The following is a 57671-nucleotide window of genomic DNA, read 5'->3' on the forward strand; positions in this document are numbered from 1 at the left end:
CTCCCTACCATAATTATTTATTATTCATTATTTACTACTCATCACAATTATCAAGGCTATGTGGGACTACACGGATAAAGTATTAGAATTCTTTTACAATCCAAAAAACCAGGGTGTTTTAGAAGATAAAGGCGAAACTGGAGTTAAAGTTGCTGTTGGAGAAGTCGGTAGTATCGCTTGCGGTGACGCACTGCGACTACACATCAAGGTACAAGAAGACACAAATAAAATCCTTGATGCTCGTTTTCAAACTTTTGGTTGCACAAGTGCGATCGCATCTTCGGAAGCTCTGGTAGAATTAGTTAAGGGAAAAACAATAGAAGAAGCCCTGAAAATTTCTAACAAAGAGATTGCCGAGTACCTTGGGGGATTACCTCAAGAAAAAATGCACTGCTCTGTAATGGGTCAAGAAGCCTTAGAAGCAGCAATATCTAATTATCGAGGTATTCCCCTTGCGGCTCACGATGACGATGACGAAGGAGCGATAATTTGTACTTGCTTCGGCATTACTGAACCTAAAATCCGCCGCATTATTAAGGATAACAAGCTGACTACCGCAGAAGAAGTGACAAATTTTATTAAAGCTGGTGGCGGATGCGGTACTTGTTTAGCAACAATTGATGATATCATCATTGAAAACCAAAGAAATTCTACTTTTACCCCTAAAGCAACATCCAATAACGGGAAAAACGGATTTGTTAGCGATAAACCGCTGACACCAGTGCAAAAAATAGCACTTATACAAAAAATATTAGACGAAGAAATCAGACCCATTTTAATCGCCGATGGGGGAGATGTTGAACTTTACGATGTAGATGGCGATCGCATTCGAGTAATCCTTCAAGGTGCTTGCGGTTCTTGCTCTAGCAGTTTGGCAACTCTCAATAATGCCATTGAAGCTAAATTAAAAGAACGCATTTCTCACAACATTTCAGTTGAAGCAGTTAATAATTAGTGGTTAGTGGATAGTGGATAGTGGTTAGTGGTTAGTGGATAGTGGTTAGTAGCAAAATATCAACCAACAACTATCAACCAACAACTATCAACCATCAACCATCAACCATCAACCAACAAACAACAAACAAAAATCATGAACCCAACTCTAGCAGCATTTGCTGTAGAGCGTGCGCCACCTGCGACGTTCTATAAGCGAGTCACCCTCCTCACAGGAGTGACAACAACTAACAACAACCACTGCACCCACTCGATAAACCACTCAATAGCAGGAGAAAATAATGACTGACGAAAATATCAGACAGATAGCATTCTACGGTAAAGGCGGTATCGGTAAGTCCACCACATCTCAGAATACTCTTGCAGCTATGGCTGAGATGGGAAAAAGAATTATGATCGTAGGTTGCGACCCTAAAGCTGACTCCTGATATATTATTAATATGTACACATAAAAAAATATGTCATGAAAGTAGGTTATGTGCGGGTATCCACTTTTGAGCAAGCTGATTCAGATGCACTTGAACAGCAAACCGCTAGGGTTAAGAAAGCAGGAGCGACTCACACCTTTGCAGATATCGAATCCGGTAGGTCGGATAGGCGTGAACAATTTAACAAAATGTTAGAATTGTGCGCTGCCGGGGAAGTTACTGAAATAATTATTACACGCATAGATCGCTTATCTCGGTCAGTGATACGTATCCACAAAACAATAGCTTCACTCGAACAACTCGGAGTAAAACTAACAATTCTCGACGCTCCTATAGATGACGTAAGTAGTCCGTTTGGTTGGTTCAGCGCTTCACAGATGAGCAGTTTAGCAGAATTCGAGTCTCGTTTATTATCGTCGCGAATCCGCCACGGGTTCGATTATTTTCGAGAACAAAAGAAAGCCTCTTCCCGCCCACCATTTGGATACGCAAGAGTTAAGGAAAAATACGCACCTGACCAATCTATTAATGAGAAGTCGGGGACTAGTAATTGGTGTGTGGCGCTAGCAATAATCGATTACTTCTTATCCCTAAATGCAACGACAAGGGGAACTATAAATTTTTCGTTAACTCAATATGACGTAAAGTGGACACAAGCAGGTTTGCGTTATTGGCTGTTAAATCCGGTACTTCGAGGTGATACAGTTTACAATGTTCGTAATAATCAAAACAATCCCGAAAATTGGATAGTCCATAACAACACCCATATTCCCTTAATATCTCAAGAAACTTTTGAATTAATCAAACAACGATTTGAAGAAAACAGAAATAAATATGCTTTTGGTAATAATAAAATACCCACAAAACAGCTACCACTACAAGGTCAAATGATTTGTGGGTGTTGCGGTTATAAACTCTTTATTAAAAAGAATGATAAATATCTAACTTATCGGGTTCGTTGCAAAAAGCGCGATACATTGGGGGCTAATTTTTGTAAAAATAAGATAGCTATTCGGTTACAACAAGTAATCGAAGCAGTTGATAAATCCTTGATATCGAGAGCGGAAGAAATTGCAAATTATACTAAAATTGCACTTCCTAAAACAAAAATAATATCCCCCGAAATCCTATCTCTTTCTAATCAGCTAAATTCGTTAAAATCTTTACCTAAAAGCGACATTATTGAAGCAGCTATTAAGCAAACTTATCAAGAAATAGCACGAATTGAGCAACAACAAGAAATCACTCACAACATTGATAAAAATCGCATTGAATTAGTCAAAAGAAGTTTATGTAACGCTGATTATTGGGATGATTTACCAGATAACGAAAAGATTGCCATCTATAGAAAACTAGTAGATAGCGTTAAAATTCTTAACGGCGACATTTTAGAAATCAACCTTAACTTTTGATTTCTCGATTTCTAGCTTAAAATCGTTTTCAGATAACGTCATCAGATATTTTCTTTGTTTTTGAGGAAGATGTTTAATCTTGTCGAAGCGTTCGCAAGTTCTCAATAATATTTCGGGTACGGTTTCCTGTAACATAATCAAAATGTAGCGCGTTTTTTTATCATATATACACTATAAGAAAAGGCGCTATCAAATTGTTTTAAATAATAAGTTTAGTCGGTATAAATTGTTAGTCGTTACACCTGAACTAGTAAATTTATAACCCGCGCACCATCCGGGTTTTCTTCGTGTAGCCAAGGCAGCGCGCAGAAGGGGGGTCTCCCCCATGAGCGACTGTGCGACTTATAGTCGCCAGATTATTGACCGAAATGCTCAAATAAAATTTTAATGCCTAAAAATATCAATACTAAACCGCCAATTATTTCAACTTTATTTTTAAATAAATCGCCAAAACTATGACCAATGTAAACAGCAACAAAACAAATACCGAATGTAATTAAACCTACTTTACCCGCCGCTGATAAAATCGAAATTTTTAATACTGATAAACTAATACCTACAGCCAATGCATCAATACTAGTAGCGATAGCTAATCCTAAAAGATTGTAAAAATCAAGGGGGTTAAATGGTTTATCATCATTTTCTACTTGCATTGATTCATAAATTAATTTCCCTCCTAAGAAAGACAATAAACCAAAAGCAATCCAATGGTCTACTTGGGATAATATCTCTCTAAAACTTAGTCCAATAAACCAGCCAATCAAAAGCATCAATGCTTGGAAAATACCAAAAAACAAAGCTATTTTTAAGGCTTTATTAATTTTGATATGTTTAATAATCATTCCACTACTTAGAGAAACAGCACAAGCATCAGCAGCCAAACCTAATCCCATAAAAACTGTTTCCATAATATTGGTAAAAATCACAAATAAACGACTGTATATTTGAGTATAACCTGTTTTAAATCTTGTTATTCTCATATTTTTATCATTTTTAAATCATAGACTTTTCATTTTTATTTATCTCTTTTCACTGAATATTCTTTTAATATAAAAAGACTACTTTAGTGCAAAAGTAAATATAAATTTTACTGATTCTTCAAGGAGAATTTTGTTAATTTTGGATTTATCATCTGTCTTGTTTCATATTTAATTTGATTGAGTACTTTTAAGACTAAAAACCGGGTTTATTGTAAACTCTAAGTCTCAAAGCCTTGATTTTCCCTTGAAGAACCAGTATATCTGAGTTCCCTATGAGCAGAAAGAAAGTGACCAACAAACTAACCTAAAAATAATCAGTTCAATACTTTGATCATGACAATTTCCAAAAAAGTAGCAGATATCCTCTGGACAGCAGCACAGAGATATTTAGCTTCTCTACCAGAAGCGGAACGAAATCAAATTTTAAGTCGTGGAGCGAAGAATTGCGATCGCGAAGCAATGGAATCTCTCTCCGACACTGAACAGACGACTTCCTCGACTAACTCGTGAAAAATTGCAGTTAGTTCTTCCCTAGTAACTATCTCCCAAAAGCCTTTACTCATCGCAATACCTCGTAAAACCTCGGTTCTACTAGCATCTGCGACTACATTTAGCTCTGAAGTTTTGATTAAGCTTTCTAATTTTTGTTGTTTAATGTTGATGGTACTGTCAAAATCAGGGTCATTTAATTGTTTAAGTTTAAAAATTTGCTGTTGTAACTCTAGTATCTCAGATGGTACTTCTTCTGTAGTTTCCACTGGCATATTATCGACTATATTTTCAGCTTTTTCCTTTAAAGCTTGGATTGCAGCATCAATTGCAGTTTCTAACCGAAAATAAGTTCGCACATCGCATTTTTTTGGTTGACGGGGTTTTGGATAAGCACCCGGACATTTTAAGTGTTCGTAGACTTTACCATTGACTTTTGTAGAGCGCTTTTCCATGGTCGAACCACACTCAGCACATTTACATAATCCGACCAATGGATTAGTAATATATTTACGTCTACCACAGGGATGGGTAGACAAAATCTGAATTATCTGTTGATGTTGTGCGAGTGAGATAATTCCTTGATGGTTTGACTGTAGTATGACTCTTTTCTCCGATTCAAATGGATAATAACAAACCATACCGCATAATTGAGGATTAGACAGCCAGCGACGGAATGAAGACACATCTCTGGGAAAATCTTCATATTTATACTTACCAACTCTTTCTAATCCATATTTATCAGTTAATTTCCGAATAGTCTTTGATAATTCTCCCGATTCGATGAACCTTTCTACACATTCACGAGCAACCTCGGCATGAGTATAAACAGTGTTTCGATATTGGGTTGTATTCAGAATCACACTATCGCCATTTTTCACAAAACCGAATACTGCTTGATAAATCTTTCTTTTCTCTTGAAAATACCGATGTCCTTGGATAGCATTGTATCTATTTTTATCTCTCACCTGTGCAGACATCGCAGCTAATATTCTGCTAGTAAATAATCCCTCCGGAGTCTCTAAATCCAAACTTCCACCATCGAGGAATATCAACTCAACTCCAAATTTCTGTAATTCCTGACGTGCAACTTCCCAACCAAGTGCAGAGCGAGTAAATCGGTCAAAACATGGCACAATGATTTGATCAACACAACCACTTCTCACTAGTTCTAATAGCTGGTTATATCCTTTACGCTTATCGCTAGCACCTGATTCTATATCCCAATGAATTTGCTGCTCACTCAACCCGTATTGTTTTAACCGCTCGATATATCGTTCGAGTCCATGACCTTCTGTATGCTGTCTTTGGGTAGAAACTCGACAATAACCCAATGCTCTTGATAAATCGCCCATAATAACTGCTTTCAAAACGATTTATCACATAATATCAGATTTTGTGGTAATTAGCGAAACCGCCACATACAACGTCACCTAATACGTCGTAAGATACGAAATCCAGGTCTTGATAAGCACCATTTTCTTCCAAGAAGTTGATGGAAGTGATAATACCGCGACCTGCACAACCTACACCAGGCTCAGGACCACCGGATTCAACGCAGCGTACACCGCGATAACCTTCGAGCATTACTTCTTCGAGTTCTAAATCTTCTACTGCACCGCGCTCGGCTGCTAAGCTAAGTACGGTTGTTTGTGCTTTGGAGTGGAGCATCAAACGAGTGGTGAGAACTTATTATAGTAGACACTTACAGATAGAGCAAACGGTCATTACCTGCGATCGCGATTTGATTCCTAACTCTAATACTCGACCAAGCAAGCAAGCAAGCCAAAAATGCCGGGTGGGGTTAGTAAGTAGTGAGTAGTAAATTGCATAAAACCCAGGCTCTCGTTCCCTTGGTGGACTACTAGGTGAGGGTAGGGAGTAGGAAGAAGGGAATAGTAAATTTAATTACCCGGCTTGCATTGACTTGCCAGAGTACTAGTTTGAATCCTATAGACGGTAATTCGCTGGAATTTTCCTGCGTTTGTTGCATCAAAAAGAACGTATGGTTTAATAAATAATTTAAATTAAACTCATGGTTCATCAATGTGATCCGCGACTTCACGATAGATGTTCATCACATGAGTATCTGCCAAACTATAATAAACATTGCGTCCTTCACGACGATATTTGACTAGACGCATAGTACGCAAAATTCTCAGTTGGTGAGAGACTGCGGATTCACTCATTTTTACAGATGCGGCTAAATCGCAAACGCATAACTCCTGTTTTGCCAAAGCTGAAAGGAGACGCAAGCGGTGTGGATCAGCGAGAGTTCCGAAAAAATCAGCCATCCGCTGCGCTTTAGATGTTGGTATAATTTCTGGCTGTACTTGACGGACATTATCTAGATGAACTTCACGAGAATCACAGTTAGGTAAATCAAGATTTGGTAAAGATTGCTGTTGCGATTGAGTTGGTTTCGTCATTTAGAGTTACATTTATCACAAATTAAGTTGATTTTTCACTGTATTACAAGCGATATTGATAATATAGCGAAGTTTGAACAAATGTTCATTTATCACATCGGATTGCATCACGTTAATTGAGAAAACTAACTATTGCTATTCTAAATTTTATTTGAAATAAATTAGGACTTACGCAAGTGGCATATTTCGCTCGTAGGGTGCTGTGACACTTTGCTTGATTTTTAACGAAATAATCAGGTTTTCGTGTCACGCACCAACCAGGATATTGTGACAATTGCGTAAGTCCTGTAAATAATCTTTGAAAGATGAAAAAATCGCTGTATTACCTATGACAGCCTGAATATATACAAATATGAAATCAGCATGAAATAAGAGTATTTCTTTTGATAGAAATTTTATTTAGCTCTAATGATAGACGCAAACGAAAGGAATAATTATCTATCAATATATAAGCGTGTATTTTATAACAGGAAATAAATTGATTTATGCTTTTAGTTCACAAAAAATACTAGTAGATGAAGGCAGTCCCGATGAAAAACAATTTACATCACCAATTGTCTAAGTCTTAATATTTCTTCCTACTGCCTACTGCCCGACTTAGAAGGCAGAAGGAATAAAGCTTATTTTATAGGCTTTTGTTTATTTTGAATGCTTGTCTTATTTACGCTCCCACTGTACTAGTCTAGTTGTCTTGAAGCTCCAAACCATAGTTCCCAGGAATCAATACTGGAAATTACGAAAGGTGATTTAGCTGTTTAGAGTAAAAAGAAAAAATATCAAAATTTCAAATGGACTCCAAATCTCATCACAAGCCCTATATTAGCCTACTGATTGCATTATCAATCTCTTACGTTGTCATGTTCTTCTTGATGTTTTCACGAGTTAATGAGTTTGCCAATTTATTCCTCAGCCTCAATCAAGTGTACATGGCAGGATTAATGATAGCAGCGATGTTGCTCATTATGCTGACGGCAATGGGTTCAATGTACAAAAACAAGAAATTAAACATTGCACTTCTGATTGGGGGAACCGCAATCATCTTCATGTTTTGGACTCTTTTGCGATCGCAAGCAGGAGTAGGAAATCAACAATTTTTGCGCTCTATGATTCCCCATCACGCTGCTGCTATTCTTGTATGTGAGCAGGCATCCGTGACAGATTCACGAATTCAAGAGCTATGTACGGAGATTGTCAAGACCCAAAAGGAAGAGATTAGAATCATGAAAGCATTAATGGAGTAGTGATAATAGCAAGCAATTGAGTATCTTAATTCTTTAAAAAGGAGAAATCAAATGGCACTAGTTTTAGAACAAATCAACGCACCAGGACTTGCTCAGTTATCTTACCTGATTGGTGATGATAAAGCAGGAGTGGTGGCTGTGATTGACCCGCAGCGGGATGCTGATGTATATCTACAAATGGCAAGAAGTCGTGGTTTGAGAATTACTCATATTATTGAAACTCATATCCATGCCGATTTTGTTTCTGGTTCTCACGAACTCAAAGCCAGAACGGGTGCTAGAATTTACGGTGGTAAAAGTGATGATTACCAGTTCGATTTACACCAGTTGGCTGAAGGTGATGAATTGCACCTTGGTAAAATTACTCTCCGTGTGTTGCAAACACCTGGTCATACTCCAGAACACATTTGTTTGCAGATATTTGATAGTCAGCAAGGTGAACAACCATTTGGTTTATTTACTGGCGATACATTGTTTAATTTAGATGTAGGAAGACCAGATTTAGTCGGTAAAGATACTGAGGAAAAACAAGCCGCACAGTTATATCATTCGCTGTTTGATCGGCTTTTACCTTTAGGAGATAGAATCGAAATTTATCCCTGTCACGGTGCGGGTTCGGCTTGCGGACGTTCCATCGGAGACAGAAAACAAAGCACTATCGGTAACGAACGAATTTTCAGCGAAGCTTTTAAACAAAGAACAGAATCAGAGTTTGTGGAGTGGATTTTAAGTGGAATGCCAGAACCACCTACTTACTATTCTTATCTGAAAAAGGTAAATGCTAAAGGTGCAAAAGTTCTAGGATGTGTACCGACTTTACCACCGCTATCAGTTGAGCAATTCCAACAGCAAATGCAAAATGAGAACACAGTAGTTATAGACGCTCGCTCAATTCTAGCTTTTGGTGGCGGACATATCTCTGGTGCAATCAATATTGCTTTAACCTCATCATTTCCAGCTTGGATTGGCTGGATGATTGATCCAAATAAAACTATTTTGCTGGTAGTAGAAAGCGAGCGAGATATATCTTTGGTAGTAGAACATCTCTTCCGTATTGGTTATGACAATTTAGCTGGATATTTACATGATGGAATGACAAGTTGGCAAAATGCTGGATTACCTTTACAACATCTAGGGGAGTGGACTGTAAACGAGTTAAATCAACACAAAGAAGATGCAAATTTAACAGTATTAGATGTTCGTAGCGACGGCGAATATGAAAACGGTTATGTGTCAGGAGCTAAGCATATTTATCTACCACATTTAGAAAATCACTTAGATGAGTTGGATAAAAATCAAACAATTGCTACTTACTGTGGTAGTGGTTATCGGGCTTCAATCGCTGCGAGTATTTTACAAAAACACGGTTTTGAGAACGTTATTAATATACCCGGTTCGTGGATTGCTTGGAAAAATCAAAATTTACCAGTAGAAAAACCAGCGTAATTTTCAAGGATTCAATTAATTTTAGTAATTTCAATAAAGTATTCTTGTTAAGGGGAACCTGGATGAATGCATAAGAGAATTTTAATAATAATTCCTACCTAAAGTGTGCGGTACAGCCAGAAAAAGTCATGACTAAAGAAGCAAAGGATTGTCAGGATTACTGTCCGCAAAATAAATGCCCATGAATTATATTTCTAAATCAAATAAATCAAATCAAACCTTTCAATTAAAAGATGGTCGCCAAATGGGATATGCCGAATTCGGCGATCCGAATGGAAAACCCGTATTCTTTTTCCACGGTACACCAGGAGCGAGGTTGTTTCGTCATCCTGACGAATCTATTGCGACAGCTTTAACAGCTCGAATTATTACCATTGAACGTCCGGGATATGGTTTGTCGGACTTTCAGCCAGATAATACGTTAGTCAATTGGACCCAAGACGTAGTTCAACTTGCTGATTTTTTGAACATTGAGCAATTTGTTGTTGCAGGTGTGTCTGGAGGTGGACCTTACGCTCTTGCTTGTATATCCGAAATCCCCGAACGGATTATACGAGTTGGTGTTATTAGCAGTCTGTCTCCCCTTAATGTCTCTCACTTTACTGAAGGAACGAACGCGATTAACCGAGTTTTAATAGGGATAGCGCACTATACCCCTTTTCTTCTAAAACCTTTGTTGAGTCCAATTGCACTAATAGGACGCAAAAATCCGCAAAAGTTATTTGATTATGGGCTGAGAAATTATTTTCCCGTACACGACCAAAAGGTTTTATTTCGGCCTGCGGTGCGAGATATGTTTTTAGAACACTTGCCTCAAGCTTTTCATCAGGGAGCTCGTGGATTTGCCTTAGATATGAACATTTTTGCCGAATCTTGGGGCTTTCAACTCAAGAATATCTCACCAAAAGTCTACCTTTGGCATGGCGAGAAAGATGAAAATGTTGCTTTGAGTGCTGGGCGATATCTTGCAAATACTATTCCCAACTGTGAAGCTCATTTTTATCCCGATGAAGGACATCTGCTGATATTTAACCATTGGCAAGAAATTCTTACCACTTTAGTTAGTTAACTTGTTTGTTTTCTGCTCTATTACCGATTAATTAATGTCGAACGGATGCTAGCTGATTCAGATGCATTTTTAATCTTATGTAATCAAATTAAACCAACATATTTAGGAATAAACAAACCATGACTAATTGTACTGAAACTCTTGAAGGATACGTTGTTGATATTATCTGCATCCGGAAATACCCTAACAATGAAATGATCGAACGCGCCCGCGTTCACACCCGTGATTGCGGTTTAGCCGGACATTGCGCTGAAAGTGGCTACGGTTTGATAGATGAACAAGGAAGAGTCGCATTGTTAGATCCGAAAGCCACACTACAGGTGGTTAAGGAAATACGCAATAGTCAGCGAAATCGGGGGATTAAATTACAGGTGAAGCGCGAAATGCAGACTGGTGGAGAAATGGAGACGATTGAAGTTAAAGAGATTCAGCAATATTAAACTAATTTAATCTTTAACCATTTCTCAATCAAATAATTCATATTCTGTTAATGCAACATTCCGATAACCGAAAATTTTCCTTCAAATAACATTGATTTTTCCAAAAATATCAAATTAATTTCTACTTTACGTGACTGTAGTTGTAATAAGTACCATTTTAATCTTACAAAAATATATTTTTATAACTTTATCTCTTGACTCTCTAGTCTACTAGAGGGTTTAACATATAAAGAAGTAAATTACTTGTACTTGATTACAAATAAGACTATGACTATCCAAGTGAAAGTTCCGAATATCGCTTGTTCTGCCTGTGTAAATACTGTAACTAAAGCGATTCCGCTTTATTAATAATTAATAGATATCTCCGGAAAACATTTATATGATTTCAAATTTAAATAAATAGCTAATCCCCTACCCCCCCCTTTCCAAAAGCGGGAAGGAGGGAAATAAAGCCTCTCTCCCTGTGAAAGAGAGGTTTGTGTACAGTTGTTTTTTCATTTCCCGTAGATGTCTAATGGATACTATTACCCTTAAACTAAGAGGCATGAGTTGTGCTTCTTGTGCTAACAGTATTGAAAAAGCTATTAATTCGGTTCCTGGAGTTAGCGAATGCAATGTCAACTTTGGTGCTGAACAAGCTACTGTTAAATATAATCCTCAAAAAACTGATATTAAACAGATTCAAGATGCGGTTGATGCAGCAGGATATAGCGCAAATCCCCTACAAGAACAAGAAATGATTACTGGGGAAGATGACGAAGAGAAAGCTGCGAGAATTGCCGAATCCCGCGAATTGATGCATAAGTTAATTGTAGGTGGTGTAATTAGTATTATCCTCATAGTAGGTTCATTACCAATGATGACCGGATTACACTTACCGTTTATTCCTACATGGTTGCATAACCCGTGGTTGCAGTTAGTGCTAACTGTACCCGTACAATTTTGGTGCGGTTACGGGTTCTATATCGGGACTTGGAAAGCTCTCAAACGTCGTAATGCCACAATGGATACTTTGATTGCTTTGGGTACTTCAGCAGCGTTTTTCTATTCGCTATTTGCAACAGTATTTCCCGATTTCTTTATCAATCAAGGGTTGATGCCGGAGGTGTATTATGAAACTGCTGCGGTTGTAATTACTTTGATTCTTTTAGGAAAGTTTTTCGAGAATCGCGCTAAAGGACAAACTAGTGAAGCAATTCGTAAGTTAATCGGTTTACAAGCTAGAGATGCACGGGTAATTCGTAATGGTGAAGAAATAGACGTTCCCATTCAAGAAGTTCAGCTTGGTGATATTATTCTTGTGCGTCCTGGTGAGAAAATACCTGTAGATGGAGAAGTTATTCAAGGTAGATCAACTGTAGATGAAGCAATGGTGACGGGGGAAAGCGTACCTGCGAAAAAGCAGCCCGGTGATGAAGTTATCGGTGCGACGATTAATAAAACTGGTAGTTTTAAGTTTAGGGCAACAAGGGTAGGAAAAGATACTGTACTATCGCAAATTGTCCAGTTAGTCAAACAAGCACAGGGAAGTAAAGCCCCTATTCAGAGATTAGCAGACCAGGTGACCGGATGGTTTGTTCCGGTGGTAATCGCGATCGCAATTTGTACTTTTGTTATTTGGTATACGTTGGGTAATATCAGTCTAGCTTTAGTTACGACAGTGAGTGTTTTAATTATCGCTTGTCCCTGTGCTTTAGGTTTGGCTACTCCCACATCGGTGATGGTTGGTACGGGTAAAGGTGCTGAAAATGGTATTTTGATTAAAGGTGCCGAAAGTCTGGAACTCGCTCATAAAATTCAGACGATTATTTTGGATAAAACCGGGACTTTGACGGAAGGGAAACCGACTGTGACTAATTTTATTACCGTGGGCGGAACTGCTAATCAAAATGAATTGAAACTGATTAAATTAGCCGCTTCTTTAGAGCGTAATTCCGAACATCCTTTGGCGGAAGCCGTAGTTAGATATGCTGAGTATCAGAATGTAGAGATTACAGATGTTGATAATTTTGAAGCGGTTGCTGGAAGTGGCGTTCAAGGATATGTATCAGATAAATTGGTGCAAATTGGCACTCAGCGATGGCTGGAAGAACTTGGAATTGATACTAATTTATTCGGGGAGCAGAAACAGACTTGGGAATCCCTTGGACAAACTGTAATTTGGATTGCTGTCGATGGACAAGTTGAAGCTTTGATGGGAATTGCCGATACTCTCAAAGCTACTTCTATTGAAGCGGTACGAGTGATGCAGAAGTTGGGTTTGTCTGTGGTAATGTTAACCGGAGATAACCGTCCAACAGCAGAAGCAATTGCCTCGGAAGTTGGTATTTCCTTGGTTTTTGCGGAAGTTAGACCAGACCAAAAAGCGGCAGTTGTCAAGTCTTTGCAGCAACAAGGTAAAATTGTCGCAATGGTGGGAGATGGGATTAATGATGCTCCAGCCTTAGCACAAGCTGATGTGGGAATGGCTATTGGGACAGGAACTGATGTCGCGATCGCAGCAAGTGACATCACTTTAATTTCGGGTGATTTGCGTTCTATTGTCACGGCGATTAAACTTTCTCGCGCTACTATCAATAATATTCGTCAGAATCTGTTCTTTGCTTTTTTTTACAATGTTTTAGGTATTCCCATTGCTGCGGGAATTTTGTTTCCGATATTTGGTTGGTTATTAAATCCGATTATCGCGGGGGGTGCAATGGCTTTTAGTTCGGTTTCGGTGGTGACGAATGCTTTACGGTTGCGTAATTTTAAGTTGAAGGGGTGAGCAAGAAAGAGATTTTTTTAACGCAAAGGTGCGCGGAGTTGAGCGCAAAGGTACGCTGAGGGGAACAGAGAAAATGTCTATGAATAAAGATCATTCCGAAGAATATAAATTATGGCTCAATGAACAGATTGCCCTTGGTCTTAAGGAGCTTGATAGTGGAAAGGGTTTACCTGCCATTAATGCACGGGAGCGCATCTGCGTCAAGGCACAACAACTTAGGCAAAAAAACCACGTAATCCAGGAAAAACCTGATTAATTTAATTTTTTAGTGGTAGTTAGCGGAAAGTGGCGGTTTCGCTATGCCTATTCGTGAAGGTAAAGCACAAGAAATCTACATTGTGACCTCCGGTGAGATGATGGCAATGTATGCTGCTAACAACATTGCTCGTGGTGTTCTTAAGTATGCTCATTCTGGTGGTGTACGTTTGGGTGGCTTGATTTGTAACAGCCGTAAAGTTGACCGAGAAATCGACTTGATCGAAACCTTGGCTGCACGTTTGAACACTCAAATGATTCACTTCGTACCTCGCGACAACATTGTACAACATGCCGAATTACGCCGCATGACTGTTAACGAGTATGCACCTGATAGCGCACAAGCTAAAGAGTACGCTGCTTTAGCAGAGAAAATCGTTAACAACAAAAACCTCACCATTCCTACACCGAAAGAGCAAACAACGTAAGTTTTTGGTGTAGAATATCTGAACCTCTAGTAATCATAGGTGTTTGAGAGTGAAAGTAGGGTACGTTAGAGTTTCAACAGGGGAACAAGACGAGGCTTTAGTTCAACAAACAGAGCGAATCAAAAAAGCTGGTGTTGCGATGATTTTTTCAGATGTGAAGTCTGGGAGGTCAGATAACAGAGCAGAATTTAACAAACTTTTAGAACAATGTCGTAACGGTGATATTTCCGAAATAGTTATTACCAGAATTGATCGACTAGCAAGGTCAATAGTTACAATTAATAAAGCAATTGCATTATTTAATCAGATGGGAATCAAATTAATCATTCTGGATTCACCTGTTGATGATTTACAGAATCCGTTTGCAAAATTTTCATTAAACCAGATGGGAGCATTAGCTGAATTTGAACTAGACTTGCTTCAAAATCGAGTCAAGCACGGATACAATCATTTCCGAGAACAAGGGAAAGCTTGTCCTCAACCACCATTCGGCTATGCAAGAATTGATGAAAAATATGTACCTGACTTATCATTGCACGATTCAGGTAAAACTCATTGGGCAATTGCCAAAGAAATTATCGAGTATTTGTTAACAAATCAAAGTAGTATCAGGAAGACGATTCAATTTTTTTTTAAAGAATATAATCTCAAATTTTCTACTACTGGATTAACAACCTGGTTACATAACCCAGTGTTAAGAGGAAATACCAGATATAACGTCAAGAAATATCGCAACAATCCGGAAAATTGGGATATCAGATATAACACTCACGAACCGCTAATAACCAATGAAATTTACAGAGAAATAGAAATATTATTAACTGAAAATAGTCGTCGCTGGGGAAAGAATAATCGGGACAACAGTAACATTGGTAAGGGTTTACTATCCGGTCAAATATTTTGTGGTGATTGTGGTGGGAAATGCTATGCAAACAACAAGCCATATATTCCCGTTAGATGTAAAAATCGTGGAATGTATGGTGATAAATATTGTCAAAATAAAACAAGTATTCATCTTGTGAAAGTGGTGGATGCAGTAGATAAAGCCCTGAGTAAAAAAGCTATTGATTTGAAAGATTTTATAGTTAATAATCAACCAAGAACACAATTAGAAACACCGGAAATTATTGAATTAAAATCATCATTAAAAAATTTAGAAAAATTGCCTGTAAATGCAGCGATTGACGAGGCAATTATCAAAATTAAATTACAGATACAGCAGCATCAGATTAACAATATTAATGAAACTGCTTTTCAAATTGAACAGGTCAAAGAATTTGTACAGTTTTTTTCTGATATTAGATTTTACAAAAATATGAAAGAATCAGTAAAAAACAAACTATACAAAAATTTTATCAAATCAGTTACAATATTAGGCGGCGAGGTTGTTACTGTTGATTTTGTTCAATTGCTTTGCTGAATCAGGATTGTTCATTAACTGCTTTAATGCATTATCATCAAGGTATTTGAAGCGTTTGAACAGCATTAATTGTTCTAGTAATTCTTCGGCTAGGGTTTTCATTTACTTATTCGTCAATATTTACAACAAAAAATTAGCTAATCAACTGATTAACACTAAGATAATGCTGAATTAATTGTTGTGCTGTAATAGATAAACAATAAGTTTAGGAAAACTACATTGATGAATAAAAATATTAAGTCCGGATGATTACTGCGTTAGCGTTAAAAGATTACCGAAAAAAAAACCGTCCTAGACGCAGCGTTCGCGCAGCGTGTCGCGACAGCGACACAAAGTGCGGTCTTGGGGTACCCCCAAGTGGAGCAACTTTTCAAGACAGAGAACGCAAAGGAAAGAGATAAAGAGAAATAGATAATTTTCGAGCGGGATAGGAGTAGTTATTATTCCCTGTTAACTCGATACCACTGAGTTTGTCCATTAGCTTGGTCGATTAAATTCACACCTACAGCTTGTAATTGATTACGGATAGAGTCGGATAAAGCGAAGTTACGATTTTTACGTGCATCTTGTCGCTGCTGAATTAGAACTTCAATTTCTGCATCACTTAGAGATTCGGATTTAGCTTTGTTTTCTGCAACAGGTAAAACCGATAGTCCAAATACCTGAGCTAATTTGACTAAAGTCAGCCACATTTGATTTATCTTTTCTGGAGAATTGTCAGTTTTACCTTGATGAGTCAGTAAATTACCTTCTCGACGCAACTCTTTTGCTAATTCAAATAAAACAGCTAACCCTCCAGATGTATTAAAATCATCATCCATTGCTGTTTGAAAGCTCTCTATCTCAGGATTGCAGATTTGAGATTTTGGATTTATTTCTTCCCATGCCAATTTTTCGCCATACTGGTAGCCGAATAACAACCCGGCTTTGAGAGTTTCCCAAGCATTTTGGGTAGATAGAATAGCATCTTCTGTAAAATCCAAAGGCTTGCGATAATGGGCTTGCAGTACAAATAATCTCACAACCATGGGGTCAATGGGTCGCTCCAGTAATTCTCGAATCGTCGTAAAATTACTTAAAGACTTAGACATTTTTTCACCATTCACCGTTACCATACCGTTGTGCATCCAGTAATTAGCGAGTGGTTTAGCTGTAATTACTTCTGATTGAGCAATTTCATTTTCGTGGTGAGGAAATACCAAATCACCACCACCACCATGAATATCAATAGTTTCTCCCAAAACAGCGCCAATCATTGCCGAACATTCAACGTGCCACCCCGGTCTTCCCATTCCCCAAGGTGATTCCCAACCGGGTTCTCCCGGTTTGGCTGCTTTCCACAACGCAAAATCAGACGGTTTATGTTTCTTCTTCCCTGATGGGTCTTCTAAGTCTACTCTACCACTTGCCCCAGCTTGCATATCTTCCAAATCTCTACCGGAAAGTTTGCCATATTCTGGGAAGTTTTCTGTTTGATAATAGACATCTCCATTTGCTGCATAAGCATAGTTTTTTCGTTCTAATTCTGCAATCAACTGATGAATTGCGGGGATATTTTCAGTCACACGAGGATACTCAGATGCATCGATGACATTTAAGCGACGAATATCTTCAAAGTAGGCTTGAATGTACTTTTCGGAAACCTTTTCCATTGAAGTATTTTGAGCATTAGCGCGATTGAGAATTTTGTCGTCAATGTCGGTAAAGTTTTGCACGTATCGAACGGAGTAACCCAACCATTGTAAATAACGTCGCACCATATCCCAAACAATATAAGACCTTGCATGACCCAGGTGACAATAATCATAAACCGTTACACCACAGCAGTACATTTTTACCTTTCCTGTTTCTAACGGCTGAAAAGTTTCTTTACGACGGCTCATGGTGTTATATATTGTCAGAGTCATAGCTAAATAATTAAGTTAACAAATAACAAACAAATTCAAAATTTCCAAGATTTCAATATTGCGATCGCAATCCTAAAATACATGACAAAATTTAAGAAGCAAAAGAAATTATAGTAGATGTCTCTAGTACTGAAGGAACGGGAAAAACTTGATTAAACTCAATAATTCCTCTAATAGCATTAAATATTGGCTGCCATTTTACACCGCGAATATGCTTGTAGCACTTGTTTATTTGGTAATCAGTAGCTTGGTCGCAGTAATTAACTACTATTTTATCGGCAAAGAATATTTGATTAGTTACTAAGTAGCGTTGTGCATCGGTAGGTGGATATTTCGTTGCATTAATCACTGTAATAACTTCTTTCAAAATAATCTTTTCTGGGGAGAAGTGTTGACGAATTGTTCTAATAACTGGGATTGGGTCAGTTTCGTGACTAGCTTCAATAAACAATTGCTGAGTGTCTACTTTTTCAGTTTCTTTATCAACAAGTAAATCGTTAATTAATTGTTTTAAATCTTTGAGTCCACTACAGCAAATACAACCACTACTAAGGTTTTGGGAACCGCTCTGTATATGTTCTACAGTATTTTTAGTTTGACTGCTCAGATGTTTTATCAGACTTGTTTTTCCACTACCTGCAAACCCTAGAACTAGAGTAACAGGCAATGATTTCATTTGATTTACCATTGCCTTTGTCAAAGTTACAAATTAATGAAAATTAGCATTATGTCGAATCAAATTCATAAATTCCTCACGAGTACGTGCATCTTCTGAAAATACACCACGCATTGCACTAGTAACAGTCCAAGAACCAGGTTTTTGTACACCACGCATTACCATACACATATGACTTGCTTCTATAACTACTGCGACACCTTGGGGTTTAAGTAAACCTTGGAGTGCATCAGCAATTTGTAAAGTCAATCTTTCTTGTACTTGTAAACGTCTTGCATACATTTCACAAATACGAGCAATTTTTGATAACCCGATGACTTTACCATTAGGAATATAAGCAACATGAGCGCGACCAAGTATTGGTAAAATATGATGTTCACAAGAACTGAAAATATCAATATCCCTTACCAATACCATTTCGTTTGCATCTTCTGTAAATACTGCACCATTTAACAGGTCATCCAAAGATTCATCATATCCTTTCGTCAAAAATTGTAAGGCTTTTACAACTCTTTTTGGAGTATCTTTGAGTCCTTCTCTATCTGGGTCTTCTCCTAATCCAAGTAGTAAAGTTCTCACAGCTTGCATCATTTCTGCTTCTGTAACATTCGGTTGTTGTTTAGTAGATAAAGATGAAACAACTTGCTCAGCAGAATTTAATTCGGAACGGAAAGATAAAGTCATTATTCTAATTAGTTGTTAGTTGTTAGTTGTTAGTTGATGGTTATTAGTTGATGGTTGTTAGTTATTAGTTGATGGTTGATGGTTGACAATAATTAACCACTATCTACTATCTACTAACCACTATTCCCTTTTCCCTTCAAATTATAATAAACAATTATTCAGTTGAGAATGTATTTCATTCTCATCTAAATCACGACCTATGAAAACTAGCTGATTTTTACGGTTTTTGGTAGACCATTCATCACCATCTAGCTGATACCGAGGACCGCTAAGTTGGAAAATATGTCTTAGTTCACTATCACTAAACCAAAGAATACCCTTGGCTCTAAAAACATTTTCTGGCATTTTTTCATTTAGAAATGTCTCAAATTTATGGACATCAAAAGGTTTATCACTTTGGAAAGATATGGAAACAAATCCATCATTTTCTAAATGGTTGGAGTGATGGTGATGATGTTCGTGGTGGTGATGGTCATGATGGTCATGATGATGATGGTGATGATGTTCGTGACTCTCTTCTTCAATCAAGGAAGAATATTGATTTTTAGAGGTTAAGTCAACATCTAAAATCAAAGGTAAAGCAACTTTACCATAAGAAGTACGGATAATTTTTGCACCGACTTTATTATCGTGAATAAAATCTTCTAGTTCTGATAATTTTTCTTCCCCAACTAAATCAGTTTTATTAAGGAGAATAATATCACCATAAGTTATCTGTTTTAAAGCAGCTTCACTCTGGAAATGTTCGCTATCAAAAGCTTCTGCATCAACAAGAGTCAGAATGGAATCAATATTAGTAAAATCTCTCAGTTCTGTACCTAAAAAAGTTAAAACTATTGGTAATGGGTCAGCTACACCTGTAGTTTCTATGACCATATAATCAACACGGTCATCTCTTTCTAAAATTCGATAAACCGCATCAACTAATCCATCATTAACAGTACAACAAATGCAGCCATTACTCAATTCCATCATGTCATCATCTGTGGATACGAGTAACTGACTATCAATATTAATGTCACCAAATTCATTTACTAATACGGCTACTTTCAAATCTTCTTTATTTTGCAGAATTTGGTTGAGCAATGTCGTTTTTCCACTACCTAAAAACCCTGTAATGATAGTAACAGGCATTCCTCGTTTAGGAATATCAAGATTGATATTAGATTTGGGTGCAGTTAGTTGAGTCATCATTTCTCCTTTGATTTAATGTTAGGGTGTGAATTTTATTAGCGCAGTCGAGATGATTTTATTTTATGAGTAACTTTTAATCTCCTATTGGTGCTGGAATTCTGGCTAAAATTCCTTTTTGCAAAATCTCTGGTCGTTCGTTTCTGGGAACTATACCATTAGGGCTAGTATGATATTGTTCGCACAATTTTAATATATCTCCTGCGCTTTCTAATGGTGGTAAATCCCCAAACATTAAACTAGTTTTGTTTGGAGCAGTTAAAGCAATTGCACAAGGTCTTTTGCAAGCACTTAAACATTCTACCTCTGTAATTAAAAATTCCGATTTTAATATCCATTTTTGATGCAATTTTAGTATTTCATTCAATAAATATTTACCACCTATTTCGCCCATATAATCAAGTTGTGTGAGTGAAAAATAACAAGATTTACAAACAAACAATGTGTGAGAAGCCATATTTAGATAAATTCCTATAATTAAGACTATTTATCTTGATTGAGTCTACTTATATCTGTATACTCAATTTCGGCAATAGATTTATGAATTTTATATTGTTGTACGGGATTAGTCATTATATTAATTACCGTTTCAATTGGCGGACATCCAGGTTCGGTACATTGTAACTGACTTAAAGAAATAGAAATTTCATCATCAATTTGCAAGGCTTGATAAATCCATTGTTTGATTTGTTTAATATTTTGATAACTCGCTTTTTGAGATTGCTTACCAAAAGAAAAACTCATATAGTTTGTGACGTAGTTAATGCCTAAAATTCACAGCTAAATAGTTGAGTTCAAAGCAATAGCTGATTGTAAACAAGTAATTGTTTCAATGATTGATAGCGTTCCTAAATCTCCAGCTTGTCGAGTACGCACGCTTAAAGTTTGGTTTTCTATCTCTCGTTTACCAACTATAGCTACTACGGGAATCTTTTCTAATTCAGCATTCCGAATTTGTTTACCTAATCTTTCTCCACTACTATCAACTTCTACTCTTAACCCTTCTTTGTGCAATTCTTTAGCTACTAGTTCAGCATATTCTCTCACTTCATCACTAACTGGTAATAATCTACATTGAATCGGTGCTAACCACAAAGGAAAATCACCTGCATAGTTCTCAATTAAAATTCCAAAAAATCGTTCTATTGAACCAAAAATCGCTCGATGAATCATAATTGGTCGCTGTTTAGTATCGTCAGCAGCAACATATTGCATATCGAATCTTTCAGGTAAATTAAAATCTACTTGAATCGTCGAACATTGCCACAAACGACCAATTGCATCTTGAATTTTAATATCTATTTTTGGTCCATAAAAAGCACCTCCTCCTTCATCAATCATATAATTCCAACCTTTAGTATCTAAAGCTTGTTTTAAAGCCGCAGTTGCTAACTCCCATACTTTATCTTCGCCTACTGATTTACTCGGACGTGTGGAAAGGTTTACTTCATAATTATTAAAGCCAAAATCGGATAAAATTTCCTCGGTAAGATGCAATACTCCTAAAATTTCATCAGCTATTTGATTGGGTAAACAAAAGATATGAGCATCATCTTGAGTAAAGCCACGCACACGCATTAAACCATGTAACGCACCTGAACGTTCATAACGATAAACTGTTCCTAATTCTGCCCATCTTAATGGTAATTCTCGATAGGAATGTAGTTTATTTTTGTAGGTAAGAACGTGAAAAGGACAATTCATCGGCTTAATTTGATAAACTTGTTTTTCCACTTCCATCGAGTCAAACATATTTTCACTATAAAAGTCGTAATGACCCGATGTTTTCCACAAATCTAAATTAGCAATATGAGGTGTATATAATAATTCATAACCTGATTCCAAGTGAGATTTACGCCAATAGTCTTCAATTATATAGCGTATTTTTGCTCCTTTGGGATGCCAAAATACCAATCCTCCACCAGCATCCTCTTGAATACTAAATAAATCTAATTGTTGACCTAATTTTCTATGGTCTCGTCTTAATGCTTCTTCTCTTTGTTTTAAATAAGTCTCTAATTCTTCTGGAGTTTCCCACGCTGTACCGTAAATACGTTGCAACATCGGTTTGGTTTCATCACCTTGCCAATATGCACCCGCAACACTTAATAATCTAAACGCTTTTTGATTAATTTCTCCAGTAAAATTTATATGAGGTCCCCTACATAAATCCCACCAACAATTACAACTATTTGTTTTGCTATTATCTTTTATATTATCTACGGTTAATAATGATGGCTCTATTTCTCCACCATCAGGAATTCCAATAAAATAACGAGTAATTTTCTCTCCATCGGGAATTCTTTCTAAAATTTCTAACTTATATGGTTCATTTAAACCTGCAATCTCTTTTTTAATCTCTTCTCTTTCCACCTCCTCGCGAATAATAGGTAAATTTGCCTCAATTATTCTCTGCATTTCGGTTTCAATTTTACCCAAATCATCGGTCGTAATACTCACCCGACAATCAAAATCGTAGTAAAAACCTGTCTCGGTAACTGGTCCAATGGCAACTTTTGTCCCCGGAAACAGCTTTTGTACAGCCATTGCCATAATATGAGCGCAACTATGACGCATCCGCTTCAAATGCTGAATATCTTTTTCTTGCAAGTCTTCCTGAGATTCGGGTAATGAACTGACCATACTACAATAGAATGAGAATCGTTATCATAATAACGCAAAAAATAAACTAAGTGAAAAGTTTTTGAATGATAGCTTGGACTACGCGATCGCAATAATTTGCTCCCAGGGATACAATACATATGCTCTACCATGAATGAAAAACGGTAATGGATGAAAACAGATACAATTTTTTACACTCTGTTGCAAAATCTGCCCAGCGTACTATTTGAAATACTCGAACAACCCCCGGACCAATCTTTACATTATGAATTTTCCTCTGTGGAGATCAAAGAACTAGCACGACGTATCGACGGTTTGTTTTTACCTAAACCTGAATATCCGCAAGACCCAATTTATTTTGTTGAGGTACAATATCAGCGCGATGATGATTTATACTGGCGATTAATTACCGAAAGCTTTGTTTATTTAAATCAGTATAGACCTGATAGAACATGGCAAGCAGTTGTTTTATGGGCAAAACGTAGCCTTGACCCAGGTATTCCGATTGCGTATCGAACATCACTATCTGATGGGCAAATTCAAGTAATATACTTAGATGAATTAGTTGAGACTTCTTCTTCAATCGGGTTGAGGATTATCGGTTTTGTAATTGCTCCGGAAGAGCAAGCAGTAGAAGTTGGAAGAAATTTAATTACTCAAGTACAACTTGCTGATGTCACCAATCGTCAGCAGCTTTTAGAATTAGTAGAAAGGATGTTGATTTATAAATTTTCAAATCAAAGTAGACAGGAGTTAGAAGCAATGTTTGGATTAACCGAGTGGCGACAAACTAGATTTCCTAACGGAAGTTAGAGAAGAAGTTGAGCAAGAAGTTGAACAAAAAACAAAAATAGCAACAAAACTCGAAACAATCCCCCGTTTGTTAAACATGGGATTGAGTATCGAACAAATTGCTCAAGCTCTTGAATTAGAAGTTGAAGTTGTGAGAAAAGCTGTACAAAAGTAATTACAAAAATGGGTTAATTGTGTCTTGGAATCCCCAAGACACCCGTAATTATAATCAATGCAACATCAAAGCAACTTCTTTGGCAAAATAAGTCAAAATCAAATCGGCACCAGCTCGTTTCATACTGGTTAAAGTTTCTAAAATTACCTTCTTCTCATCAATCCATCCTTGCTGTGCAGCGGCTTTAATCATCGCATATTCCCCACTCACGTTATATGCTGCTACAGGTAAATTTGTTGTGGATTTGATCTGATAAATAATATCCATGTATGCTAAAGCAGGTTTTACCATTACTATATCCGCACCTTCGGCAATATCTAACGCTACTTCTTTTAAAGCCTCTCTTGCATTAGCTGCATCCATTTGATAAGTTTTTTTATCACCAAATTTCGGTGCTGAATCCAAGGCATCGCGGAATGGTCCATAATAACTAGAAGCATATTTGGCTGAGTATGCCAAAATCGCCACATGAAAGTATCCTGCGGCATCTAAAGCTTGACGAATCGCACCCACTCTACCATCCATCATATCGGAAGGTGCGACTATATCTGTACCCGCTTCCGCTTGGGAAATTGCCATTTTCACCAATACTTCTACTGTCGGGTCATTTAAAATTACTCCTTTGTCATTAACAATACCATCATGACCGTGGATACTGAAGGGGTCAAGGGCTACATCGGTAATCACAAGTATCTCTGGTACTGCTTGTTTAATCGCTTTGACGGTTGTTTGTACTAAACCATCCGGATTGTAACTTTCTTTACCAATATCGTCCTTTTTGGCTTCTGGAATCAAAGGAAAAAGCGCGATCGCATTTATTCCCAACTCCTTAACTTGCTTGATTTCTGCAAGCAACAAGTCCAAAGTATAACGATAACATCCCGGCATCGAGGAAATTTCGACTTTTTGATTTTCCCCTTCCATGACGAACATTGGATATATCAAATCATCTACGGTTAGTTGGGTTTCCTGAACCATACTACGCAATGCTGGATTAGTACGTAGACGACGGGGACGTTGTATTAAACTGCTGTTGGAGATGGGATTTTCTGAGGACATAAGGAATGAAAATGAAAATAATTATTGCATTAGAATAATGATAATCGTTTTCATAGAGTATTTTTTAAATAATTATTCCAATTGAGTAGCATCATCTTCCAAAAAAGAAATTTGACGAGGGAAATGGAAAATAATTAAAGAAATTTGTTTGGGGTTACGAGCAATTGACTCTGTTGTGATTCCTAATATGGGTAAACCGGGAATAGTGGAGTCACCGTTATGAGTTAATATTAATAAATCATCCGGTTGGAGAATTTTTAAGATACCTTGAACAAAGTTTCCCTGAATTTGGTCTTTGGGTATATCCACGATTTCCGGAATTTGTAAATCAGTGACAAAATTCCGGGAGGGGAATACTTGTAATAGACGCAGGGATGCCTTTAGTTCATTTGCTAAAATCTTGGACAATGCTAAGGTACGCAAAAATGTGAGTGAAGTTAAATCGGTCTCTAAAATCGGTAAAAATACTCGTTTTGTTGTTTGAATTGGATGGGTAAAGCGAGTAATCAGTAATGGAATTGTACTGCGACGAACGACATTATCAATAGCACTACCAAAAAAATTGTCTCGATATGTAGCAAATCCTTTCCAACCACAAATAATTAAATTAGCATTGTGTTCAAAAGCGGTGCGTAGAATTCCCTTGTCAATAGAATCATCCAAGCGACCAATGGGTTCTACTTGAGCCACAGCTGCATGAGCAATAGTTTCTGCCGTATCCAATAGTTGTTGCTGTTGGGTTTTTGCGGATGGTAAAATTTCTCCTTGATGATCGACAATGATATGAAGTGGTAATAAAGTACCACCAGTTTTTTTGACAAGAATTAAGGCTAATTGGAGTAGATTAGCTTCCGTATGAGGATTTGCAACAGGTACGACAATTCGATAGCGGGGTAGTTGATTAGGTTTAATCCCGGTTGATTCCTTTTGAATATCTTGATTGGGGCTTTTTGTTCCTTGAGACTTAGATTTATTCCCCCAACGGTTCGTTACCCAAGGAGAGGCAATACAGGTGACTAAAATCATCGCAATGGTTCCATTCACCGTTAATTGGTCTACCAACTCAATTTGATAAGCAACAGTAATGGCTGCTAAAGTAGAAGCAGCTTGAGCCACAGATAGCCCAAACATTACCATACTTTCAGCAAAATTAAATCCAAATAGTTTTCCTGAACCCCAAGCTGGGATGAATTTAGCAATAATTGCCACAAATATCATCACTCCAGACACTAGCAAAGATTGAGGTTCTTGTAGCAAAATCCAGGGATTAACTAACATCCCCACAGAAATCAGAAAAAATGGTACAAATAAGGTATTGCCAATAAACTGAATCCGGTTCATTAACGGGCTAAGTTGGGGAATCAGTTGGGTAATCCCAATTCCGGCGAGAAATGCACCGATAATCGGCTCAATTTCGATTAGCTGAGCGATATAAGAGGCAACAAATAATGTCGCAACTACAAATATAAATTCTGCCCCCTCATCATGTCCAAATCGACGGAAAAACCACCCACCGATTTTGGGAACTCCCCACAAAATGGCAAGGGTGTAAATAACTAAAGACGGTATCAAAAACAGCCAAAAATTCAGTGTCAGATTACCTTGGTGAGCTTTGACTACCACCGCTAATACTAACAAAGCTAGTACATTAGTGATTAGGGTTCCCCCCAGAGTTGTAGTCACTACAGAGGTACGCATTATCCCTAATTTGCTTACAACAGGTAGAGCTAGGAGGGTATGGGAAGCGAAACAAGATGCAACCAAAATAGCAGCTAATAAATTGTAACCTAACAACATCATCGCCACTGTACCAACCACCATTGGTACAGCAAAAGTAGCAAACCCAAAAATCAAAGCTTTATCGGCATTATATTTAAGGTCATCTAAACTGGTTTCCAATCCAGCCATAAACATCAGGAATAGTAATCCGACTGTTCCTAATAAGATAATTGTGTTATCTCTAGCTAAAAGACCTAAACCATTTGGTCCGATGATGACTCCAGCAATAATTAAGCCAACAATCCCTGGTAAACGTAATCGTTCAAACAGTAGGGGAGCGACCAACATAATCGCCATGATAATCAAAAAAACGGTCACAGGGTCTTTAATCGGTGCAGATAAACCGGAAAAGTTAAGTGATGGGATTAGAGATTGCCAAATAGTGGACGAGATGCTCGCAAAATTTTCCATTTTTTAATTTAGGAAATGAGATTATTCTATTCGGGGTATTATAATCTCTATTTGTTAATTTTTCGTTCCACCAGAAGTTGCAATTAAATAGAGATTTTTTTCAAATTGGGAATATTATGATCAATTGTCCGTTAATAAGCATATGGGATAAGAAGCCGGGTTTTTATGTTCAATCTCTGGTAGATCAGATAATTATGGTAAAAACCCGAATTATAATTGTCAGATTATATTTATCGAGTTCATATTAAAAATTAATTGTAATCATCAGAATTTAGATTTTATTCATATACAAATAAAAATATTCAATAAAATTGCGAACGACGATGTAAAATCACCCACACAACAACGGGAGTACCAATCAAAGCAGTCACAGAATTCAAAGGTAAAACAGTTTGGCTTCCCGGTAATTGAGATACTAAATCTGCAAATAATGCCAATATTGCCCCCATCACAGCTACAACAGGAATTAATATTTTATGATTTACAGTTTTAAATAAATTGCGACACAGATGGGGAACCACAACACCCAAAAATCCAATCGGGCCACAAAATGCAGTAATTGCACCTGCTAATATTGAAGCACTTAAAATAATCCAGAATCTCGTTTCTTGCACCGCTAAACCCAAAGTTTGAGCTTGAGATTCACCTAAAAGCATTACATTTAAAGGTTTTGATAATAGCAAAGCCATGATTAATCCTAGCAATATAATCGGCGCTAAAATTATTAATTGTCGCCAGGTGACACCTCCAAAACTGCCAAAAGTCCATTGTAAATATGATTGGATTTGATTATTTTCGCTAAAATGCAGCAAAATACTCACAATCGCATTAGTAGCATAACCAAAAAGTAATCCCAAAATTAATAGTGTCATGGAATCGGGTATTCGATGAGATATTAATAACACCATTCCTAACACCAATGCTGCACCTAGACAAGCTGCAATAATTAAACTTAAATCCCCAATTATTCCTAAATTTATTAACAATGTACCCATACCAGTAGTATTCGCTGCGAGTACTACAAAAGCAACTCCTAAAGAAGCACCAGAACTAATTCCTAATACAAATGGTCCAGCAAGTGGGTTTTTAAAAAGCGTTTGCATTTGTAATCCACTTACACTTAAAGCAGCACCAGCCAAAGTTGCAGTTAAAGCTTTTGGTAAGCGAAATTTGAAAATAATAGTACTCCAAGTAGCTTTTTCTGATTCTCCTCCTAACAAAATAGTGATAACTTCCCCAAGAGGAATATTTACTGAACCCAAAGCTAAATCTAATAAAAATACAAAAATTAAACTACTAACTAAAATCGTCAAAATAATTATTTTGTTATTATTCTTCTTATTTGTATTTTTGTAATTATTGATAAACATCTATTTTAATCTCAGCAATCATTTGCATAAACCTCAGTTTTCCTTTGGGCTAAGTAATTGTATTTGAACTATATTTGAACTATATTTGAACTTAACTCAGCTTCTGATAAAAAAACAACTGATGATTTGGTAATAATTCTGGATGAAAAATTTTAATTAAATCAGCCAAAACCATATCAGGATTACTAATTCCACTTTCCCAATAATCATTACCTCCATTTTCATTTAAACGAGCATTATTATTATAAACATGACCTTTTTTCACGGCTTGAAAATTACTATAACGACTATCTTCTCTAATTACATCTTTTAAGCTCTGCCAAGATTGACTCATATTTAACCAATAATCTGCTGTCACAGCACGCTCAAAAACATCTTCAAAAGATAAAGGTATACTACTACCATCAACACTATCAACACAAAGTAGTTCTGCACCCGCATCTGTCAAATATTGCGCTACATAACTTTTACATCCTGGAGCATACCAAGTTCCTTTAAAATTAAATCCGGTAAATACTTTTGGACGTTTTTTAACAGTTTTAGTTTTCTCGGCAATTTTTTGATAATTTTGACTTATTTTACTAAATACTTTTTCCGCTTTTGCTTCTTGATTAAAAAATAAAGCCGTAAATTTTAACCATTCGCTTCTACCCAAAGATGTATTTTCCATGTATTCAGCATTTATCGCTACTTTTAATCCTGCTTCTAATAATTTTGGATGATTATCTGTTTGTTGATTCCCTGTTCCATAAGTTGTAATTAAATCAGGATTGAGTTCTAATAATCTTTCTACATTTACATCATTGTTACCTAATTCGACAATTTTACCTGCTTTGATTTTCTCAACGACTTCTATTGTATTGACTATTTTGGGATTACTCACACCGACGAGTTTATCTACTACTCCTAAGAAAGCTAAATGAGGTAAATGAGTAGTAGAAAGAGAAGCAACTGTATTTATAGGTACTGTAATTAACTGAGTTTCTTTAAATCCTGATGGTGCTGGTGTACCGCATTTAACTAAAATATATTGAAAACTTGTTTTTGCATCTGGATACGGATTTTTTACCGTGACAATTTTATAATTATTTTGATATTCAATAGAAAAACCTGTCGCATAATTGATAGTAGCTTTATCGGGGAAATAGTCTGTATTTGGATTAAAATTTTGAATGCATTGTTTCTTAGTAACTGATGAGATTATTGGATAATTATGGGTGTTATTACAAGCAATTATTACAAATGCTATACACACAAATTGACAAAACAATAAGAAGAATTTTTTTTTCAATTGAAAAAATTGCATAGTTTAAGTATTGATATATTTTCAAACGCAAAGGTGTGCGGAGGTTATCGCAAAAGTACGCAAAGAAAACTTTAAATTTATTGTGGTGGATAAAGATATTCGGTAACTTTATTTCCTTGAACTAAATGTTTGTCAACAATTGATTGAGCTACTTCTGGTTGAACACGAGTGTACCAAGTTCTATCTTGAGAATTAAATACTACAGGACCTAATTTACAAACTTCTAAACAGCCAGAAGTTCTTACTTCTATATCTAAACCTGCTTTTTCAACAGCATTTTTTAATGCTTCATAAGTAGGTTGCCAATTCCTTGAAGGTAAACATCTTCCAGAAGTACAAACCGAAATATAAGCACGTTTCAAAGGATTTTGTGTAAATGGCATTGGTTTTTTACCTAATACATAAATATCCCGTAATTCTTGATAAAGAGCTAATTTAGATAAGTTTGGTTTCCCTTCTGGTAATAAGTTTTCACCATCAATTAAAGGATTGGGTAAAAAAATTGTCATCACATTTTCACCCGTACCATTCCAAAGTTCTATTCCCCAACTCCTTAGTTTTCCTGCTGCATTAAAACGTCGATAAAATGCTGCACGACTGATTCTTCTTTGTTTTCTTAATTCTAAAGGAGTTTGATTATTGGGACCACCGAAAGTTTCATCAATACACAAATGTAAATGCCATCCTTCTGTCACCACTGTTAGATAACCATCATAAAGAATACAAATTTTAGGTGGATTAGTAAATTCTAATTCTAAAACCCCACCTTGAGCAATGTGTCCTAACTCAACTTGGTGCCAATTTTGTTGAAATAATGTGTAAAGTAAAGATGATAAAACATCACAACCACAATCAATATCCTCATATTCAACTTTACCCTCCATCGGTAATTCTTCTGTAATTTGACGGTTTAGTGGTTTTACCCAAGGATTATAGTTACTCATGATTTTAGATTGAATATTTTTATAACAAATTAACTTTAATCAATTATCTACACTTTTTCAAAGAAACTGTTTTGTAAGAAGTCGGATTCTTATTAGTTTATCAGTACCCGACTTCTGTGATTATGTCGAATTCAGGTTATTTGATAACTCTTTATATTGAATAGATTTTGTAACAGACGTGATATATCGAATCATCAAAATTCTAATCTTTTTCATTGAGTTTGACAGGTTTTTATTCTCCTATTCTGATAAAAAACATTTAAATCCAACAGTTCAGAATTAATCAAGTTTACAATTAGATATAGGAATCCCGTTTGATTTTTGTTGGCGCAAGCCTGGCGAAGCCTTATCCAGTTGTTGGGGTTAGTTTCTTCGGGAGTAGAAACTGTACTGAGTTTTGTTCAATATTCAATTAGGACTCCTATAGGAATTAATTTGTTTAGAATTTGTAATTCATCCCTACTTGTACAATTCTACCTGCATCAGGGAAGCCAGGAAATAACTGATATCTTTGGTCAAAAATATTTTCTACACTACCATTTATCGCCAGATTTTGACTCACAGGGACTCTTAATTTAAAATCAAAAGTTGTGTAACCAGGCAAAGATTCTGTATTCGTGTTATTCGTGGGATAATTACCTAAAGAATGCATCAAAACTCCTGCATACCAACCTTGAGGATTTTCGTAAGAAAGTCCTAAATTAATACTATCAGCACCAGCAAATCTCAATTCCTGATTAACTTCTGCGGGATTAGAACTCTCCAGAATTCTAGGGTCATTTGCAGTATAGTTACCAGAAAAGTAGAAATTTTTTGCTAATTGCAAGTTTAAAGCAACTTCTACTCCAGTTGTCCTAACTTTACCAATATTTTCATAGGTATAGTTGACAAAATCATAGGCAATATTATCCAATATTGTGTTATTGAAGAATGTTAAACGTAATAAACCAATATCTCCTAATTGTTGGTCGATTCCAATATCAAAACTATTACCCCTTTCCGGTTTTAAGTCTGGATTACCTTTAGCAAAGGGAGAATTACTATATAAATTAAATAAAGTCGGAACTCGAAAGTTACGAATATAGTTACCTCTGAGTGTAGTCTTTTCAAATAGATTCCAACGTACATCCACTGCTGGAGATGTGACAGAACCATTTACTAAACTGTTGAAATCTTGACGTAATCCCAAATTTAATCGGACATCCGGAGTCACATCTACGAGATATTTACTAAATACTGCTCCTTTTCCGATACTATCATCGTAATTCTCTGTTTCTGTTTGCTCTGCGAGATTGCGAGTCACGTTTTCAGCACTCACATTACGATAGTCAAAACCATAAGTAAGATTTTGATTTTGAGCAATTTGCCAGTTATGCTGTACCTGAAAACCCAAAGAACGCTGATTATTATCAAATTGTCGATGGTTGTTAATCTCTCCAGTACGATTGTCGAAACGGGTATTGAGAAAGTCTAGATAGACTCTCGCTGTTAATAAGGAATCCTCTGCTTTTCCTAATTTTGCATTCCAGGTTAAATCTGTGAGAACTTGGTCTGTATACTTACGATTATTATCAGTAAGAGAGTTGAAAGCAGCCTGAGAAATTTGGGGAATTGCCACACCACCCGGAACTCCTTGGTCTTTAGCTAGATAAATAGTGTTGAAACTCAAACTTTGGCGTTTATTTAATTCTGCATTCACCTGTAAATTGAGATTATTGTAGAGTACATCAGCATTTTCCCTAGTTCCATCAAAGTCAACTTCGGGAATGGAATAATCAAAATTATTATTAGCACGAGTCCGATTGTACCCTAATAGCCACGATACATTACCCTGTTTACCGCTAGTTTGAATGCTTTGTTCGTTTAAATCGTAACTACCCAATTTTAATTGAGCCGTAGTAATAATATCTTTTGTGGGACGACGAGTAATAATATTGATTGTCCCTCCAATTGCATCAGAACCATAGAGGGTAGAACCTCCACCAGGAAGAACTTCAACTCTTTCGACTATATCTGTAGTTATTTCAGAAAGGTCGAAACCACCACTACCAAGGTTATTAATTGGCCTTCCATTGAGTAATATCAATACTTGTCCGGTATTAGAACCACGAATAAACTGACCACTCAAACCACCAATTTCTGTTCCCACTGTACCATCAGGTAAAATTCCAGGAACAAACCTCAATGCTTCTTTAACAGTACGCGCACCTTGAGCTTCAATTTCTTTGCGGTTAATCACGTAAACTGGACGAGTTGCATCTCGCACTTTCCCTTCTCGACGAAATGGTGTAAAAACTGGTTGGTTTAATATTTCTCCTATTACTGTAAGCTCAATATCTGCTTCTTCTTCTTTTTCTGCTTCTTGTGAAGGAGTATTTTGAGCAATATCTTCTATTTCTATTTTCTCAACTATTGCCAATCTCTCTTCAACTGTTACTGGAAGTATTTCTAAGTCTTTTGCAATACCTTCATATGTTGGTAAATCTGATATTTGTCCTATTTCTTCTGCTGTAGCCCTGCAATTTCCCGATAATATTCCCAGTATTAATATAAAAAATGATACGGCGAATTTGATTTTCCATATAAAATTAACAGAAATATTTCTCATCTGTACCTCGCAGATAATTGTGTTTTTTTGTCATAATTGGCGGGCATTCTGACTTACTCAATTTTAGATTTCTGATTTGTGATTATCTAAAATCGGCTTACAGCTGCGGGACAGTGCCGGATTTACACCGAACTTTCCCCCTTACGTCTGATGGCTGACCCCCATCATCACCAACTAATAAAACTCGAGATTGGAAGTAGATTAGCATATTCAACCACTAGTTTAATATTGCGATGTTACATTTGTTAATTTTCTACACGGTCATTTTTAAGTGCATCTAAACAATATCTACGATTCCAAAAAAATTAACAAACCCCCAACCACTTTAATTTTGCCAATCTATAGCAATCCTGTTTGATTTGTGAATCAGTTGTCAGGACTAAGGACTCTTAATCGGGAACAGTTACATATACTACCTTCTTTTCAATTTTCAACGCCGGATTCCTATTTATGAATACTAATATAATGATAATGATTATCGTAAGCTAGTATTTTTTGTTACATTTCTTTTTATGGTTGTCATCACCACCTGATTTTTCCAGTTTTTTATCAACTGTTGTTTTTATCTCTCAGAAATTGATTATCATTATCGTTATTTGTTAATTAATCGCTTAAGTAGAAATATGCCAAGCAAGAAAGTTCATGTCCGAGAGTATAAAGTCAAAGCACACGACCGCGTAATCCATACAAGAGTTTATAATTTCATCTGCCAATACTGTCGAGAAATATCGCAACGAGAGACTTATGCAACTGGTTGTCCGAAGTATGGAGAGAAATGCAATGGAGTTGTGAGTAAGTGCTTGCGATGTCAAAAACAATAGAGTTGAATAAAACTTACCTTGTTTGCTCAACACCTTTAGAAATGGATGAGTTAGAAGCACTACTCATTGAGTTCGGAATCTTAGATGACGATTCCAAACACGCAGACATCATTGGTAAAAAAGCTGAAGAAGTTCCTGCTACCTAATAAGTAGTCAAAGGTAGTCAAAGTGGTAAGGGTAAAGGTTCTATCTTTTACCCTTTACCTGCCACGATTCGGCTTTAATTGTACATCCCAAGTAGTTCCAGTACTAAAAAAAGGCAGAAAGTTTATGTCGGACAAAAAGAATATCGTTGAAGAAAGAAAACAGCTGATTGAAGAAGTCTTAGAAGCTTATCCAGAGAAAGCTAAAAAAAGACGTGCTAAGCACCTCAACGTGCATGAAGAAGGTAAGAGCGATTGCGGTGTTAAATCCAACATTAAATCTCTTCCTGGTGTAATGACCGCTCGTGGTTGTGCATATGCAGGTTCTAAAGGTGTGGTTTGGGGTCCGATTAAGGACATGATTCACATCAGCCACGGTCCAGTTGGTTGCGGTTACTGGTCTTGGTCTGGTCGTCGTAACTACTATATTGGAACAACTGGTGTTGATACCTTTGGTACAATGCACTTTACTTCTGATTTCCAAGAAAGAGACATTGTTTTTGGTGGTGACAAAAAACTCGCCAAAATGATTCAGGAAATCGACGAATTGTTCCCCCTCAACAGAGGTGTTTCAGTTCAATCGGAATGTCCTATAGGTTTGATTGGTGATGACATTGAAGCAGTTGCTAAAAAGTCATCAAAAGAAATCGGTAAACCAGTTATTCCCGTTCGTTGTGAAGGTTTCCGTGGTGTATCTCAGTCTTTAGGACACCACATTGCTAACGATGCAATTCGTGACTGGGTATTCCCTAAAGCAGATCAAGCTGCTAAGGACAACACCCTTGGCTACGAACCCGGTCCTTACGATGTGGCAATCATCGGTGACTATAACATCGGTGGTGACGCTTGGTCTAGCCGCATCTTGTTGGAAGAAATCGGTTTACGTGTAGTCGCTCAGTGGAGTGGTGACGGCACCATCAACGAAATGATGTTGACTCCCAAGGTAAAAATGAACTTGATTCATTGCTACCGTTCGATGAACTACATTTCTCGTCACATGGAAGAAGCTTATGGTATTCCCTGGATGGAGTACAACTTCTTCGGACCTACCAAAATTGCTGAATCTTTAAGAGCGATCGCCGCTAAGTTCGATGAGAAAATCCAAGAAAACGCTGAGAAGGTAATTGCTAAGTACGAACCTACATCGAAAGCAATCCTCGAAAAATACGGCGCTCGCTTGAAAGGTAAGACTGTTGCTTTGATGGTTGGTGGTTTACGTCCTCGTCACGTTGTACCAGCATTCAAAGACTTAGGAATGGAATTGGTCAGCACTGGTTATGAATTTGCTCACAGTGACGACTACAAACGTACTACAAACTATATTGAAAACGGAACCATCGTTTACGATGACGTAACTGGTTACGAATTCGAGCAGTTTGTGAAAGCACTCAAACCAGACATCATTGGTGCTGGGATTAAAGAGAAGTATGTTTTCCAAAAAATGTGTTTAAGACTTATTATGGTAATTGTTGCGCGGAAAGACTGTGGTGAAAGTAGGATACGCACGAGTTAGTAGCAAGAACCAAGCTGATACCGATGCATTAAATCAGCAAGTTGAGCGACTTAGAAAAGCAGGAGCAGAGGAGATACTAACCGATATTCAATCGGGACGGGAGGATTCAAGGAAGAATTACAAGCAGCTTTTGAAGTTAGTCAAGGCAAGTGCTGTTACTGAGGTAATTACCACACGGTTAGACCGATTAGGAAGAAATGCCATTGAAATACACCGGGCTATTGAGTTGTTTAGGGAGCATTCCGTTAAGTTTACTAACCTTGATATGCCACTTGATGGGTCGGGCAGTGCGATGGAATGGTTGACTATTCAAAATATTGCTTCAATGGCTGAGTTTGAATCTCGCAGCATAAGCGATCGCGTAAGGCATGGATTAAATTACTATCGGGAAAATCTAAAGGCATTTAAACCCCCTTTTGGGTACACCAAGGACGAGAATTTAAAACTAATCCCCCATCCTGTTAATTGGGATATTGCGCGGGAACTATGCGAAAGACTGCGATCGCAGACCAAAACCAAAATTAGTAGGTGGTTGGCGGATAAACATGGGGTAAAGATGTATCCCACATCATTTAGACGGTACATTTTAAACCCGTGCCTTAGAGGGCATACGGTATATAAGGTAGATGGGGAAGAAAAAATCCATTACAACACGCACCCGGCACTGTTGAGCGAGGTTGAGTACCAAGAATTAGAACAAACTACACGACTTAAGACTAGGCGAGATACCAGCAAGTATAAACTTCACTTCCTTGCTGGTTTGTTCCGTTGCGGGGTTTGCGGGGCTGCCATGAGTAAATCTGGCGCGAATAGTCCTCAAAGTAAGAATGTATTACGCTTCCAGTGTGCAGCATATAAAGCATTTGGTTTAAAAAGTTGTACCAATAAAAAGACCATTGCGGCTTCAATCGTTAAACGGGAAGTCATAGGAGAATTACGACTGTACGCCATCATGATAACCAGAGATATTGAATTGCTGGCTACCGAACGAAACGAAGATGACCCAGAACTATTACAACTTCAGCAACAAATCAATGGGCTGAAAAAGTTAGGTGACAACCCGGCGATCGCGTTTGCGATCGCCGACCTTGAAAAGCAGATAAGGAACCGCGAACATCATCAAAACGTTCGCGGTTCAACGATCAAAGAAGATAAAAAGATATTATATGCTCTACTTCAAGCTGATTTTTTGGAGTCGCTACCTGATGAGGAATTGCGCTCCATCTGTATCCGTTTTATTTCTTCGGTAAAGTACTCAGGAGGTAAGGAGTTAAATATTTCAATGCGGGCATTAGTGTAGGCGAGCGCCTTGTCCCTAATCCTTACCCACACGTTATTTTTAGTTTGGCTGGCTGGGTTAGTCATGGTTTTAATTGAAGCGGTTTTTTAATTGTAGATTTGTACTAGAAATTTTCTGTTTACTGCGGACGGGTTAGGTTACTACTGCCTAATCTTCGGGACAATCTAGGTATTCTTCGTTCTCCCAACCATCCCAGTCAATAGAGGTTTGGTATGGTTCGCACTCGCTTGAGGTAGTGGCAACTACAGGGGGCGTAAGTGATAGCTCGGATGCTTGATAAGTCGTTCCCACTACTCCTAACTGGGTTGTCACTGGGTACGCCCATATTTCGTTATCAGCGATCGCGCTGACTTTGCATTCCTTTCCTTGGTATTTCCCAGTGGTGGGGTAAACGGTCTGACCTTCTCTTAACCTTGCCTTAATGCTGACTCCCTCGTTGATTCCCTCGTTGACTTCCTTCAATGGCTCAAAACCATCATTGCCAGTACTTTCAGCTTTTTTAGAGTCGTCATCACCCTTATTCCTTGGTGGGGTAATGACGACCTGACCAGCTTTTAATGACGACTCAATGATGGGGCTATGACGACCTGTATCCCTTGGTAATGATGGTTTTGAGGGGTTATGACGACCATGACTACTTTCTTCTCTTTCTTTAGGGAATGAGTCATTAGTTTGACTATTGACTGTTGACTCATTATTTAAGGAATCTCTTAAAAGGTCGTCATTTTGCTCAAAACCATCATTACCAATGCTTTCAGTCGTCTTACTGGTCGTCATTGGGTCGTCATTGGGGTCGTCATTCCCTGAAATCAAAAATGGGAAGTTATGACCGGGTTGACGGATACCAATTTTTGTAATGTGCCTTCCATGCTGGGTTTTACGCTTTGTAGCGTCAATACTTAGCTGAGTTTTGAGTAAGTTAAGTAAATTTGAACTGAAACGTTGAGTCGTCATTCCAGAGTGACCGTTACTTGATGCCCATTCTAAATAATTGGCATACAAGCAATCTTTTGAATCGCCGTTCGCATTCCCTATTTTTGTTTCAATATTTGGATCGTAATAAAGGCAGTGGTCAGCCCAGTTAGCTAATGGATTTGTTTCTAAAAGCACTTCAAGACCGAACGAAGCTAAGGAGGGGACGCACTTTGTAGTATTACGTACATAGTCAGCTACGACATCAGGGGTTAATGAAAGCACCCACGCTAATAAGCCAGGGAGGTAAGGTTTAAACTCCTCGATGACATCTCGCCGGAGATGGGGGGGAATGACTTTTTCATAACTCATAGACAAACGACGGCGAGCAAGGGCATTGGTGTAATCACTGCTCTGAATTGCTTCGTTACACGCTACCCAAACAACGCCAGTGAATACAAAACTATCAGTCTGCTGTACTGATTTCTTCTCAAGCCTTAAATCATCACCTCCCGTAATTGCTTTTAGTACGCTTACTTCTCCGGCGTACCGTTCCGAATCGGTAATGAATATTGCTTTTTTACCGTAGAAAAGTGCGGTTTCAAATCTGTTAGTTTCAAGCTGTTTGAGCGTTGTAACGGCGTAATTTTCTTTACCCAGTAAAGCTTGGATTAAACGCAAGATGGTACCTTTACCCGTCCCCCCAGCACCAATTAATTCTATATATCGCTGAAGTTCAGCACCGCGTTCGGTAATAGTTGCGTTCATCGTTGCCCGAATTACTTCTAACCAATCAGCGCGATCGCCACAGGTAGAAAGCAACCATTGCTTGATAGGTTCGCATCCAACTTCGCGATCTGCCCATTTAAAAGGTAAAGAAGAAAGGAACTTATAGCCCGGTTGATGTTCGGTAGTCTCTAAATTCCTAATATCGATAACCACATCTGCCAAACAAACTTTACTTGGCATCACTTCCCAATACTCTACTCGTAAGTGGGATTTCAGAAGCGAGACTACCCCATTGACAAACGGATCGGTATATTCCTCTTTCATAAGGTTTAACTCGTCGATAACGAGCATTTTTACCGTTTCTAATGGTGTTTCGCTCCATATCCCAGCCTTTCTTTTTTGGTACTGATACCAAGCTTTTGCGGGAATATTCCACGCCAATTGAGCGCGATATTCTTCGGCTAGTTTATTAGCTAATAATCCTTGGGTTACTTTTTCTTCCCTCTTATCCTCCTTCTCCTTTTTAAATTGCTTCTCCCACTGCTCTATAGTTTCAGCCTTAGCTAAAACCTCATCTCGGAATTTGTCGAAACCATTATTCTGGATGTAATCATCCATGCCTTTCCCTTCCTCTACATTCCACAACCCAGATACAGAATAGACGGGAATATCGAATTTACCCAGTTGCTCTGCTAACTTCCTTTGAGCGCTTTCTTATTAGCTTCGCTAGTTTTAAAAGCCTTGCGTGGTCGGAATTGACCGAACCCGTTTACGCCTTCAAGCCATATCCCACCGTACTTTGCATCAATTCTTAATCTTTCGGATGCTTCGGAAGTTTCCATTGATCGGCAATTGACAAGCACCCATTCCGGGCATAACCCGCGCTTGGTTACTGCTTCTTCGTAATCCTTATCTGTCAATCGGCTATAAATGTAAATCGATTGTACTTGCTGAGACGATAGGTTGCGGATATCAAAACTAGATTTTTGGGATTGACTAAAAACCTTTCGGTCTGTTAAATTATTATTCATGTCATGTTCTTTCAATTAGGTGAAATTGGATGAAAGAACCACATCGCAGCGAAAGTTGTGTGAAAAAGCCTTCTGGACTATAAATCCAGGAGGTTTTTTGATTTTGGACTGGCTATAACCCCTAGAACGGGATATTATAGCGGTGTGTTTTTTTGATGCACCGCTGCTTTGTGGAGCTTTTTTTTACAAGAAAATCTTATACCTATTCCGGGCAATAGTCAAAGCCGCAAACCTTTCCCCTGTGGTGGTCTTACCACTTTTGCATATGTCGCAAGTGACATGAATTACGGATTTATAGCTCGTGTAAATTTAAGCAAGCTATACAGAATTGTTACCGATGCTGCTTTTAGTTTGTGCGATCGCTTAGGATTCGTGTAAAAATAAACTGAACATTTTTTATATGGAAGCTAGACTGACAAGGTATTTCAGATAAAATTTGTACAACTTATTTTTACATAACTCCTTATGTGACAAGCTCTCGAAATATGTTTTGAGAGCTTGCTTGTGAAACGTTTCACCAACTAGAAGTCTGCTTGCATAAAAATTTCAATCCTTTATATACTCAAAAATATCGTTTGGAGTGCGGCTTTCTCTTCTAGCGGCAACCAAGGAAGAGAGTTCAAATCTATAGTTTCAGGATTTATCATTCCGCTTGTTCCTTAGCTTCTGCACTTTTTCTATCTCCTCCTCTTGTTTCTCCCAACGGCTCAAAATTGGAAGGTAGAACACCCAGCCTAATACCAACCTGAGCAAAGTGTTTCTCTAGGTAACGATTACGGCTAATCCCCTCTTGCCTTGCTAACTGAGCTATTAAATCGCTTATCCTTTCATCTATCGCGTATGTGATCCTTTTACGGGGCATGATGGCGCTTAAAAATATTTCAGACATATTGTAATTTGAACTCAAAGTACTTGTACATATTAGAATAGTCTGGAATAAATCAAAATGCACTCAATATGATATTAGCATTGCTTATATTTCTGAAGCCTGGGATATCAGTAAGAATCGTTGCCACGCAAAGAGCGTGCGGAATAAGGGACTGCAACTTTATATAGGCAATGCGTATCATAATGTACTCGTATTTAGTTCAATTTGAGTGGATATTGATATTAACGAGGTTCAAGAAATCGTAACACGGCTTGAGAACCAAAACACCGCACCAATTAAATAGATTGCCGCTACCGCAATAAAATCATGTAGCAATCCTTTGAGCGGGATTCAAAATAAATGGTTCGCTGGCTTGTTTTAATTTCAAGTTGATGCCCTGTAGCTCAGACAAGCTACTCCATATCGCGTAACCGGGTTGTCGCATTCCGGTGGGGTATGCCAGAAAAAGGCAATTACACATATATAGGTAACAACCATGCAACGAATTCAATTAATTAGAGAAATAACTGAAAAGTTAAGAAGTGGCGAAAGTAAGAAGTATTCGGAGTTGAGGAACGCGATCGCAGCTTACGAATTATTGAGTGAAGTCGATGCAGCGCAATTTCAGAATTCCGACCTTCGCACCCCACAGGGCAAGCAGCAATTACTGGCTTTAGCTGAAAAGTTAATTGCCGATTACGATGCCGATAATGGGGAATCAATTGAATCTGCAATTGATGAGAGATTGGAGGATTTTGATCGAACCTGGGAGACATTGAAACCTGCAAAACTGAAGCGCTTCTCTACTCACAATGCTTTTTGGGCTGCGATGTTTGCCCTTTATAAGGATAATAACCAACTGCTCACTGCTGACGGACTAATTAGACTCGGCGATGAAGCGGACGCAATGATTGATGGTGAAGAACTGAAGGGCGATCGCGTTTACAACTCCCTAACTTGGGATACCTTAGCCGATTTAGCTAATGCAAAGGACAGGGGAGCATTTAGAAGAATTTGTGTAGATCCAGGGGAGATGATTGAAGATCCGGAGATAGAAGCACCTACCGATAATCCTTTTATTAAGGAGATGCAGAAAGTATTTACCAAGGAACGGGTAGTACGCGGACTCCTTACCAGGCAGGTTTACGATAATCTGCGATTTGTTCAAGATCATTTCTTTATTAGTGGATTGCGAGAAGAAACTTTTACTTGTAGAGGATTGAACATTAATTGCCTAACCGAAACTTTCTTGCTCAACCTAATCCCCAGCGACGAGCGAAAGCTATGGCGACAGGTCAATAAAATAACTGATCGCTTCCTGCAATTAGCAGTGATGGATAATCCGAAGTACAAATTGTCCCGTGTTGATTTCAGCGATTACGAAGAATGGGGCGATCGCGGGGAGGATATTCCTACTACTTATTCGCAGGTTTGGGAGTATGCTCAAGCTGCCGTATCGGCTTGGGTAACGCACGAGTCAACAGAATGGAAGGAGCGAACTCAAAAGATTATTTCATCTACTCGCGGGGAAATGGAAGCAAGGATTGGAAAGGGCATTGATAAGCCGGATGAACCGGACAGAATTGAACTGCATTTAACGATGGGTTGGGAGAATTTTGAGAAGGGCAATGCTTCCGATTGCGTTACTTTTCGTCTCTCCCATCCGTACCGAGATTAATAGCTAATCGGTAGCTACGAACTACCGATTAGCTGGAATGCATCTACCACCGCAAAGTAATAGAACACAATCATTTTACAGCAATGAAAAACAATAAAGATAGACTTTCTCACTTATCTAATGCGTATTGGCATTTAGATTTAATCACTAATACCAACTCACCAGAAATACGAGCAATCAAAGCACAAATCGAAACTTTAATTAATAAGGAGAACAAGTAATGAATTTTGAATCGTTAAAAGCTTACCAACGCCACGCCAAAACAATTATCGGGTTATTAAATGAATCCAAAGATTTAGCAAGTGAAGATTATGATTGTGATGCTTTATTAGATATCTCTCGTGACGGTTTGAATCATATTGTTAGTGAAGTTCAACCAAATAACGAATTAGCGAAAGCATTAATTCAAGACTCATCAAGCATTGAATGTCATATCGACCAAAGCGAATTTCTAATCAATGCAGCGTCGGCAGTTCTCAATATAATCAATGCTGAGTTTGACGCGGTTAAGACTGAAAGTCCAGAGGCTATTATGTCTTAATTATTACAGCAATCGGGTTATTAGGGTTTACATGATGCTCTATGAAATATCTCTCTTTATAGTGCATCCTGCACACCATATATACAGCAAGGAATACAGGGAATGCAAACCGACAACCAAACAGCGATCGCAATCTGTAAAAGCTTAATTTCAGCTAGTTTTAGGGGGTATGTTTTTCCCAGGATTTATTTTTATTCTGTCACCTGTCACACCAGGTTTTCAGGGCTGTTAAATCGCTGTATCAGTTGTGTGCTAAGAGGGTGCGGGGATACAAAAACACTGCCATGTTACTACGTAGAAGGCTTGCACGACAGCTTTTGTAACAACTTAACGTCAAACTGATACACTCTAACGTCAGTTCCAAACGCTGAAACCCTGATTATCTCGTTAAAACGCAGCGTCAGTTGCACTGCCGCTTACTCTAACTAATTATTTTTGAATCTACGTATGGAGAAATGAAACACAAGGAACTTTTTGAGCGCGAATTAGGAAGGAAGATATCTGAAAGATCGTGGTATCGGCTAAACAGAAAACTAAAAGATTTAGGAATATATAAGGAGGAATACCCAGAAATATTAAAAACAGTCGCAGCTATGAATAGTAGCGGACGGATAACATTAAATCGTTATTTATTGACGGTTTGGGATAGTATTAGACGTTTTGAGAATAAACACCCAAAGCAACAAATAACCTGTGAAAGTTTTAGGAAGTTGTTGTTAGACAATATGAGCTACACGCCGATGAATAGATTATCAAAAAATGGTAAATATATCGGCATATCTACTATGTGGTACCGCTGGTTTAAAGATGGAGGCGTTAATTATAAAGCCGAACGATTGTATCCTATCAGAGCTTATATAGGGGTTGCCTGTGCTGTTCTTACTTGGCATGAAAACCAACGCTCAAAGAGACAACGTACACAAGATATAAATCAATTTAATTTATTAGGAGAAACCAATAATGTCTAAGTTTATCAAGCGCATCCAGAGTTCATTGAGTCGTGAAGGAATTAAGAAAACTTCCGCAGAAATTAGGGAGGAATTAAACGCGATCGCCTCCGATCCAAGCAACCCATCATTAGACGATATTAAGGAGGTTAAAGAAAGTTTGAGTAGGCAATCTTCCCAGATTACCGAAGTTGAGGAGGAGGAAACAAAAGATATAGGTCACGTAAATTTAAGTAAGCGAGATGAGGACGAGGAACCAATGCAGGACGAAAGCAAGGGCGAAATTACTTTTACCAATAATTTCGAGAAAGCTGGGGCTATTCAAGAAGCGTTTACTGCTAATGGAATAACCGCGACTGACATCGAAGTTATGGGCATCTCTGGGGAAATTGAAAGCAAATTTGAAGACCACAAAACATTCATTGTGGAGGCACTAAAAGCTTGGAGGAATTACCAAGTACAGAACGGCGAACAACAAGCCGACGAGATATCGGAAGTACTCGCTGATATCCGTGCTGACGCAGCTAACTTTACCAATCGGACTAATGCGTCTATGACAGCAACGGCTAATTACATCAACGAGTTAAGGGCAAAGCAGCGTCAGGAGTTTATGGCTTTTATTGAGAGGGTTAAAACTAACTAATGAACGATGATGATCGCAGGCAGTATTTAGAAAACTGTCTGCGTCACGAACAGGTTAAATATAGTTCTGACGCGGATAGTTTCGACAAGATGTTGAGGGATTTTGAATCAAAAATGGGGGAGGTAATCGAGGTTAGCGGACAGTTGAAAATTGGATTTGTCAGACGTGCGAAAGCAGTTTTCGAGGAAGGGCGATCGCAAGTAATAGAAAATCGGGTGCAGATGAATGAAGAACTACAACGGTCAGTGATACGAATCACTGGGGCGCTGTTTGCTCTGTTTCTAATAGGAAGTGCGATCGCTACGGTCAAGGGTGCAATTGATAATCAATTTTGCGAATACTTTAACGTAAGAGGGAGAACAGAAAGGTATGAAACACAAGAACCATGTAAGCAGTAAGGCTAAGACGATTCGCAAGGAAATGCAGCGTAAGTTTGGCATCTCAGAAGGTGACATTGTTAGGGCTTTAAAAGGTGATGAGAGAGCCGCAAAGCACATTGCCCAAATGGGTATTGATGGAAGGAGATTAAGCAAGTATGCTCCACAGTTAGCGGACAATATGATCGACTCGATCCAAGGCACGGATGCTTTAAATAAGATGTGGGCTGATGTTTATCAACAGGTTGGTAAATCGTCCTTAGCCATCGAAAGCGATATTGCCCGTACCGAGTTAGCTGATGATGACTTGAACGATGGGAGAACCGAGAAGGCTTTCAAGTTTATCCAGGATAAGCAACTAAGGGCAGATAAGCACTCTGACAATATGCAAGCATTACAGATGGAAGCGGAGATTGCAGATATTGAACAGATGGCTAACCATGAATACAGAATGCAGAAGCTAGAAAACAAACTCCCACTTAAGCAAATGCAGGCTGATAGGGATTACAAAGAGCAGAGGCTTGATCACATTTTACAAAATGGTGATGCCTCTCAACTCGAATTGGTACCGGAGAAGAGATACACCGAACGCAGTTTACTGAGCCGCGTGGTTGACTTTTTCAAAGGTAAGTAATTAATTAAAACCCCGGTTGCTTAGTTTGACCACACAGCAACCGGGCATGAATCCAAAGCACGAATTCACTTTATTAATATGTCACAGATTTTAGATTTATTATCCGGCTTAGTTGGTGGGGATGAGGACAAACCCGAACCCGCTACCGTGCTTGAACAATTAGAGCAAGAGAACAGTAAGAACGTTACCGAACGCCATCAATTAACTGCTGAGAAGGAGTATGAAGCGTCCGGACATCTCGCCCAATATGGTCAACAGCTAGCCGTTGCAGTAACTGTTAATAGCGCTATAACCTTTGGGTTGTTAACCGCAATTGACGGGCTAACACTAGGATTTAACCCCATTCTTTTTTACTTGCTATGTGGGGGAGTTAATACCAGCACATCAGTGCTAACCATTGACAAAAAACTTTCTCGATCCACTAACTTAATGCTTGGTGGGTCTAAATTTGTAATCAATATGTCGGTCAATGGACAATTAATCGGACAGATGACCGATCGCGTCGGGCAGAGTAATGCCACAGTAACCAGCATTCAGCAATCGATAAAAGATTATGAAGCAGGTTTTAAACAGCAACCTAACTACTGGGGCTATGTTGGGCTAGCGATTGCGATCGCTGCCATAATTGCGTTTATTTTTGGTAGAGGAAAATGAAGAAATTTATTATTTGGGCAATTTCTGTATTACTAATAGTCACAAACTTTGAATGGTTTTTAGGAGTAGTTTTCGATATTTATGATGCAATCGTTAATGTTTTTAGCTCTTATTCAACCGACTACAAAATGTTAGCTGTTGGTGCAGCAATTATATATTTTGCAATTATTGTTAAACGCATTGGAGATTAATTATGAATTATTACAATATTTCTGGTTTGGCATCGTTAGCGATCGCAAGCGTGCTATGGATTACTCCAGTATTTAATAATAACGATTTATTCCCAGAAACACGGATATGCTTCCGACCCAAACAAATATTAAACAAGGAGAACAAAGGGCTATTACGATGCGATAGTAATGCCCGCGTGGGGATTATTCTTACTAGCATCTTCAGAGATTTGGATAAGCGTGATATTGAATTTTCTGGAAAGGTTGGGAACGATAGTATTACTCAACACTTCGATAGCAACCTAGAACAAACTAAGCATTTTCAAATATTTTCTATTGCCCTTGGAATAGTCGCTTGGGGATGCTTTAGTAAATCGGAACAAGACCGTAAGGCTAACCGCAATGAGGATTACCACAAACGACGGAAGGAATACGTTGTTAATGAGATGGTTGTAGATAATTATCTTTATCCTCCCGACCCCAAGGCGATCGCAGTTAATAAGGTAATTGCCAAAAAACAGTTAGAGGTTAGTTTCTCCGAGCAAGATAAAACTATCAGCGCGAGCCTTGCTCAGCATTAGCTCGTGAAATTATTGCAGGTAAAGCATTGTTACTTGGAGGAGAAAAGTTATTCTTACTTTATTCTTACTCCCAAATTGCTAAGTGCGCTTACTTTTTAAGTAAGTTCATTTTATGCTTAATTCATTGCCTGCGTAAATTTAAGTAAGCGAGTGAATAGTTAGTATCTTTACTTTTTAAGTACGTTCATTTTATGTTTAATCCATTAGCCTACTTAAATTTGAGCGCTCTTCGTTAAATTGTGATTTGTTTTGTGCCGATATGGGGGGCAGATACTGAAAATTATTGCTAAAAAAACTTGTATGATGCTTAACGCATATGTGCCAGAATGAGTCGTAAAGATGGGTCTTCCCTTCCGTCAAATGCACTCTTGGGATTACTCCGAACTTACTAATGGTAGTAGAACTTAGTTGAAGTAGGTTTTGTGGAGATTAGAAAAATAAATAGACTATGATTAGCCTAAATATAATTTTCCCTATTTATTCAATAAAAATAATTTGTATAATTATTTGTGAAAAATTTGATTTTATCGAGTTTCTTGAATCAAGCAAAAATTATGTGGAATTAAAATTGTCACAATCAAAACATTTTTAAATGCAATATTTTTAGACTAAATTTACGTCAGTTGCATCGGCTACAATCTTAAATTATCTACAAAAAATACTCAGCGTTCCTCAGCGAAAACCTTAGCGCTCCTCTGCGTTAAAACTATTCTCATCTTTCCTTTAACTAATCTCAATCTGACGACTATCTACCTGCAACAACACCTCATCATCATATTTCAAATCATCAAATTTAAAAGTAATAACTTCCAGAATATCAGCAGCTTGAAAATGCTCCGGCTTAGTTTCCGGATGAGGATAATAAATTAATCCTGGCTGTAATTTACTATTTCTGAGTCCAATGCTACAATCAAAAAACGAAAAATCCTCCGCCGGTTCATTTTCTGCCCATTTGATATTTCTAAAAGTATATTTAGCTTGTTTAATTGAATATTTACAGGGAGAAATTGAAATATTCAACGTTCCCGAAAAATAAGGTTCTAAATCCAGCCCTTGCTCATAAAAAAAAGACTTTTGCATGGCAATAGTTCCCCCAGGAAAACGAATATCTCCTCCTCTTCCCGATGCAACACCATAACCTTTTTTGATAATCCCTTTGACTTGTATCCAGTTACTCATGTGATTTTAGATTTTAGATTATAAATGTTTTTCCTAATGCCCATTACCAATTACCCATTACCCATTGCCCATTTTACGTATTTCCTCCATGGAACAGTCGGGTACCACTACGCCCGAATTGTTTCACCTTGACATCTAAATAAATTATAATTACTTAACAAATGGTATATTAGCCATCGGCATGAAAAGGACTTAAAATGTCCGAGACGGTCGAGTTTCAGCCCTTGCTGACTGCAAATCTTCGCCGATTCCCCTTTGAGTAATACTCGAATGGTAGCCGCCAACCGTTTCTAGCACCTAGTTATATAGTTAAATATGAAAGACCTCACTCGTTATCGAAATATCGGCATCTTCGCCCACGTTGATGCAGGAAAAACAACTACAACTGAAAGAATTCTCAAACTTACTGGTAAAATCCACAAAATCGGTGAGGTTCATGAAGGTGCTGCGACAACGGACTTCATGGAGCAGGAACAAGAGCGGGGGATTACGATTCAATCCGCTGCCACAAGCTGCTTTTGGAACGAACATCAGTTGAATATCATCGATACTCCAGGACACGTTGATTTCACGATTGAGGTATATCGTTCTTTGAAAGTCCTCGACGGTGGAATCGGTGTTTTTTGTGGCTCTGGTGGTGTGGAACCGCAATCGGAAACCAATTGGCGTTATGCTAACGATTCGGAAGTTGCCCGGATTATTTACGTTAACAAACTTGACCGGATAGGAGCAGATTTCTACCGAGTTGTCAAGCAAGTGGAAACTGTGCTTGCTGCGAAGCCGTTAGTCATGGTTTTACCCATCGGAACAGAAGGTGATTTCGTTGGTGTTGTCGATTTGCTGACTCGTAAAGCATGGGTGTGGGATGAATCGGGCGACCCAATGAATTACGAAATAAAAGAACCTCCAGCCGAGATGAAGGATGATATCGAAGCTTGGCGGGAAAAGTTGGTGGAAATGGCTGTAGAGCAAGACGATAGCTTGATGGAGAAATATCTCGAAGGTGAAGAGGTATCCGTCGAGGAACTACAACGCTGTATTCGTAAAGGTACTATAGATTTAGCATTCTTTCCTACTTACTGCGGTTCTTCCTTTAAAAATAAGGGCGTACAATTAGTACTCAATGCTGTTGTTGATTATCTACCCAACCCCACAGAAGTTAAACCTCAGCCAGAAGTTGACCTTGAAGGTAACGAAACCGGCGAATTTGCCGCAGTTGACCCCGAAAAGCCATTGCGAGCCTTAGCATTCAAAATTATGGATGACCGCTTTGGTGCTTTGACCTTTACTCGGATATATTCGGGTACTTTATCAAAAGGTGAGAGTGTACTTAACACCGCTACTGGTAAAACCGAGCGTGTCAGCCGTCTTGTGGAAATGCACGCCAATTCCCGCGAAGAAATCGACTCGGCTCAAGCTGGGGATATTGTGGCGATTGTGGGCATGAAGAACGTCCAAACCGGACATACTTTGTGCGACCCGAAAAATCCCGCAACCCTCGAACCAATGGTATTCCCTGACCCCGTAATTTCCATCGCGGTAGCACCTGCGAAGAAAGGAAGCGCGGAGAAGTTAGGTTTAGCTTTGAGTAAAATGGTTCAAGAAGACCCCTCCTTCCAAGTTGAAACCGACCCCGATAGCGGTGAGATGATTATTAAAGGCATGGGAGAACTTCACTTAGATATTAAAGTTGATATCCTCAGACGGACTCACGGTGTTGAAGTCGAAGTTGGTAAACCCCAGGTAGCATACCGCGAATCGATTACCAAACAAATCACAGATACCTACATCCATAAAAAGCAATCTGGTGGTTCCGGTCAATTTGGTAAGATTGAATATATTATTGAACCCGGTGAACCCGGTACTGGTTTCCAGTTTGAGTCAAAAGTAACTGGTGGTAACGTACCTAGAGAATTTTGGCCCGCTGTACAAAAGGGTTTTGAAAGCAGTATTGATAAAGGTGTTTTAGCTGGATTCCCCTTGGTAGATGTCAAATTTACCTTAACTGACGGTGCTTATCACCCAGTTGACTCCAGCGCGATCGCCTTTGAAATTGCCGCGAAATCTGGTTATCGTCAGTCCCTACCGAAAGCTGGTCCTCAGTTGCTTGAGCCAATCATGAATGTGGACGTGTTTACACCAGACGACCACGTTGGTGATGTAATTGGTGACTTGAACCGTCGTCGTGGAATGATTAAATCCCAAGACCCCGGTGCTACAGGGGTTCGCATCAAAGCAGAAGTTCCTTTGAGTGAGATGTTTGGTTACATCGGCGATTTACGTACCATGACTTCCGGTCGCGGTCAGTTCTCGATGGAATTCGATCATTATGCACCTTGTCCTAAGAATGTCGCTGATGACGTGATTAAGGAAGTTAAAGAACGTGAAGCTCTTGCTAAGAAGTAGGTTTTTATATAGATAGAACTTTTGTTCTAATTTATTAATGTTTTAAATTCCCGATTGGTCAAAAACTGGTCGGGAATTTTAATTTAATTTGAGTTCGATGTTCGCTGTTTTTATTGCTGTTAAATTTGATTTTTACTCTTTGTTAGAAGTCGGGTTTTTACAAAAATTTTTTGTTACTACAGATATTTATCCTAAAAACCCGGCTTCTCCCGACTTAAATCTACTATCAATCCAAAAACTTTGTTCGTCAAGAGCCAATATTATCGAAGAAATATTAATTGCACGTGCCCCGGAGGGGAGCGATCGCAATTTAACTTTCACGGAAATAGCCTCCACTTTGTTCACTGTATTGTCTTTTAACCTCGACTGAAACTGTGATATCACTGTTAACTGATTTAAATTTACTCTTCGGAAGAAAAATGTACCACCAGAACTGATAAACTAAATTGCGATCGCAATAGTTTTTCCATCATGTATGTAAGTACTAGTCAAGCGGCAGAAATTTTAAATATTTCAAGCTCTAGAATGCGCTACTTAGTTACTGAAGGTAGAGTTAAAGGAGCTTATAAAGCTGGAAGAAATTGGATAATTCCCTTATTTGAAGGAAATCCGATTATTAGTCGGGGTAGTCGCGGTCCAAAAGCCAAATGGTGTAGGAGAAATCCTCCAACAACTAGAATTCATGTGAATAGACATAGAATTCAACAAAATCTCAAACAACAAAATTTAGTTCCCGTAATTACAGTCAAACATCGCGGTCAGAATATTTACGGTTTTTCAGTGAAGATAAATGGTCCTTGTGAAGTCGTTTATCGACCAGAAAAACCGTTAAGTTGTGGTGCCGTACTTTGGGTTGAAACTCATTCGTCAGTGGAAGTTGAATGCAGTAAATCTAATCAGGAAGATAGCTTTATAGTTAGTACAGGTTAAAAACTCCCCAATATTCTTCTTTGCCGGTTTATGAATAAATCGCTCAAACAAACACCAGTAATTTTAATTGGTGGCTCTTCTCATGTAGGCAAATCAACTCTTGCACAATATCAAACAGCAAAGCTTGGTTGGAATTATCTTTGTACGGACAAACTCGCTCGTCATCCCGGACGACCTTGGGTAAAACCAAAAGATAAAGCTATTCGAGAATACGTAGCACAGCATTATAAAACTTTGTCTACCGAAGCTCTTTTTTTAGATGTATTGTCGCATTACGAGAAAAATGTGTTGCCACAGGTAGAGGCTATTGTTCGTTCTCATGCAGTTGATTTATCAAGGAAATGTCTTGTAATTGAAGGTTCTGCCTTATATCCATCATTGGTTGCGAATTTAGTTAGGGAAAATGGTGTGAAAGCAATTTGGCTTACCGCTAGCGACCAATTCTTCCAAAACCGTATCAAGGGTGAAAGTAATTTTGAGCGTGTGAGTGAAGATGAAAAGCATTTAATTCAAAAGTTTATCGACCGTACCCTACTCTACAATAAACATATGAGGGAAGAGGTTGAGCGTCTGGGATTTATATATATTGATGTCGAATCAACCTCAACAGTTGATGAACTTGCAAGCAAATGTATGGAATTGATATCGGAAAACGTCTAGAATTCCGGGTCTTTTTATACTTAATCCGGAAAAGCCAAACCACTCCTGGGGTCGCGGATGTATAATCCTAAAGTCAGACTTCGCATCACTTCATCCCATACTGGTGTTAATTGTTCAGCTTGGTCAGCCCAAAACTCATAGGTAATTAAACATTGAATATTTGAACCAATCGCAATACAAGTCCGGGAAAAAGCTTCTCGTGGTTCTTCCTGAGTATCGATAAATTTCATCTCAATCCAGACTATTCTGGCAGTTTGACGTTTGACGGTAATTACTTCGCCAACTTCAAAAGGATTGCGAGTATCATCTTCAATTATCTTCTTTAAAGTACGCTTGAGGGGAAATAAACTCCAGTCTCTAGGTGGTAAATGATTGTAAGATACTTCCAACCCGCAATCATCATCGGGCGGTTTTTTATCGCAAAACCTGAACGAATTTTCTTTGGGTTCAAAATGCCAATTGTGAGGAACATTGAAGCGAACAGCCCCTCTACCCGCGACAAATATCTTATATTCCGGTGGAGATTCCCAATGATGGTCGGGCTTTAGTTCAAGCGTTTCCTTAATCCAGTTGAGATTACTTTTTTTACGCTTTGCCATAAGTTCTTCTTGTATTCGTCCACTTGATCAATACTACCAAATTGGCAATATTTAGCTACATTAAATCTATCTATTGATATGCTCCCATCTTAATCTCCCACCACACAACGCTCTGTCAACTGTCAACTGATAATAGTTCAATTTGTACCCTAAATCTTGGAAAATAAGAATAAATTACTTAGGGTTCACTTTATGACTTTAAAACGTCGGCATTTTCTATATTTACTCGGAGTTGGTGTAAGTACATTTGCTTTGGAGAGTAGTGCTTTAGCGAATGAAAAATCTTCTACTTCGACAATTGCTCAAAATAGCTCGGATGCTGTAAAGTTACCGCCTTTACCTTACGATTATAAAGCCTTGGAACCCCACATAGATGCCAGAACAATGGAGTTTCATCATGATAAACATCATGCAGCTTATGTGAAGAATTTGAATGCAGCTTTGAATAAACATCCAGAGTTGAAGCAAAAAAGCGTCGAAGAATTATTGGTTAATCTCAATGCTGTACCGCAAGATATTCGCAATACAGTACGGAATAATGGTGGCGGTCATGTGAACCACTCGATGTTTTGGAAAATCATGAAACCCAATGGTGGCGGGGAACCCAACGGCGCGATCGCAACTGCTATTAATGATAATTTTGGTAGTTTTATTGACTTTAAAAATCAATTTAACGAAGCTGGTGCAAAACGTTTTGGTAGTGGTTGGGCTTGGTTGGTGCGAAATAAAAATGGCAAATTGGAAGTAATGAGTACCGCTAACCAAGATAGCCCTTTTAGTGAAGGTAAATATCCCATCATGGGTAACGATGTTTGGGAACACGCTTATTATCTTAATTACCAAAACCGCCGTAATGATTATTTAGAAGCTTGGTGGAATACAATTAACTGGGATGAAGTTAATCAACGATTTGAACAAGCTCAGAAATTTGTTTAAAGTTTAAATTTAGTTATAGGGGAGGTAAATTTTCCTGTGTTTTCCTCCCCTAATATTAAATTAAAAAGGACATTGCTCGGTTAGTCAGCAACTTCGTGTAAAGAATGATAAAGATTGCCATTTTTTGTTCAATAAATGATTAGTTTCCATAATTAAATTAAATAGAATTAGTCAAACCAAATTAGTCAAGCCAAAAATACAAATCGATTTTCTATTTGCTTGCAGATAGATTAGAGCTATAAAATTATAGATAAAAACTTAGGTTGGGTTTTACGATATGAGTTAGTAGAGTTTTCCTAACTTACTTATGGGTAAAAACATATTTTTATTCAAAATAATCCCAACATTTCCAGACAACGACGAGTAATTTTAATTCGGGCAGGAGCTAATTTAACTATTGGCATATCAATATTAGTAGCAAAATAATATACTTGATTATTCTGCTCCAAATATCCCACAAACCAACCAATATTAGGATTTGTACTAGTTACCCAACCTGTTTTTCCTCGTAAGGTATAATCGGGGGTTTGCTCGACTATCATCATATCTTTGACTAAATTCAAATTACGTTGTGAAAATGGTAAATTTCCATCATGAACCTTATTTAAAAACTCAATTTGTTGTTTAGGAGTAATTTTTAAAAGTCCTTCCAACCAAAATTTATCTATATTTTCTACCGTACCAATTTGTTGATTACCATAACCTACTTGATTCACAAAATTTTGCATCCGCTCGTTACCAACTTTACGAGCTAAAACTTGATAAAACCAAACTGTAGAATTTTTAAAAGCTTGACGAAGATTTGTATCTTGGTTCCATGCATCAATATCCCGTTTAATACCATCCCAAGTTAAAACAGTAACATCATCTTTAATAACTCCCGTTTCTAAAGCAATTAATGTATTTAAAATCTTGAACGTAGAAGCGGGGAAGAAAGCTTTGGAATTACGAGAAGAATTATGTTCGTAAAATCTCTTATTACTCGCATCATAAATTACAATTGAGCCTTCTTCAACACCAAACTCTTTAAAAACACGTCCAAAATTAATTTTAGATTGTGCTATCAAACTTCCACCATTAACTTCTTGTTCTCTTTCCTCTGCGCTCTCCGCGCGCCACTTGCTACAAGTCGGGGAACCCGCCCAACGCAGTGGCTTGTCTCTGCGGTTTTTTAATCGATTATCTTCCGTATCTAAAGGAGTTGCAACAATAGGAAAAAATATTAATACGACAAAACCAATTCCACAAACTTTCTGCAACAAACAGGATAAAGCCATGACCAAATTATCTCCTAACATGAGATTTAAAGCTGATTATCAAACAACTCTAAAACATGATTCCAAGCATCGGGAGCCGCTTGAGGATTATAACTGGGATTTTCTGCTAAAAATGGATATTTATCGACAAAAAATCCGGCAAAAAATCCATGCCCTGCATCATATCTAAAGACACGATGATTAATATTGTGTTTTTTCAATTCTGCCTCTATCTTCTGATTATCTTCTTGGGATATTAATGAATCTTTTGTCCCAAAAAAAGTATATATAGTACCTTTAATTTCAGAAGTACGATTTAAAGTTGGAATTTCTTCACCATAACTAGAAGTGGTAATTCCACCTCCATAAAATGAAGCAGTCGCTTTGATATCGGGTAAAGTTGCAGCCATATAAGCCACATGACCACCAAAACAAAAACCAATACAACCAATCGAATCAGTTTTTATATTAGGTAAACTTTTCAAATAAGTAATAGTAGCTTGAATATCGCTGAATATTTCTTGATATTTTACTTGTTGATAACATTCCATACCCCGACGATAAGCTTCTGAACTGTAACCACAATCTTCTGCACTAAATCCATACTCAAAACCAGGAGCAACTCGTTGAAACATTGCTGGCGCAATTGCGATATATCCTTGTTTAGCAATTAGTTCGGTAATATCTCGAATATTCCTATTCACCCCAAAAATTTCTTGAAAAACGATAACCGCACTTCTATTCCCTTCACCTGCTGGTTGTGCTAAATAAGCATCAATTAATAAATTATTATGAGGAATTTCAACCCATTTCGTATTAATTTCAATTTTTTTCATTGGCTTACCTCTGGTTTTATGTTATTTACTAAATTACTAAATTACTAATTATTATTCCCTTGAAAACAGGAAATTACCGATTTGAGGGAATAGGGAACATCTAAGGAAAATAAACTATATCGGTAATCTTAGAGAATTTTGGGAGTAATTGCATTAACGCAAACTGAATTGAAGCCGATAATTGCGAATAGATTATCTAATTTGAGTAATATTGTTAGATAACCGATGATTGGTGTTACTGTAAAACCTTCGATAAAATACCTGCTATCTCAGTTCCACCTTTCTGCTGCACAAAATTGAGAATTATTGGGAAAAACTTTGTTACCATATCCCCATTCATTCCCAACTGTGAAAAGCCACCAGCCAAACTCATCAAATTTCCTAAAGCAGCACCTTGATTACCCCCCATCATCCCAGCAGCCATACCACCTAAAGCACCCATCATACCACCACCGGATTCACTAGGTGCAGCACCTAAAAGTGTATCTAAACCAGGAATAACCGATGCAACCTTTGCGAATTCTCCACCTCCGAGTTTATCTTGAGCAAGCTTTAAAATTAATCCAGCCCCTCCTTTCGCTTGCTCTTCCTGTACCCCTAAATTGCTGATGAGTTGTTCAACGAGTTCCATAATTTAACTCCTATTTAAGGATTCCTTAACGGTTTTCCATTACACGAGTTTATTTACCCATCAATTATCCCTGCCGTCAAGGTGTTATGTGTAAAGTTGAATATTGCGATCGCGAAGCGAGTAAGGCAAGCAGATCGCGCTAAGAAGTAGGATTTATTGCCACGGAGTGGTAAGCATCGTAAATTAAATTAATGAATTAAATTGATAAATTAAATTTATTGTGATAAACCCTCTCCATCTTCAATTTCTCCACCTCCAACCTCAATCTTTGATTCTCTTCCTTAACCAACTCAACTTCACTCTTTTTACTCAAAGCTTGATGAATTGCTAACTTCCGCATATCCAAAGAAAACCAGCGCTGATAAGTTTGAGTATGTACCTGTACACTATGTCCCAAATTATCTGCTGCGGCTTTGATGGGAATTCCCAAAATATGCGCCCGAATAGCCCAAGCATGACGTAAATCGTAGGGTTTGAAGTCTAATCCGATTTTACGAAACCACCAACTAATTCGCTGTATTAATGCCGTTATTTGTGCATGATTATTTTTATCTTTTTGATTAATTACATCTACTAGCATCTTTATATATTCGGGATTTCGTAAATCAAAATCTACAATCCATTGTTTATATAAAGGCAATACAGTTCGCTCCCCAGTTTTACAATCTTGATCAACTTTCCATGTCATATCTGTATTATCATCACTCAACCACCAATCAATATTAGGATTAATAAAAAGCTCTCGGGGACGTAAACCAAAAACTGCTAACATTCCATATGTCCAACGCCATAATTGCCAGCTATCTTGAACATTTTTATTAACTTGTTTACCTCTAATATTCAGGTAATCTACGAATTTAATAAACCCCGTAGATATCTCTACATCCGTCGGTATCTTCCGGGAATTATGTGCAGGCATTTTAGAATATTTCGATAAATCAATATTGATTTTGAATGTTTTACAAAATGCCGATATTGCTCTTGCAGCATTATATCTTGCCCATTCTTTGTTGATTTTTTCAATTGAATTGACTAAATTTTCAACCGTTGCTAAGTCTTGTGGATTAGTAAATCGCTTAGTTCGAGTAAAGTAATAATAAAAAGTATGCTCGCTTTTTGTGGTGCGTTTATGGGTTTTAAAATATTCCTCTTCAAATTTTTGCAGTAATTCACCAATCGTTTGAAAATCTTTTTTAATTGCCTCATTCCCTAAATATTTATCATTCCAGACAAAGGTTTTTCGAGCAATTAACTTTCCTAATTCATAAGCCTCTTCCTCCGCTGTTTTTAAACCATCTAAATTCCCCGGAATATTCAAACTGAGATTATATTGTTTTCTCCCAGTTCCCTTTATATCCTTGTCTCCCGGTTTAATTGGTAATGTCGCTCGTAATTGTAAACTTCCATTAGATTC

56 protein-coding genes, 1 pseudogene and 1 riboswitch (1 of these 58 running past the window's edge) are annotated in these 57671 nt (G+C 37.8%); of the genes and pseudogenes, 31 read left to right on the forward strand and 26 right to left on the reverse strand.

Annotated features, from left to right (window positions below):
- Nucleotides 1-58 precede the first annotated feature (58 nt).
- The 4 genes and pseudogenes from nifU to xisF (IQ247_RS09640) all read left to right on the forward strand — a co-directional run bounded on the left by nifU (nt 59) and on the right by xisF (IQ247_RS09640) (nt 2794).
- On the forward strand, nt 59-955 hold the full coding sequence (gene nifU, locus IQ247_RS09625; protein ID WP_193919344.1) for a Fe-S cluster assembly protein NifU: 897 nt from the start codon (nt 59-61) through the stop codon (nt 953-955).
- A gap of 135 nt (nt 956-1090) precedes the next feature.
- Nucleotides 1091-1243, forward strand: coding sequence for a hypothetical protein (locus IQ247_RS09630; RefSeq protein WP_193919346.1), 153 nt, complete (start codon nt 1091-1093; stop codon nt 1241-1243).
- Nucleotides 1236-1379 (forward strand): annotated as a pseudogene (locus tag IQ247_RS09635) (ArsA-related P-loop ATPase); the annotation flags it as partial. The gene IQ247_RS09630 and the pseudogene IQ247_RS09635, both read left to right, overlap by 8 nt.
- Nucleotides 1380-1417: 38 nt before the next feature.
- Nucleotides 1418-2794, forward strand: coding sequence for a fdxN element excision recombinase XisF (gene xisF, locus IQ247_RS09640; RefSeq protein ID WP_193919348.1), 1377 nt, complete (start codon nt 1418-1420; stop codon nt 2792-2794).
- A gap of 356 nt (nt 2795-3150) precedes the next feature.
- Here xisF (IQ247_RS09640) and IQ247_RS09645 read toward each other — a convergent pair whose 3' ends face one another.
- From IQ247_RS09645 to IQ247_RS09660, 4 genes are all read right to left on the reverse strand, one after another.
- Nucleotides 3151-3675 (reverse strand): manganese efflux pump MntP, encoded by a 525-nt coding sequence (locus IQ247_RS09645; protein ID WP_228059612.1) that lies wholly within the window; start codon nt 3673-3675, stop codon nt 3151-3153.
- A 515-nt stretch (nt 3676-4190) separates the two neighbouring features.
- The gene (xisF, locus tag IQ247_RS09650) at nt 4191-5618 is read right to left on the reverse strand and encodes a fdxN element excision recombinase XisF (RefSeq protein ID WP_193919350.1); all 1428 of its coding nucleotides are present in this window, start codon (nt 5616-5618) and stop codon (nt 4191-4193) included.
- Nucleotides 5619-5652: 34 nt separating this feature from the next.
- On the reverse strand, nt 5653-5934 hold the full coding sequence (locus tag IQ247_RS09655; protein WP_322745474.1) for a NifH family ATP-binding protein: 282 nt from the start codon (nt 5932-5934) through the stop codon (nt 5653-5655).
- Nucleotides 5935-6296: 362 nt separating this feature from the next.
- Entirely contained in the window at nt 6297-6692 is a 396-nt protein-coding gene (locus IQ247_RS09660; protein ID WP_193919352.1) for an ArsR/SmtB family transcription factor, read from the reverse strand.
- Nucleotides 6693-7480: 788 nt separating this feature from the next.
- Here IQ247_RS09660 and IQ247_RS09665 point away from each other — a divergent pair.
- The 8 genes from IQ247_RS09665 (at nt 7481) to xisF (IQ247_RS09700) (ending at nt 15758) form a co-directional block, all read left to right on the forward strand.
- Entirely contained in the window at nt 7481-7933 is a 453-nt protein-coding gene (locus IQ247_RS09665) for a DUF305 domain-containing protein (RefSeq protein ID WP_193919354.1), read from the forward strand.
- A 51-nt stretch (nt 7934-7984) separates the two neighbouring features.
- Nucleotides 7985-9379 (forward strand): MBL fold metallo-hydrolase, encoded by a 1395-nt coding sequence (locus tag IQ247_RS09670; protein ID WP_193919356.1) that lies wholly within the window; start codon nt 7985-7987, stop codon nt 9377-9379.
- A gap of 181 nt (nt 9380-9560) precedes the next feature.
- Entirely contained in the window at nt 9561-10448 is an 888-nt protein-coding gene (locus tag IQ247_RS09675; RefSeq protein ID WP_193919358.1) for an alpha/beta fold hydrolase, read from the forward strand.
- 119 nt (nt 10449-10567) lie between these two features.
- Nucleotides 10568-10888: a hypothetical protein gene (locus tag IQ247_RS09680; RefSeq protein ID WP_193919360.1), complete on the forward strand. Its 321-nt coding sequence runs from the start codon at nt 10568-10570 to the stop codon at nt 10886-10888.
- Nucleotides 10889-11402: 514 nt separating this feature from the next.
- Nucleotides 11403-13655 (forward strand): heavy metal translocating P-type ATPase, encoded by a 2253-nt coding sequence (locus tag IQ247_RS09685; RefSeq protein ID WP_193919362.1) that lies wholly within the window; start codon nt 11403-11405, stop codon nt 13653-13655.
- Nucleotides 13656-13734: 79 nt separating this feature from the next.
- Nucleotides 13735-13911 carry a hypothetical protein gene (locus IQ247_RS09690; protein WP_228059613.1) on the forward strand — a complete coding sequence of 59 codons (177 nt, stop codon included), beginning with the start codon at nt 13735-13737 and terminating at the stop codon, nt 13909-13911.
- A gap of 43 nt (nt 13912-13954) precedes the next feature.
- On the forward strand, nt 13955-14338 hold the full coding sequence (locus IQ247_RS09695) for a NifH family ATP-binding protein (RefSeq protein ID WP_322745475.1): 384 nt from the start codon (nt 13955-13957) through the stop codon (nt 14336-14338).
- Nucleotides 14339-14387: 49 nt separating this feature from the next.
- Complete coding sequence (xisF, locus tag IQ247_RS09700; protein ID WP_193919367.1) at nt 14388-15758, forward strand: fdxN element excision recombinase XisF; 1371 nt, start codon at nt 14388-14390, stop codon at nt 15756-15758.
- A gap of 440 nt (nt 15759-16198) precedes the next feature.
- On the opposite strand, the gene cysS is transcribed toward xisF (IQ247_RS09700), so the two are convergent.
- From cysS to thrS, 7 genes are all read right to left on the reverse strand, one after another.
- On the reverse strand, nt 16199-17665 hold the full coding sequence (gene cysS, locus IQ247_RS09705; RefSeq protein WP_193919369.1) for a cysteine--tRNA ligase: 1467 nt from the start codon (nt 17663-17665) through the stop codon (nt 16199-16201).
- Between the two features lie 91 nt (nt 17666-17756).
- Nucleotides 17757-18341 (reverse strand): GTP-binding protein, encoded by a 585-nt coding sequence (locus tag IQ247_RS09710; protein ID WP_193919371.1) that lies wholly within the window; start codon nt 18339-18341, stop codon nt 17757-17759.
- A 33-nt stretch (nt 18342-18374) separates the two neighbouring features.
- Nucleotides 18375-19025: a GTP cyclohydrolase I FolE gene (folE, locus tag IQ247_RS09715; RefSeq protein WP_193919372.1), complete on the reverse strand. Its 651-nt coding sequence runs from the start codon at nt 19023-19025 to the stop codon at nt 18375-18377.
- 141 nt (nt 19026-19166) lie between these two features.
- Nucleotides 19167-20216 carry a CobW family GTP-binding protein gene (locus IQ247_RS09720; protein ID WP_193919449.1) on the reverse strand — a complete coding sequence of 350 codons (1050 nt, stop codon included), beginning with the start codon at nt 20214-20216 and terminating at the stop codon, nt 19167-19169.
- A 76-nt stretch (nt 20217-20292) separates the two neighbouring features.
- Nucleotides 20293-20673 (reverse strand): DUF1636 family protein, encoded by a 381-nt coding sequence (locus IQ247_RS09725; protein ID WP_193919374.1) that lies wholly within the window; start codon nt 20671-20673, stop codon nt 20293-20295.
- Between the two features lie 26 nt (nt 20674-20699).
- Nucleotides 20700-20960: a hypothetical protein gene (locus tag IQ247_RS09730; protein ID WP_193919376.1), complete on the reverse strand. Its 261-nt coding sequence runs from the start codon at nt 20958-20960 to the stop codon at nt 20700-20702.
- 36 nt (nt 20961-20996) lie between these two features.
- Nucleotides 20997-22859 (reverse strand): threonine--tRNA ligase, encoded by a 1863-nt coding sequence (gene thrS, locus IQ247_RS09735; protein WP_193919378.1) that lies wholly within the window; start codon nt 22857-22859, stop codon nt 20997-20999.
- 150 nt (nt 22860-23009) lie between these two features.
- Between thrS and IQ247_RS09740 the strand changes: the two genes are divergently transcribed.
- On the forward strand, nt 23010-23651 hold the full coding sequence (locus IQ247_RS09740; RefSeq protein ID WP_228059615.1) for an Rpn family recombination-promoting nuclease/putative transposase: 642 nt from the start codon (nt 23010-23012) through the stop codon (nt 23649-23651).
- Nucleotides 23652-23859: 208 nt separating this feature from the next.
- Here the strand turns inward: IQ247_RS09740 and hemB are convergent, their stop codons facing one another.
- The 6 genes from hemB to IQ247_RS09770 form a co-directional block, all read right to left on the reverse strand.
- Complete coding sequence (gene hemB / locus IQ247_RS09745) at nt 23860-24864, reverse strand: porphobilinogen synthase (protein ID WP_193919380.1); 1005 nt, start codon at nt 24862-24864, stop codon at nt 23860-23862.
- A 72-nt stretch (nt 24865-24936) separates the two neighbouring features.
- Complete coding sequence (locus IQ247_RS09750; protein ID WP_228059620.1) at nt 24937-26940, reverse strand: cation:proton antiporter domain-containing protein; 2004 nt, start codon at nt 26938-26940, stop codon at nt 24937-24939.
- Nucleotides 26941-27356: 416 nt separating this feature from the next.
- Nucleotides 27357-28424 (reverse strand): iron chelate uptake ABC transporter family permease subunit, encoded by a 1068-nt coding sequence (locus tag IQ247_RS09755; RefSeq protein WP_193919384.1) that lies wholly within the window; start codon nt 28422-28424, stop codon nt 27357-27359.
- A gap of 91 nt (nt 28425-28515) precedes the next feature.
- A complete protein-coding gene (locus IQ247_RS09760; RefSeq protein ID WP_322745476.1) occupies nt 28516-29679 on the reverse strand; it encodes an ABC transporter substrate-binding protein in 1164 nt (387 codons plus the stop codon).
- A 128-nt stretch (nt 29680-29807) separates the two neighbouring features.
- Entirely contained in the window at nt 29808-30674 is an 867-nt protein-coding gene (locus IQ247_RS09765) for a (2Fe-2S) ferredoxin domain-containing protein (protein WP_193919388.1), read from the reverse strand.
- A 439-nt stretch (nt 30675-31113) separates the two neighbouring features.
- On the reverse strand, nt 31114-33282 hold the full coding sequence (locus tag IQ247_RS09770; RefSeq protein ID WP_193919390.1) for a TonB-dependent receptor plug domain-containing protein: 2169 nt from the start codon (nt 33280-33282) through the stop codon (nt 31114-31116).
- A gap of 21 nt (nt 33283-33303) precedes the next feature.
- Nucleotides 33304-33472, reverse strand: a riboswitch (cobalamin riboswitch).
- Nucleotides 33473-34087: 615 nt separating this feature from the next.
- On the opposite strand from IQ247_RS09770, the gene IQ247_RS09775 reads away from it, so the two are divergent.
- From IQ247_RS09775 to xisF (IQ247_RS09785), 3 genes are all read left to right on the forward strand, one after another.
- Nucleotides 34088-34249 (forward strand): hypothetical protein, encoded by a 162-nt coding sequence (locus tag IQ247_RS09775; RefSeq protein WP_228059616.1) that lies wholly within the window; start codon nt 34088-34090, stop codon nt 34247-34249.
- 124 nt (nt 34250-34373) lie between these two features.
- Entirely contained in the window at nt 34374-35759 is a 1386-nt protein-coding gene (nifD, locus tag IQ247_RS09780; protein ID WP_193919392.1) for a nitrogenase molybdenum-iron protein alpha chain, read from the forward strand.
- Nucleotides 35734-37059, forward strand: a complete 1326-nt coding sequence (gene xisF / locus IQ247_RS09785; RefSeq protein WP_193919395.1) for a fdxN element excision recombinase XisF — start codon at nt 35734-35736, stop codon at nt 37057-37059. The genes nifD and xisF (IQ247_RS09785) overlap by 26 nt, the downstream gene beginning before the upstream one ends.
- 147 nt (nt 37060-37206) lie before the next feature.
- Here xisF (IQ247_RS09785) and IQ247_RS09790 read toward each other — a convergent pair whose 3' ends face one another.
- The 3 genes from IQ247_RS09790 to IQ247_RS09800 all read right to left on the reverse strand — a co-directional run bounded on the left by IQ247_RS09790 (nt 37207) and on the right by IQ247_RS09800 (nt 40593).
- Nucleotides 37207-39318 (reverse strand): DNA primase family protein, encoded by a 2112-nt coding sequence (locus IQ247_RS09790; protein ID WP_193919396.1) that lies wholly within the window; start codon nt 39316-39318, stop codon nt 37207-37209.
- A 74-nt stretch (nt 39319-39392) separates the two neighbouring features.
- The gene (locus tag IQ247_RS09795) at nt 39393-39731 is read right to left on the reverse strand and encodes a hypothetical protein (protein ID WP_193919398.1); all 339 of its coding nucleotides are present in this window, start codon (nt 39729-39731) and stop codon (nt 39393-39395) included.
- A 643-nt stretch (nt 39732-40374) separates the two neighbouring features.
- Nucleotides 40375-40593 carry a hypothetical protein gene (locus IQ247_RS09800; protein WP_193919400.1) on the reverse strand — a complete coding sequence of 73 codons (219 nt, stop codon included), beginning with the start codon at nt 40591-40593 and terminating at the stop codon, nt 40375-40377.
- A gap of 502 nt (nt 40594-41095) precedes the next feature.
- On the opposite strand from IQ247_RS09800, the gene IQ247_RS09805 reads away from it, so the two are divergent.
- From IQ247_RS09805 to IQ247_RS09850, 10 genes are all read left to right on the forward strand, one after another.
- Nucleotides 41096-42277, forward strand: a complete 1182-nt coding sequence (locus tag IQ247_RS09805) for a hypothetical protein (protein ID WP_193919402.1) — start codon at nt 41096-41098, stop codon at nt 42275-42277.
- An 83-nt stretch (nt 42278-42360) separates the two neighbouring features.
- Complete coding sequence (locus tag IQ247_RS09810; protein ID WP_193919404.1) at nt 42361-42498, forward strand: hypothetical protein; 138 nt, start codon at nt 42361-42363, stop codon at nt 42496-42498.
- Nucleotides 42498-42818, forward strand: coding sequence for a hypothetical protein (locus IQ247_RS09815; protein ID WP_193919406.1), 321 nt, complete (start codon nt 42498-42500; stop codon nt 42816-42818). The genes IQ247_RS09810 and IQ247_RS09815 overlap by 1 nt, the downstream gene beginning before the upstream one ends.
- A 455-nt stretch (nt 42819-43273) precedes the next feature.
- Nucleotides 43274-43786: a hypothetical protein gene (locus tag IQ247_RS09820; RefSeq protein WP_193919408.1), complete on the forward strand. Its 513-nt coding sequence runs from the start codon at nt 43274-43276 to the stop codon at nt 43784-43786.
- Nucleotides 43779-44408: a hypothetical protein gene (locus tag IQ247_RS09825; RefSeq protein ID WP_193919410.1), complete on the forward strand. Its 630-nt coding sequence runs from the start codon at nt 43779-43781 to the stop codon at nt 44406-44408. Before IQ247_RS09820 ends, IQ247_RS09825 begins: the two co-directional genes overlap by 8 nt.
- Complete coding sequence (locus tag IQ247_RS09830; protein WP_193919411.1) at nt 44408-44806, forward strand: hypothetical protein; 399 nt, start codon at nt 44408-44410, stop codon at nt 44804-44806. Before IQ247_RS09825 ends, IQ247_RS09830 begins: the two co-directional genes overlap by 1 nt.
- Nucleotides 44778-45419 (forward strand): hypothetical protein, encoded by a 642-nt coding sequence (locus IQ247_RS09835; protein WP_193919413.1) that lies wholly within the window; start codon nt 44778-44780, stop codon nt 45417-45419. The genes IQ247_RS09830 and IQ247_RS09835 overlap by 29 nt, the downstream gene beginning before the upstream one ends.
- A gap of 78 nt (nt 45420-45497) precedes the next feature.
- On the forward strand, nt 45498-46073 hold the full coding sequence (locus IQ247_RS09840) for a hypothetical protein (RefSeq protein ID WP_193919415.1): 576 nt from the start codon (nt 45498-45500) through the stop codon (nt 46071-46073).
- Nucleotides 46070-46264 (forward strand): hypothetical protein, encoded by a 195-nt coding sequence (locus IQ247_RS09845; RefSeq protein ID WP_193919417.1) that lies wholly within the window; start codon nt 46070-46072, stop codon nt 46262-46264. Before IQ247_RS09840 ends, IQ247_RS09845 begins: the two co-directional genes overlap by 4 nt.
- A gap of 2 nt (nt 46265-46266) precedes the next feature.
- A complete protein-coding gene (locus IQ247_RS09850) occupies nt 46267-46824 on the forward strand; it encodes a hypothetical protein (RefSeq protein WP_193919419.1) in 558 nt (185 codons plus the stop codon).
- Between the two features lie 723 nt (nt 46825-47547).
- On the opposite strand, the gene IQ247_RS09855 is transcribed toward IQ247_RS09850, so the two are convergent.
- Nucleotides 47548-48003, reverse strand: coding sequence for a hypothetical protein (locus tag IQ247_RS09855; protein ID WP_193919421.1), 456 nt, complete (start codon nt 48001-48003; stop codon nt 47548-47550).
- 315 nt (nt 48004-48318) lie between these two features.
- Between IQ247_RS09855 and fusA the strand changes: the two genes are divergently transcribed.
- The 4 genes from fusA (at nt 48319) to IQ247_RS09875 (ending at nt 51999) form a co-directional block, all read left to right on the forward strand.
- A complete protein-coding gene (fusA, locus tag IQ247_RS09860; RefSeq protein WP_193919423.1) occupies nt 48319-50409 on the forward strand; it encodes an elongation factor G in 2091 nt (696 codons plus the stop codon).
- Between the two features lie 97 nt (nt 50410-50506).
- Nucleotides 50507-50779, forward strand: coding sequence for a hypothetical protein (locus IQ247_RS09865; protein ID WP_193919425.1), 273 nt, complete (start codon nt 50507-50509; stop codon nt 50777-50779).
- Between the two features lie 101 nt (nt 50780-50880).
- Nucleotides 50881-51339, forward strand: a complete 459-nt coding sequence (locus IQ247_RS09870; protein WP_193919426.1) for a helix-turn-helix domain-containing protein — start codon at nt 50881-50883, stop codon at nt 51337-51339.
- A 30-nt stretch (nt 51340-51369) separates the two neighbouring features.
- Nucleotides 51370-51999: a 2-phosphoglycerate kinase gene (locus tag IQ247_RS09875; protein ID WP_193919427.1), complete on the forward strand. Its 630-nt coding sequence runs from the start codon at nt 51370-51372 to the stop codon at nt 51997-51999.
- A 20-nt stretch (nt 52000-52019) separates the two neighbouring features.
- Here the strand turns inward: IQ247_RS09875 and IQ247_RS09880 are convergent, their stop codons facing one another.
- Nucleotides 52020-52598 (reverse strand): Alr1449 family protein, encoded by a 579-nt coding sequence (locus IQ247_RS09880; protein WP_193919428.1) that lies wholly within the window; start codon nt 52596-52598, stop codon nt 52020-52022.
- Nucleotides 52599-52790: 192 nt separating this feature from the next.
- Here IQ247_RS09880 and IQ247_RS09885 point away from each other — a divergent pair, with 192 nt between their 5' ends.
- Nucleotides 52791-53534: a superoxide dismutase gene (locus tag IQ247_RS09885; RefSeq protein WP_193919429.1), complete on the forward strand. Its 744-nt coding sequence runs from the start codon at nt 52791-52793 to the stop codon at nt 53532-53534.
- 329 nt (nt 53535-53863) lie between these two features.
- Here the strand turns inward: IQ247_RS09885 and blaOXA are convergent, their stop codons facing one another.
- From blaOXA to IQ247_RS09905, 4 genes are all read right to left on the reverse strand, one after another.
- Nucleotides 53864-54811, reverse strand: a complete 948-nt coding sequence (gene blaOXA, locus IQ247_RS09890; RefSeq protein ID WP_193919430.1) for a class D beta-lactamase — start codon at nt 54809-54811, stop codon at nt 53864-53866.
- Nucleotides 54812-54837: 26 nt separating this feature from the next.
- Nucleotides 54838-55626, reverse strand: a complete 789-nt coding sequence (locus tag IQ247_RS09895) for a dienelactone hydrolase family protein (RefSeq protein ID WP_193919431.1) — start codon at nt 55624-55626, stop codon at nt 54838-54840.
- 235 nt (nt 55627-55861) lie between these two features.
- Nucleotides 55862-56257 carry a DUF2780 domain-containing protein gene (locus IQ247_RS09900; RefSeq protein WP_193919432.1) on the reverse strand — a complete coding sequence of 132 codons (396 nt, stop codon included), beginning with the start codon at nt 56255-56257 and terminating at the stop codon, nt 55862-55864.
- A gap of 196 nt (nt 56258-56453) precedes the next feature.
- Nucleotides 56454-57671: the 3' portion of a site-specific integrase gene (locus tag IQ247_RS09905; RefSeq protein WP_193919434.1), read on the reverse strand. It continues 150 nt past the right edge of the window; only the last 1218 of its 1368 coding nucleotides appear in the window; the start codon falls outside the window, past its right edge; its stop codon occupies nt 56454-56456.

Source organism: Plectonema cf. radiosum LEGE 06105, assembly GCF_015207665.1.
In the GTDB taxonomy this organism is placed as follows: Bacteria; Cyanobacteriota; Cyanobacteriia; order Cyanobacteriales; family Nostocaceae; genus Rivularia; species Rivularia radiosa_A.

Coding starts and splice junctions, on each gene's coding strand:
- IQ247_RS09750 (WP_228059620.1), bottom strand. CDS start 26,940: ATGGCGATTATGTTGGTCGCTCCCCTACTGTTTGAACGATTACGTTTA.
- IQ247_RS09875 (WP_193919427.1), top strand. CDS start 51,370: ATGAATAAATCGCTCAAACAAACACCAGTAATTTTAATTGGTGGCTCT.
- IQ247_RS09695 (WP_322745475.1), top strand. CDS start 13,955: ATGCCTATTCGTGAAGGTAAAGCACAAGAAATCTACATTGTGACCTCC.
- IQ247_RS09835 (WP_193919413.1), top strand. CDS start 44,778: ATGAAACACAAGAACCATGTAAGCAGTAAGGCTAAGACGATTCGCAAG.
- IQ247_RS09820 (WP_193919408.1), top strand. CDS start 43,274: ATGAAACACAAGGAACTTTTTGAGCGCGAATTAGGAAGGAAGATATCT.
- IQ247_RS09790 (WP_193919396.1), bottom strand. CDS start 39,318: ATGGATGATTACATCCAGAATAATGGTTTCGACAAATTCCGAGATGAG.
- thrS (WP_193919378.1), bottom strand. CDS start 22,859: ATGGTCAGTTCATTACCCGAATCTCAGGAAGACTTGCAAGAAAAAGAT.
- IQ247_RS09755 (WP_193919384.1), bottom strand. CDS start 28,424: ATGTTTATCAATAATTACAAAAATACAAATAAGAAGAATAATAACAAA.
- IQ247_RS09830 (WP_193919411.1), top strand. CDS start 44,408: ATGAACGATGATGATCGCAGGCAGTATTTAGAAAACTGTCTGCGTCAC.
- IQ247_RS09885 (WP_193919429.1), top strand. CDS start 52,791: ATGACTTTAAAACGTCGGCATTTTCTATATTTACTCGGAGTTGGTGTA.
- folE (WP_193919372.1), bottom strand. CDS start 19,025: ATGACTTTATCTTTCCGTTCCGAATTAAATTCTGCTGAGCAAGTTGTT.
- IQ247_RS09655 (WP_322745474.1), bottom strand. CDS start 5,934: ATGCTCCACTCCAAAGCACAAACAACCGTACTTAGCTTAGCAGCCGAG.
- blaOXA (WP_193919430.1), bottom strand. CDS start 54,811: ATGGCTTTATCCTGTTTGTTGCAGAAAGTTTGTGGAATTGGTTTTGTC.
- IQ247_RS09795 (WP_193919398.1), bottom strand. CDS start 39,731: ATGAATAATAATTTAACAGACCGAAAGGTTTTTAGTCAATCCCAAAAA.
- IQ247_RS09720 (WP_193919449.1), bottom strand. CDS start 20,216: ATGACTCAACTAACTGCACCCAAATCTAATATCAATCTTGATATTCCT.
- nifD (WP_193919392.1), top strand. CDS start 34,374: ATGTCGGACAAAAAGAATATCGTTGAAGAAAGAAAACAGCTGATTGAA.
- IQ247_RS09805 (WP_193919402.1), top strand. CDS start 41,096: ATGCAACGAATTCAATTAATTAGAGAAATAACTGAAAAGTTAAGAAGT.
- IQ247_RS09775 (WP_228059616.1), top strand. CDS start 34,088: ATGTCAAAAACAATAGAGTTGAATAAAACTTACCTTGTTTGCTCAACA.
- IQ247_RS09670 (WP_193919356.1), top strand. CDS start 7,985: ATGGCACTAGTTTTAGAACAAATCAACGCACCAGGACTTGCTCAGTTA.
- IQ247_RS09675 (WP_193919358.1), top strand. CDS start 9,561: ATGAATTATATTTCTAAATCAAATAAATCAAATCAAACCTTTCAATTA.
- IQ247_RS09900 (WP_193919432.1), bottom strand. CDS start 56,257: ATGGAACTCGTTGAACAACTCATCAGCAATTTAGGGGTACAGGAAGAG.
- IQ247_RS09770 (WP_193919390.1), bottom strand. CDS start 33,282: ATGAGAAATATTTCTGTTAATTTTATATGGAAAATCAAATTCGCCGTA.
- IQ247_RS09870 (WP_193919426.1), top strand. CDS start 50,881: ATGTATGTAAGTACTAGTCAAGCGGCAGAAATTTTAAATATTTCAAGC.
- IQ247_RS09895 (WP_193919431.1), bottom strand. CDS start 55,626: ATGAAAAAAATTGAAATTAATACGAAATGGGTTGAAATTCCTCATAAT.
- IQ247_RS09660 (WP_193919352.1), bottom strand. CDS start 6,692: ATGACGAAACCAACTCAATCGCAACAGCAATCTTTACCAAATCTTGAT.
- IQ247_RS09630 (WP_193919346.1), top strand. CDS start 1,091: ATGAACCCAACTCTAGCAGCATTTGCTGTAGAGCGTGCGCCACCTGCG.
- IQ247_RS09850 (WP_193919419.1), top strand. CDS start 46,267: ATGAATTATTACAATATTTCTGGTTTGGCATCGTTAGCGATCGCAAGC.
- IQ247_RS09730 (WP_193919376.1), bottom strand. CDS start 20,960: ATGAGTTTTTCTTTTGGTAAGCAATCTCAAAAAGCGAGTTATCAAAAT.
- IQ247_RS09810 (WP_193919404.1), top strand. CDS start 42,361: ATGAAAAACAATAAAGATAGACTTTCTCACTTATCTAATGCGTATTGG.
- IQ247_RS09800 (WP_193919400.1), bottom strand. CDS start 40,593: ATGCCCCGTAAAAGGATCACATACGCGATAGATGAAAGGATAAGCGAT.
- IQ247_RS09825 (WP_193919410.1), top strand. CDS start 43,779: ATGTCTAAGTTTATCAAGCGCATCCAGAGTTCATTGAGTCGTGAAGGA.
- IQ247_RS09680 (WP_193919360.1), top strand. CDS start 10,568: ATGACTAATTGTACTGAAACTCTTGAAGGATACGTTGTTGATATTATC.
- IQ247_RS09710 (WP_193919371.1), bottom strand. CDS start 18,341: ATGAAATCATTGCCTGTTACTCTAGTTCTAGGGTTTGCAGGTAGTGGA.
- hemB (WP_193919380.1), bottom strand. CDS start 24,864: ATGTCCTCAGAAAATCCCATCTCCAACAGCAGTTTAATACAACGTCCC.
- IQ247_RS09865 (WP_193919425.1), top strand. CDS start 50,507: ATGTTCGCTGTTTTTATTGCTGTTAAATTTGATTTTTACTCTTTGTTA.
- cysS (WP_193919369.1), bottom strand. CDS start 17,665: ATGACTCTGACAATATATAACACCATGAGCCGTCGTAAAGAAACTTTT.
- IQ247_RS09685 (WP_193919362.1), top strand. CDS start 11,403: ATGGATACTATTACCCTTAAACTAAGAGGCATGAGTTGTGCTTCTTGT.
- xisF (WP_193919350.1), bottom strand. CDS start 5,618: ATGGGCGATTTATCAAGAGCATTGGGTTATTGTCGAGTTTCTACCCAA.
- IQ247_RS09740 (WP_228059615.1), top strand. CDS start 23,010: ATGAAAACAGATACAATTTTTTACACTCTGTTGCAAAATCTGCCCAGC.
- IQ247_RS09880 (WP_193919428.1), bottom strand. CDS start 52,598: ATGGCAAAGCGTAAAAAAAGTAATCTCAACTGGATTAAGGAAACGCTT.
- xisF (WP_193919348.1), top strand. CDS start 1,418: ATGAAAGTAGGTTATGTGCGGGTATCCACTTTTGAGCAAGCTGATTCA.
- IQ247_RS09725 (WP_193919374.1), bottom strand. CDS start 20,673: ATGGCTTCTCACACATTGTTTGTTTGTAAATCTTGTTATTTTTCACTC.
- IQ247_RS09665 (WP_193919354.1), top strand. CDS start 7,481: ATGGACTCCAAATCTCATCACAAGCCCTATATTAGCCTACTGATTGCA.
- IQ247_RS09815 (WP_193919406.1), top strand. CDS start 42,498: ATGAATTTTGAATCGTTAAAAGCTTACCAACGCCACGCCAAAACAATT.
- IQ247_RS09765 (WP_193919388.1), bottom strand. CDS start 30,674: ATGAGTAACTATAATCCTTGGGTAAAACCACTAAACCGTCAAATTACA.
- IQ247_RS09690 (WP_228059613.1), top strand. CDS start 13,735: ATGAATAAAGATCATTCCGAAGAATATAAATTATGGCTCAATGAACAG.
- IQ247_RS09845 (WP_193919417.1), top strand. CDS start 46,070: ATGAAGAAATTTATTATTTGGGCAATTTCTGTATTACTAATAGTCACA.
- IQ247_RS09840 (WP_193919415.1), top strand. CDS start 45,498: ATGTCACAGATTTTAGATTTATTATCCGGCTTAGTTGGTGGGGATGAG.
- fusA (WP_193919423.1), top strand. CDS start 48,319: ATGAAAGACCTCACTCGTTATCGAAATATCGGCATCTTCGCCCACGTT.
- nifU (WP_193919344.1), top strand. CDS start 59: ATGTGGGACTACACGGATAAAGTATTAGAATTCTTTTACAATCCAAAA.
- IQ247_RS09855 (WP_193919421.1), bottom strand. CDS start 48,003: ATGAGTAACTGGATACAAGTCAAAGGGATTATCAAAAAAGGTTATGGT.